Source organism: Morganella psychrotolerans (assembly GCF_001676155.1).
In the GTDB taxonomy this organism is placed as follows: Bacteria; Pseudomonadota; Gammaproteobacteria; order Enterobacterales; family Enterobacteriaceae; genus Morganella; species Morganella psychrotolerans.
The window spans coordinates 346028-403698 of record NZ_LZEW01000012.1; the positions used below are offsets into that span (position 1 = coordinate 346028).

Consider the following 57671-nt stretch of genomic DNA (forward strand, 5'->3'; position numbering starts at 1 on the left):
AATGGCGAAGTGATACCAGAAAGAGACATCCATCAGCCCGCCGAGCGCACCGTGGAGAATATACGCCATACCGACCGCGAGTGTCGGCGCGCCCCCTGCGCGGGAGATAATGCTTTGTTCGCCGACTTCATTGGCAATATTGGTTAAAGTTTCAGGAGTTATCTGGAAGCCCCAGCTGCTCACCACACTGGCAGCAGATGCGACAACATCAGTGGTTCCCGGCGGTGCCAGCATTGCCATCGGGCTGTTCATTGCGAAGTATACGCCCGGGTCGATCACACAGGCGGCGACCAGCGCCATAATGGCAACAAACGATTCCATCAGCATGCCGCCGTAGCCGATAAAACAGGCCTGGTTTTCATTGGCGAGCATTTTCGGCGTAGTGCCGGAGGCAATCAGTGCATGGAAGCCGGATACCGCACCACAGGCGATGGTGATAAACAGGAACGGGAAGAGATCGCCCGCCCAGACCGGACCTGTGCCATCAATAAATTTGGTCAGCGCAGGCATTTCCAGCATCGGGCGCATGATTAAAATACCGATTGCCAGCCCGATAATGGTGCCGATTTTCAGGAAGGTAGACAGGTAATCACGCGGTGCCAGCAGTAACCAGACCGGCAGAACCGCCGCGACAAAACCATAACCGACCAGCATCCAGGTCAGTTGAACGCCGTCATAATCAAAATAAGGAGCCCAGGTCGGGCTTTCTGCTACCCAGCCGCCGGAAATAATCGCAAAAATCAGGAAAACCAGCCCGATAACAGAGACTTCCCCGACACAGCCCGGCCGGATATAGCGGGTGTAAATTCCCATAAAAAAGGCGAGCGGGATAGTAAAGGCGACAGTGTAAGTTCCCCACGGGCTGTGTGTCAGGGCTTTCACCACAATCATTGCCAGAACGGCGAGGATAATCACCATGATCATAAAGCAGGCGATCAGGGCAATAACACCGGCAACATTCCCCATTTCCTCTTTAACCAACTCTCCGAGGGAGCGCCCGTTGCGGCGGGTAGAGACAAACAGCACCATGAAATCCTGTACCGCACCGGCTAATACCACACCGGCCAGCAACCAGAGCATGCCGGGAAGATAGCCCATTTGTGCCGCGAGAACCGGACCGACCAGCGGACCTGCACCGGCAATGGCGGCAAAGTGGTGACCGAACAGAACCTTTTTATCTGTCGGTACATAATCAAGCCCGTCATTATTTTTAAACGCGGGTGTCATCCGGGTTGCATCGACTTTTAATACTTTCTCCGCAATAAAAATCCCGTAATACCGGTACGCCACCAGATAGATACAGACAGCCGCAACAACAATCCAGAGTGCATTGATTTGCTCACCCCGGTTCAGCGCGATATATCCGAGGGCAAAGGCACCGACAATCGCGAGCAGAAAGCCCGTGAGTTGCTTGAACGCTTTCATAATTTCACCTGTCCGAATGAGTAAAGTAGAGTAGTTTCGGTTTGTTATTATCAAATTGTACTGCAGAGGAATATCACTAATTCTACTTAGTTCCCATCGTTCCGATCGCGTTTGTGTTAATTTATTTCAATAATGTTAGATTAATCACTGTTAGTGCAATGTAGCGTGTTTGTGGTTTCAGGCAGGTGATAAGTGCGTCTGGAAAATGATAAAAAGAGGACATTCACAGAGTGAATGCCCCGAAAGAGAAACATAGAACATGAATATCTTTTCTGATTAATATTTATATTATTATTTCACTTATTGTTACTGTCATCAGGCGTTTTTGTAGTAACAGAAAGATGAGCATCAGAGAAAAAGAAACGTGGTGTGTTTGTTATCGGGGTTGATTTTAAAAGCACCCTATTTTTGATCTCTTCTCTTACTTCATCAAATTTAACCGCACCGGAGTTTTCACCATAAAATTTATCACATAATAATGTATTGAATATGTTTTCAGATATACTATGATAAATATCAGATCTGACTGACATTCTTTCTGTTAATAATGCTGTTTTATATAATCCCTGAAAGCTTGCCAGTTCTTTTTGCTTGTTTTGTATGACTTCAATATCTGATTTTTGATTTTTAATATTATTTATGATTTCATCCATTTTCATTAGCATTATATTTTCAATTTCATCAGGAATGGCGCTGTCTATATTTATATTGATTATTTTTTTTATTCAGATCGTTGTCATTGAGTATTGTCTGAAGTATCGATGAATTTGCACATCTGCAATCAAGTTTTTCATTCTTAAAGTATTCGTTATGTATCTCATTAAATAGATTTTTTTTTAGCATCACTACCAATTTTTGCGTGGTTTCCTCTGCACGTTTGGTCGATGGTCCGGTTGATAAATGCTGAGATAAACGTAGTTCTTTCTTGTTCAATCCACTTTTTTTATACCTTGATTTAAGTTTTTTTCTGTACGTGATATAAAATCGCTATCCGGTATTTCACCTGGTTTTATCATCGGTATATTTGTTCTGCTGACTGTTATCAGTATGTTTTTACTAAGTTCCCTTGTATCGGTTGTTAATGTGTTTTTATTAAGGTTGAATTTCATGGTTGTGTTTTGAATGTAATTTATTCTTTCAGATAATTTTTTTAAAATTAAGTGAGTTTAATATTTTACCTTCAATTTTAGGTGATGGTATTTCAATGTTTACCTGGTATCCCGGAATATCACTCATTCTCATCTTGTCATCCTCATTATATTGTTTGATTCTTAATTATGTCTATTTTTATTATTATTTCTTTAATAAAACAAATATTAGAGTTTCTTGTTGTATTTTGTTTTTATATGTTTTGTTGTAATAATAAACTTATAGTATGAGTTAAATGTAAAAGCATGATTTTGATTGTTTGTCATAATATCGGCATTATCTGAACAATAAAGGAATCGACATGCCGGATTTAGTATCATTTCACCGTATTGCCATGATGCTGCTGCGCCATATTGGTCTGGACGCTCCGCCACCGGCGGCAGATCAACATACTTTTATGTTAACCATTGATGAACGCTATTCTCTGTCCCTTACCATCATTGATGCATCAGACTGGTATATCTCAGCGAATGTAGGTGAGTTACCACACATTACACAAAGTGATGAATTGATGCGGAATATCATGAAGCTGAATGCATTAACGCAGCTTGCCGGGCAGCCGGTTATTTCACTTAATGAAAAAGAAGAGTGGGTTATCTGGAGCCGTTTGCCGCTGAGCGGAACGGAAGACAGCCAGGTAATTGAGTTATTCGAGTATTTATTAAAATCAGCAGATTATCTGTTGGATCTCCATTAATCATAAAAGGAATTATGATGCCTAATATTCATCAGCAATTATCTGTGCATAGCCGGCAGGGGCAGGAACAATCTCCTCCGCCTTTACCACCTAAAACACAGCATCAGGGGCGGACGATGGTGTTACAGGCGTCACAAAGCCGTCCTCCTGCACCTTTGCCCCGCCCGGAACATTCTCTTTTTGATAATGTTCCGTTACGCCAGCATCATACAACTGCGGGTTCAAATCATCGTAATGCGGTGTATGACACTTGCGTACCAACTACCGCCCTTATGCAACCGCCATCCCGCCCGGCACCGGTTCCTCCGTCACGGGTACATGAATTTATGCAGCCCCCGTCTTTTCATGCACCATCACCGCCATCATCACAGGAACGCGCCAGAATGCCGTTACCGGGAGAGGGGGCGCATTTATCACTGGCACAACGCAGAGCGGCACCTCAACTGACACCTTTCGTTCCGGATATGAAAACGGGCATGTCGGGAAATGCATTTAAGCAATTGGAAATAAAAACATCAGACCGGCTTGATCCGGATAATTTTATTGCCAGAACCAATCATCAACGCTTTGGTAATATTGATACCTGCGCAGCAACCCGGTTGTTTACACCGCAAGGCAAAGGTCTGCCTGCAAACCAAATGAAGGTTGACGGGATAGATCTGGCGATGCGCAGTCAGTACCCTAAACCAGAAGGACTTCGCGACCATCTATGTATGCTGGCAGATCAAAAACCGGCGGTATTGGTTGTGCTTTCTTCTGATAAGGATATTGAGGGCAGGAGGCTTCCTGCGTATTTCAAAGAAAGTGATCAATATAGCGATGTTTCTGTCGCATGCAAATTTAACCCGGCAGCGCGTACTGCAATGGCAGGTAACCTGGAATTGCATAATTACCGGATAGAAATAACAGTAAACGGCAAAACAACACCTATATCGGTTATACATGTTAATAACTGGGAAGACTGCACCACCGTTGATTCTTCGGCACTGACGAAACTGGTTTCAGGTATTAATCAGAAAATTGAGCAGAAGGTTAAACAAGACAGTAGTTACAACCCTCAGCCATTTATTCATTGCAGTGCCGGAATCGGTCGTACCGGCGTTGTTGCCGGTGCGATGGAAATATTGAAGCCTGGTAATAAGAACACGCCGGAGGAAATAGTTTTGCAACTACGTGAAACCGGTTGTTCAAAAATGGTACAGACTTCAGATCAGTTCAATACGCTGATAAATCTGCATAAAGAAGTAAAATCCGGATCTTAAAACACCATAAAGGGAGTTACTATGGGACCTGTACAGGGAACACAAGGACATCAGGCGATTCAGACCCTGAATAATGATACATACGGCTCAACCGGCAGTAGCAGTTCATCGTCGTATGTCAGTTCATCCGGGATAAAATCAATCTTATCAAATGCCTGGAATGCCATTAAATCTGCGTTTTCCAATGTGCTTTCGTCATTCGGTAATCACCTCGCCGGACAGCAGGGCAGCGCAAAACCGGGCAGAGAAATAACCATAGATATGGCTTCGCGTCCGCTTCCGCAGATTCCCGGAAAAGCGGCTGAAAGTGAGTATGCGGAAATTAGCTTCGGTACGGCTGAACAGGCTGTAGTAAAAACAACACAGGAATTGTTATCACGGTCACTGCCGCCGATTCCTGTGGACGATGACGGAGGTCACTACGCAGCAGCCAATTTTGACGGGGAGTCACAGGAACTACCTGTGCTACGTGATGAATCAACATCTGAACCGATCTATGCCACAGTGAATAAACATGCAGCGCTGAGTGAAGCAGAGCAGGCAAAAATTAATCTGTGGGAAGGGATAACAGATGGTTGCGGGTCTGAAGCACCGCCGGTGCCGGGGTATACAGACAGAACACCGATTTATACACAGACGCCGGAGAATGATCTGCGGGGAGAGAGTGATTACGCCGATCCGCGTGAATTACTGTTTGGTGAAGACATGCTGCGGCAGCGTTATATGAGTGAAATGATGAAAAATCAGTAACAGATTAAATACCCCGTGCAATGATAGTTGAACGGGGTATTTTTACCTGTGTATCAGGATACGTTTCGCGGACGGATAATCATAGACACCAGCCGCTTGCCAAACACAGTCAAAATCAGCCCTGCCATAATAAAGCCAAGACCGGCGAACTGCATCATGGTGATGGTTTCACCCAGCAACAGCGCGCTACTGGCAATCCCCGCGAACGGTACGAGTAAGGCAAAGGGTGTGACCCGCCAGGTTTCATAGCGACCTAATAAACGGCTCCATAATGTGTAACCGACAAAGGTGGAGAGATAGGCAAGATACATAATCGCGCCCACGGTCAGCAGGCTGATATGAGAGATGCTGCTGATAATCGCGTCCGCACCTTCAACATACAGTGACATCAGAAGAAACGGGATAATCGGCACCAGTGCGCTCCATGCCACCAGGGACATTCCGTTACAGTCCGGCGTTTCTTTCATAATCAGTCGGTTGCAGATATTACCACATGCCCAGGAAAAGCCGCCCGCCAGAGTCATCATCAGCGCCATAAAAGGAATATCTGTCAGGCTGCCGGAATCTCCGCCTTTTGCCAGCACAGTCAGACCAACAACCGCGACAATAATACCAACCACCTGGCTGAATTTAAGTGACTCTTTGAGGATCAACCCGCCGAGCACGATAGTGAAAAAAACCTGAGACTGGAGTACGACAGAGGCAATACCAGCCGGCATTCCGGCTTTTACGGCACTGAATAAAAACGCAAACTGACCGAAGCAGATTGTCAGACCGTAGATAACCAGGCGATTGAGGGCAATTTTCGGGCGCGGAATAAAAAATACGGCAGGGATCGCCACAAACAGAAAGCGCAGCATACCGAGGAATAATGGCGGAATACCGGTTACCCCCACTTTAATGACCACGAAATTCACCCCCCAAATCACGGCAACCAGCAGGGCGATTAAAATATCATTAACTTTCATATCAGGTATTTATCTCTCTTTTATTATTTTGATAATACACGGAGCCACGCGCATTATCAGGCGGGAAAGAGTAGCAAAATTAAGTCTTTATCATTGTATACCCTTATTCATTCAAACTGCAGGTTCGTTGGCTGCACTCAGCCAGCCGGGTCACATAGTTTATCTATGTTCCCAGTCTGGCTTCCTTTGCCGCCTGCCTGCATCTTGAATGACGTTGAGTATAGAGCAGCGCCCCGGAACCGATATCGACAATCAGGGCGAAATTATTCGTAAACTGTTATGAAATACGGAAAAAACCGGGGCAGAGATGATTGATCACCATCATCATATACTTCTTTATCACAGTTATAATTCATCATGCAATTGTAAAGTTCCTGCCGGTGTCAGTGTCATCACCTGATAACGGTGATAAAAGTTCGACATTTTTGACGAGTCCGTCCACACCGTCGCCCGTCACAGTCACTAATTATAAAAACAAGATAAAAATAATACAAAAACATTCAATGGGTTAAGGAAATTCGGTTTAAATCTTAAAACTGGCATAAACCCTGCATGATTAGTGGCGATAAGGCGGTATTTATCCGCTAAGATACGATATAGGAGCAATGTTGATGGAAAAAATCATCACCGTCTGCCCGTATTGCGCCTCTGGTTGTAAAATTAACCTGAAGGTGGAGAACGGGAAGATCATTGGCGCGGAGGGCGCAAATGGTCACACTAATGAAGGAGAGCTCTGCCTGAAAGGGTATTACGGCTGGGACTTCATTCATGACACCAAGATTTTAACCCCCCGCTTAAAAAGTCCGATGATCCGCCGCGAACGCGGTGGAAAACTGGAACCGGTTTCCTGGGAAGAGGCGATTGAGTTTGCCAGTTCCCGTCTGTTGGCTATCAAAGAGAAGTACGGCCCGAAAGCGATTATGACTACCGGGTCATCCCGTGGTCCGGGTAATGAAGCTAACTTTGTGATGCAAAAATTCGTACGTGCAGCGGTCGGTAGTAATAATATCGACTGCTGTGCGCGTGTCTGACACGGCCCTTCGGTTGCAGGTCTGCAGCGTTCGGTCGGTAATGGCGCAATGAGTAATTCAATCGTTGAGATTGAAGATACCAAATGTATTTTTGTCTTCGGTTACAATGCCGCAGACTCACACCCTATCGTCGCCCGTCGTATTCTTAAAGCGAAAGAGAAAGGTGCCCAGATTATTGTTTGTGATCCGCGTTATATTGAAACTGCGCGTATTGCAGATATTCACTTACCACTGAAAAACGGCTCTAACATTGCGCTTATCAATGCATTCGCGCATGTTATTATCGAAGAGAATCTGCAAGATAAAGCCTTTATCGATGTACATACAGAGCAATTCGATACGTATCGCGAGTTAGTTGCGCCATACACACCGGAATCAGTGGAAGCGACAACCGGTCTTAAAGCCGATGATATCCGCAGAACTGCCCGCATGTATGCGAAAGCTGAAAATGCCGTCATTCTGTGGGGTATGGGTGTTACGCAGTTCTATCAGGGTGTGGAAACTGTCCGCGCACTGACCAGTCTGGCGTTACTGACCGGTAACATGGGTAAACCGCATGTCGGTGTCGGCCCTGTCCGTGGTCAGAATAACGTTCAGGGTGCCTGTGATATGGGCGCACTGCCGAATACACTGCCGGGTTATCAGTATGTGGAAGATAAAGCATCACTGGAGAAATTCGCCAAATTCTGGGGCATTGATAAAATGCCGGAAGAATTAGGTATTCCGTTAAGTGAAGTTCCGCACTTTATTGATGAGGGCGTGCTGAAAGCACACTACGTGATGGGTGAAGATCCGCTTCAGACTGAGCCGGATCTGGCAACTATCCGTCGTACCTTCGACAAACTGGAACTGCTGATAGTCCAGGATATCTTTATGACCAAAACGGCGGCAATTGCTGACGTTATTTTCCCTGCCACATCCTGGGGTGAACATGAAGGTGTTTATACGGCAGCGGATCGCGGCTTCCAGCGCTTCTATAAAGCGGTTGAGCCGGTCGGTGATGTGAAAAAAGACTGGGAAATTATCAGTCTGATGTCCACCGCGATGGGTTACCCGATGCACTACAATAACACCAAAGAGATTTGGGATGAGTTACGTGAACTCTGCCCTATCTATTATGGTGCGACGTACGAAAAAATGGCAGATCTCGCGTATATCCAGTGGCCGTGCCGTGACGTTGATGACAGTGACCAGGGAACAGAATACCTGTATGACGGCGGGCAGTTTGATACCCCGAACGGCAAAGGGCAGTTCTATACCTGTGACTGGCATCCGCCGATTGACAAACTGAGTGATGAATATCCGATGGTACTGGCAACAGTCCGCGAAGTCGGTCACTACTCTTGTCGTTCAATGACCGGTAACTGTAAAGCACTGGCTGCACTGGCAGATGAACCTGGTTTTGTTCAGATCAATACAGCTGATGCGAAAGAGCTGGGCATTAAAGATCAGGAACTGGTTTGGGTGTCATCCCGTCAGGGTAAAGTTATCACCCGTGCGAACGTCAACGATCGTCCTAACAAAGGGGCGATTTACATGACTTACCAGTGGTGGATTGGTGCGTGTAATGAGCTGGTGGCAGAAAACCTCAGCCCGATTACCAAAACACCGGAATATAAATACTGTGCGGTGCGCATTGAACCTATTGCGGATCAGCATAAGGCTGAACATTATGTTGTTCAGGAATATACCGCTATTAAACGCCGTCTGCGTGAAGCAGCGGAAGGGTGTTAATTCCGTCGTCGTAATATGATAAAAAAACCAGCGCTCAGAAATGACCGCTGGTTTTTTTATTTTCTATAATTTAATTATTAAACTAACAATTAAACGGTATTAATTCAGTTTCTGATTTCTGGTAACAATGTCGTGCATAAAGAATAAATGAACATATTGCGACAGGTATTTTGTTTAATTGCGAAATACTTTTTCTTGAGACGCATTCTTATTTAAAAAATCATTATAAAAACAAATATCAGATTAATGATTATCTTCTTCAAATATATCCTGTACGGAAATACCTAACCGTTGCATGCGGGATAATAACGTGGTGCGTTTCAGTCCCAGACGCGTTGCGGCTCCCCGCGCCCCGGCGACCACACCATTGGTGGCTTTCAGTGCATCAATAATCCGGTCCCGCTCTTCATCATCATTTTCCGGTGCGGTGGTCTGCATCCGTTTTTCCAGTGAACTTGGTGTTTCAAGCGCCGTTTTCAGGCGGGAAAGCTTTGGGATATTAAGCTCATGCAGCTGAATATTCAGTGTGTTACCGCGTGTAAGGATAACCGCCCGCTCAATCACATTTTCCAGCTCGCGCACATTACCGGGCCACGGATAACGGGCCAGTTTTTCCAGTGAATCGCGGGGAATGCAGTCAATTTTCCGGTTCATCCGCTGTGCAATTTTTTGTGTGAACCAGGTCGCCAGCAACGGAATATCCTCCGGACGGTCGCGCAGCGGCGGGATCCAGATAGGGAACACATTCAGGCGATAGTAGAGATCTTCACGGAACTCACGGTCGTCCGTCATGGATTTCAGGTTACGGTTAGTGGCGGCAATCAGCCGGACATCGACCGGGATAACCTTATTACCACCGATCCGCTCAATCTCCCGCTCCTGTAATACCCGCAGCAATTTTGGCTGGAGATCTAACGGCATATCACCGATTTCATCCAGGAACAGGGTGCTTTTATCTGCCATTTCAAAGCGGCCGATATGGGTTGTGGCAGCTCCGGTAAACGCGCCTTTATCATGCCCGAACAGGTCGCTTTCCAGCAATCCTGACGGGATGGCCGCACAGTTCATTTTAATCATACTGCGGTGATGGCGGGCGCTCAGGCGATGGATTGCCCGGGCGATAAGTTCTTTCCCGGTGCCGGTTTCACCGAGGATAAGCACGGTGCTGTCACTGTTGGCAACCAGGTCCACCTGCTCAAGAATGTTGCGCATGGCATCACTCTGGAAAATGATTTCACTGAAGCTTTCATTATTATGAATCTGTTCATTCAGCCACAGATTTTCATGTTTCAGGCTGTCTTTCAGACGGGTAATTTCCCCGTAAGCCGCCGCATTATCGACAGCAATCGCAAACCGGGCTGCAATTTGTTTCAGTAAATTACAGCTGTCATCCGTGAAAACAGTATTGTTTTCATGGGATAACACCAAAACACCAAGTGGTTTATGGTTAAAGGCCAGTGGCAGCAGCAGTGTTTCTGACATTCCCTGGGCGCAGACATGCTGATACAGCGGATCTTGCGTTCCGCTGTTGAGTGTCAGGCGCATAGGCTGATTACTGTCAAGCACCTGCGCCAGATCCGGATGCAGTTCATTCAGATGATACAGTGTTTTCTCAACCGGCTTAGAACGCTGGTAATAGCTTGAATAACAAAGGTATACAGCAGAACTGTAGTTGTCGCACAGTGCAATACTTATCTGGCTCAGTCCGAAAAACCGGTGAATTTCACGCGATACTTCAGCAACTAATCCATCCATCTCCAGATGGGACAGGACAGAATTTGTGATATCAACCAATATTCTGTACTGGTCACGTTCATGGCGTATGTGTTCGGTCTTTTCAGTATTGTCCACAACGTCTCCGCTCGTCTTCGTCTTCATCATTCCTGATCCGACGGTTTGCTCTTAAAAATAATCCTGCTCTGAATAGTTTTAGGTATAAATAAGTTTCAGAGAGGTAATAACCATTATTGTAATGACTCTATAAAAAAAAGAATATCGTTGTCTGATTTAAGTTTGATCCAATCCCCTATTTTTCTCCGGGGTGAAAACTTAATATATTATGACACATAACGATAAAAACATTATCGTCAAAAATGTCGAATTATGTGACGACTATTTTTAGTATGGTACACAGTTCGACAGCACTATTTATTAATACGCTGATTTCACTGGTTTTTAAAAAAAATGCAAAACTGGCACGATGCATGCTTGTTTCCTGATTATTCTAATCAGAAGATGGCTGCACCGGGAATGCCGGGTGTGAGGTCGTCGTGTATCATTCAGGAGAGTATGATGAACCGTTTCATCATTGCAGACCCAAAAAAATGTATTGGCTGTCACACCTGTGAAGTCGCTTGTGTCGTTGCCCACCAAGAGCAGGAAACCGGTATTGAAACCATGGTTAAGGATGGTTTTTTCCCCCGTATCCATGTGATGAAAGGGTACACTATCAGTACGGCGGTTGTATGCCGTCAGTGTGAAGATGCGCCGTGTGCCAATGTTTGCCCGAACGGCGCTATCAGTCGTAAAGATGATTTTGTTTATGTCGATCAGTCAAAATGCATCGGCTGTAAAACCTGTGTTATTGCCTGTCCTTACGGCACAATGGAAGTGATCAGCCGTCCGGTTGCGCAGATGGCCACCGCACTGAATACTATCCCGCAGTATCGTGCTGAAGCCCATAAGTGTGATCTTTGTAATACCCGTGCGGGCGGTCCTGCATGTGTGGAAGTATGTCCGACACAAGCATTGATCGTTGTTGACCGTAATCGTATGGATGAGATTGTAAAAGAGCGTCGTCGGCGTGCAGCATTTGAAATGCCGGCTGACCTGATGTCCTGAGGCCCGGCTGATGCATGAAGTTACGTTATGTCAGAATGCGCTTGATATTATTGAACAGCAGGCAAAACAGAGCGGGGCGCAGCGCGTTACCGGCGTCTGGCTTGAACTGAGTACCGTATCCTGTATTGAAAAGGATGCACTGCATTTTTGTTTTGATATCGTTTGCCGTGATTCGGTGGCGGAAGGTGCTGAGCTGCATGTTACCATTGTACCGGCACAAGCCTGGTGTCGTGATTGTCAGAAGACAGTCAGTGTGCCCGGGTTAAGTACCGGGTGTACGCATTGCGGCAGCCATAATCTTCAGGTAGACAGCAGCGACGCCATGCAGGTGAAGCAAATCGAAATTGAATAGTCCCGTAAGGGCATTTTAGCAAATCAGGAGCCGGTTATGTGTTTAGGTATTCCCGGGCAAATTGTCACTGTAGGTGAATCTGCGACAGACAATGCGCAAGTTGAAGTATGTGGTGTCAGACGGGATGTGAATATCGCGCTGGTTTGTGAAGGTGAAACGGCCGCTATGCTGGGTAAATGGGTATTAGTGCATGTTGGTTTTGCGATGAGCATTATTGATGAGCAGGAAGCCCGCGATACACTGGATGCTTTGCTGGCAATGGAAAGTGTTGAAGAAGATGTTTCTTATTTTTTGCGTGGTAACGCATAGCGTTCCTGATATTTTTTCGATTTTTATAAAAAAACACCCGAAACATCATCGGGTGTTTTTTTTTTATTACTATGATTTTATTGGTTAATATTTGTACGTAATAATCACTGCGTTTAAATATAAGCAGTATTAATATTTAATGTTTGTATTTATAGAGGAAAATACTTTTCATCGTGAATTAAATAACCATTTAGAACTTTGTTTCTTTATATTTCCGGGACTATAATACGCCCACGCTACATTACTTATGTAGCGAAACCAAAAGTGGCGGTAAGCATATTATCGCAGTACTTTAATACGGATATATCACATTATATTGCCCGGGAAGGGCGTAAAGGATTAAAAATGAAAGAATTAAACATCGTTGAAGTTAATGCAGTTTCTGGTGCCGGCCGTCTTCAGGACGCTATGACTTCATTTGGTGGCCGTATCGGTACTAAATTTGGCGGGGAAAAAGGCGCAGCACTGGTTGCTGGTCTGGGTAACAAACTGGGCGGCCGTGTTGAAACTGCTCTGAAAGGTATCCCTGTTGTTGGTAAACTGATCGGTAAATTATTAGGTTAATTACCGCTTTTTTTATGAACAAAGCAATAACAAAAGTTAGTCTTATATTTTTGAAAACGTCTTTTTGTATAAACGTTAATCTTTATTTCTGAACAGGTCCTGTCAGAAAAGAATAATCTGATTTTTTGTTATGTATAAACCCGCATATATGCGGGTTTTTTGTTTTTTTCTTATCGCACAATTATCTGGTTTGTGCTAAAAATTAATTATAAAATTAAACAGTAGTGATATTGAACACCTGTGATTTAACCCGGTAGTATGAAACTTCATTATATGTTCACGACGTTTTCATCCCTGTATCAATTCGGTTACCGGTTATTTACCGGACAATAAAACTACCCGGATGACAGACCATAATGATAGATTCTGAATTATCTGAGCGGAATGGTACTCGCATTAAGTACTGTATTTATGGTTTCATGGTTTCTGAGAGATAAAACCGAGGATAAATATATGGTTCAGGCGACACTGCTGTCAGGAATTATTCAGGCCCTGATGAAGCATCAGGGGCGTGCACAGCGGGATACGCATTATCCCGGCTGGCATGCGGCGCCTGTCTGCGGCCTGATGAATGATCCTAACGGGTTTATTTATCATAAAGGTCGCTGGCATCTGTTTTATCAATGGAATCCTTTTGGCTGTGAACATGAAAAAAAATGCTGGGGACACTGGCATTCAGAGGATTTGGTTCACTGGTCCCATGCCCCGGTTGCGCTGCTGCCTTCCGGAAATAATGATTCCGGCGGGTGCTTTTCCGGAAGTGCTGTGGATAACGAAGGTACCCTGACGCTCTGTTATACCGGTAATATTGAATACAGCGACGGCTCACGAACGGCGAGGCAATGTCTGGCGCGGGAGAAACCTGACGGCGGATTTGAAAAATACGGACCGGTACTCGGGCTGCCTGAAGGGTACAGCGGTGATGTGCGTGATCCGAAAATCTGGCGGCATAATAACCACTGGTATATGGTGCTGGGCGCCCGTGATAATAATGATAAGGGCAGAGTGCTGCTGTATGACGCCGCTGAATTAGGTGACTGGACGCTGCGCGGTATTCTGGCGGGCAGTCATTATGGTGGTCTGGGTGATGCGGGATATATGTGGGAGTGCCCGGATCTGTTCAAACTGAATGGTGAATGGGTCTTATTATGTTGCCCCCAGGGAATGCCCCGTGATGCAACCCGTTTCCTTAACACCTACCCGAGCACTTATCTGGTCGGGCAGTTTGATTATGAAAGTAAAATTTACAACCATAAACCTCAGGTGAATGAGGTGGATGCCGGGTTTGAGTTTTATGCGCCGCAGACATCACTGGCAGAAGATGGCCGCCGTATCATGATTGGCTGGATGGGGGTGCCTGATGGTGAGGAAATGTTGCAGCCGACGATAAAAAATGGCTGGATCCATCAGATGACCTGCCCGCGTGAATTATCATTGCGCAAAGGGCATTTGTATCAGCAACCGGTTGCCGAGCTTAAACAATTACGCGGCGCAGGCGGGCAGTGGTCAGGCGAGGCGGATAATGCCCTGGAACTGAATGCGAGACGCCTGGAAGTTATCATCAAACTGACCGGACCGCTTATTCTCAATTTCAGCAAACAACTGATTTTTTCCTATGACGGACAGGAAGTCCGTTTATCACGCCGCAGTCTGATAAGCGGTGTTTGGCTGCATCGTTACTGGCAGGGTGAAGTGACACAACTCCACATTTTCACTGATCATTCCAGTGTTGAGATTTTTATCAATGATGGTGTTGCGGTGATGAGTAACCGTTATTTTCCTGTACAGCCCGCCACACTGAGTTTTCGCGGACTTTCCCATGTTCAGCTCAGCTATTGGCAGCTGAATATGGCAGAAGTGGCATAATTATTATGCAGTAAAAAGACCGGCTCAAAAGAGCCGGTCTTTTTTTATCAGGCAGTTACCGTGATTACAGAGTAAACACACCAATCACTGCCATCACACTGAGGATCGTAGCTAAACCATAAAACACCCAGCGTCCGGCAGGGACGTGGATTTTCAGGTCATGCATACAGTGATGGAGACGGTGAAGCGCACACCAGATTGGCAGGATAATCATCAGCAGCAGGAATACTTTACCGATGAAGCTCTGACAAAATGCCAGAACCCGCCCGTAATTGAGTGCGCCATGTGCAATATCAAATGGCAGCATAAAGGCCAGCAGCACAATAACGGCAGGTGCGACAATCGCACTCCACATACCGCCCGCACCAAACAAACCCCAGAAAACCGGTTCTTGTGAGCGTTTCGGATTCGGATTAATCATTTTCGGCTTCCTTCCTTATCACAGCAGTGCAACGGCGAGAATAGCGGCGTTAACAATGATGGTAACCACCCAAAGCCCGCGTACAATCGGCTCCGGTCCCATTTTTTCATTTTTAATGACAATGTTGGCAGCCTTGGGTGCCAGCTGGAACCAGGTGACGGTGTGCAGCAGTGTACCGGCAAGTGTCAGGATATTGATTAACACCACAACCGGGTTTTGCAGCAGATGGACATAATCAGCCCAGTCAGCGGGACCGCCTTTCAGGCAGTAAACACCGTACATTACCAGCAGGCTGAACCACAGCTGAACCACCGCCGTGCCTTCGCGCACCATGTAAAAACGGTAAAAACCGAGCTTATTCCACCATGTCGGTGTCATTTCACGCACATAAGGTTTACGTTTGGTCGTCATTTCTCTCTTCCTTATTGTGGTTTCAGACGGGCAATAATAAAGTCTTCCGCACTGGCGACTTTCCCCTGCTGAATTGCCGCCGCCGGATCCACATGTTTCGGACAAACTTCAGAGCAGTAGCCCACGAATGTACAGCTCCACACCCCGTTATCACCATTGATTTGCGCCATGCGCTCTTTTTTACCGTGATCACGGCTGTCAGTGTTGTAACGTTGAGCAAGTGCCAGGACACCCGGTCCGAGAAATTCCGGGTTCAGCCCGAACTGCGGACAGGCGGAGTAGCACAGACCACAGTTAATACAGCCTGAGAACTGATGGTATTTCGCCATCTGTGCCGGTGTCTGATTATTCGGTCCTTCGGACGGCTTGCGATCATTGCCGAGAATATAGGGCTTAATCGCTTCCAGACTCTCAATAAAGTGTGTCATATCGACCACCAGATCGCGCTCGACCGGGAAATTCCCCAGAGCATCAATCTGCATGCCTTCCGGATATTCGCGCAGGAACGTTTTGCAGGCGAGTTTCGGCACTTTATTGACCATCATGCCGCACGAGCCGCAGATAGCCATGCGGCATGACCAGCGGTATGAGAGGTCAGGAGCCAGGTTATCTTTGATATAGCCCAGCGCATCAAGCAGTGAAGTCTGCTCATCGTAAGGCACCTGATACGTCACATTATGCGGCTCACTATCCGTTTCCGGGTTATAGCGCATCACGGACATTTTCAGCATTTTCATCTCAGCCATTGACGTTTTCCTTCTCTTTATTCGCCTGTTCAGCCGCAGCAGCTTCGCCGCCGTAAACGCGTTTTGCCGGCGCGGATTTGGTGATTTTCACATCACTGTATTCCAGGTGCGGCGAGCCATCCGGATTATGGAAAGCGAGGGTATGTTTCAGGAAGTTGACGTCATCACGCTCTGTACAGCCTTCATCCAGACGCTGGTGGGCGCCACGGGACTCTTTGCGGTTAAGCGCCGAGTGCGCCATACATTCCGCCACATCCAGACCAAATCCTAATTCAATGGTATACAGAAGATCAGTATTGAAAACACTGGAGTGATCGGTGATTTCAACCCGTTTAAAGCGCTCTTTCAGCTCTGCCAGTTTATCGACGGTTTTCTGCATCAGTTCCGGCGTCCGGTAGATACCGCAGCCTTCTTCCATGGACTCGCCCATTTCATCGCGCAGTTTCGCCCAGTTTTCTGTGCCTTTCTGGTTCATCAGCGCTTTCAGGTTGTTTTCGATATCCGCTGTGCGGGCGTCGATAGCATTACTGTTGGCACTGTGCGTTTCCTGCGCGTGTTTTGCCGCTTGTTCACCTGCCAGACGACCAAAGACCACCAGCTCTGCCAGTGAGTTTGAACCAAGGCGGTTAGCCCCGTGCAGACCGACAGACGAACATTCACCGACTGCAAACAACCCTTTGATCCGGGTTTCACAATGATGATCAGTTTCGATGCCGCCCATCGTGTAGTGCGCGGTCGGACGAACCGGGATCGGCTCTTTTACCGGGTCCACACCTACGTAAGCTTTTGACAGTTCACAGATAAACGGCAGGCGCTCAAGCAGTTTTTTCTCACCGAGATGGCGCAGATCCAGATACACCACATCACCACGGTTTGTTTTCACTGTGCGGCCTTTGCGCCACTCATGCCAGAATGCCTGGGACACTTTATCGCGCGGTCCGAGTTCCATATATTTGTTTTCAGGATGGCCGAGCGGGGTTTCAGGTCCCATGCCGTAATCCTGTAAATAGCGGTAACCGTCTTTATTGACCAGAATGCCGCCTTCACCACGGCAGCCTTCTGTCATCAGAATACCTGAGCCCGGCAGACCGGTCGGGTGATACTGGACAAACTCCATATCCCGCAGCGGAACACCGTGGCGGAACGCCATTCCCATACCATCGCCGGTCACAATGCCGCCGTTGGTGTTATAACGGTAAACGCGTCCGGCACCGCCGGTTGCCATAATGATTGAGTTAGCGCGGATCTGAACTTTCGTGCCTTCCATCATATTGAGTGCCACCAGACCACGCGCCTGACCTTCATCCACGATAATATCGAGGACAAAATGCTCATCAAAACGCTGGATCTGCGGGTATTTCAGCGAGGTCTGATACAGCGTATGCAGCATGTGGAAGCCGGTTTTATCGGCGGCAAACCAGGTCCGCTCGATTTTCATCCCGCCGAAGCGGCGGACATCCACGGAACCATCTTCTTTACGGCTCCACGGGCAGCCCCACAGTTCCAGCTGCGTCATCTCAGCCGGACAATGCTCAACAAAATACTCAACTACATCCTGCTCACATAACCAGTCGCCCCCGGACACCGTATCATTGAAATGATAATCATAGGAATCATGGGATTGCGTCACAGCCGCAGAGCCACCTTCTGCGGCAACGGTATGGCTGCGCATCGGGTAGACTTTTGAGATCAGAGCAATTTTCAGGTGCGGGTTGGCTTCAGCGGCAGCAATTGCTGCCCGTAACCCGGCACCACCAGCCCCGATAATTGCGATATCGGCATTAAAGGTTTGCACTGTGCTTCTCCATTGTTCAGGTAAATCGAAAGTTAAAATGTAAAAATAAATCTAAAACGAAAATTTAAAATTGTTATCAGTAACCGAATCCTTTCAGTCGATTGGAATACCAATCATTCGCGGTTACAAATCCGTAATAAAAATGATGTCTTAGCTAAAGTATAACGAATAGCGAATCGTTTAAATTTGATGTAACCAAGGGTTTTCATCGCTAATTGAACGTTTTTTTCGGATGATTACCTTGTAACTTAGCGTGATAACTCAAGTAATTATTTACTTGTATATTATTTTGTTTATTTTACGTTAAGACGAATATATAGAGTAAACAGATAATTAGCGCTAAAAGCATAGCGCATATTATTAGCTTAACAATAAATAAATGGCAGCAGTGTGAGTCGGCATGAAAATATCTGCTAAATCAGTCAGTTTTCGGGTATTTCACCCGCAGAAACATCAGCAGAAATAACGTATGTTACAAATATGTGATGTCCGTCACGACTGTGGATTATTTCACTCTGATTATGGTTTTTTTATTTTCGTTTTTGCTCATTATCAATCATGGTGTTGCAAAAACAGGCTAAGCTATCTCTATAATATACCCAACGTCATTCAGGATGCAGGAAGGCGGCAAGGGAAGACAGGCGGGGAACATAGATAAACTATGTGACCCGGCTGGATGAGCGTAGCCAACACACCTGCAGTTTGAATGAATAAGGGTATAAAGGGAAAGCGACTGAGAGGAACCCTATGTCTGATTCACCTGTCAATGAAACCGATGTCATTATTATCGGTGGCGGGGCAACCGGTGCCGGGATGGCACGGGACTGTGCCCGGCGCGGTTTGCGTACATTATTACTGGAGCGGTTTGATATTGCGACCGGTGCGACCGGTCGTAACCACGGTCTGTTACACAGCGGTGCGCGTTATGCTGTGACCGATCCTGAATCCGCCCGTGAGTGTATTGCGGAAAACCGTATTTTACGGCGGATTGCACGTCACTGTGTCGAGGATACCGGCGGGCTGTTTATTACGCTGCCGGAAGACTCCCCTGAGTATCAGAAAACATTTATGGATGCCTGCCGTGAAGCGGGCATTGATACACAGCAGATGTCGCCGGAAGAGGCGCTGCGTTTTGAGCCATCCGTTAACCCTGCATTGCTCGGTGCGGTAAAAGTACCGGACGGCACGGTTGATCCGTTTCGTCTGACGGCCGCCAATATGCTGGATGCCCGCGAACATGGTGCGCAGGTGCTGACATACCACGAAGTGATGAGTATTTTGCGTCACGGCGATCAGGTAATTGGCGTGGAGGTTTATGATCATCATGAACAGCGCCGTTATCCGCTGTATGCCAATGTGGTGGTGAATGCGGCGGGGATCTGGGGACAGCGCATTGCGGAGTACGCAGATTTGCGCATTAACATGCTGCCGGCCAAAGGATCGCTTTTGATCCTCGGGCACCGCATCAACCAGCGGGTGATCAACCGCTGCCGTAAACCGGGTGATGCCGATATCCTGGTGCCGGGTGATACCATTTCGCTCATCGGCACGACTTCTGTCCGCATTCCTTATGATGATATCGACAACATGATTGTCACCGCAGATGAAGTGGATACGCTGATCCGCGAAGGGTCACGCCTGGCACCAGCTATGGCGCAGGCGCGTATTCTGCGTGCATACGCAGGTGTCCGCCCGCTGGTGGCAGCAGATGATGACCCGACCGGGCGCAATATCAGCCGCGGTATCGTATTGCTCGATCACGAAAAACGCGACGGACTGCGCGGCTTTATGACGATCACCGGCGGCAAGCTGATGACATATCGCCTGATGGCAGAATGGGCAACAAATATGGTGTGCGAAAAACTCGGACACACCGCGCTCTGCTCAACAGCCGATGAACCGCTGCCGGGCTCTGCACAGTCGGCAGAGCAAACGCTGCGCAAAGTTATCTCGCTGCCGGCACCGCTGCGCGGCTCTGCGGTTTATCGTCACGGTGACCGTGCCGCGCAACTGCCGCACACCACGCGCCTTGATAAAAGCCTGGTGTGTGAATGTGAAGCCGTCACCGCCGGTGAAGTGCGCTATGCGGTGGAAAGTCTGACAGTGAAAAACCTGCTCGATTTACGCCGCCGTACCCGGGTGGGAATGGGAACCTGTCAGGGCGAGCTGTGTGCTTGTCGTGCGGCGGGTTTACTGACGCAGCTGAATGTCACCACAGCGGAAAAATCGGAAACAGAACTGATGCATTTCCTCAATGAACGCTGGAAAGGGGTTCGCCCGATAGCATGGGGAAATGCGCTGCGTGAAAGTGAATTCACCAGTTGGGTTTATCAGGGGCTTTGCGGTCTGGAAACCGGCGGGGATGAGGGGCAGGGAGAACAGTATGAAATATGATGTGGTGATAGCAGGCAGCGGGCTGGCAGGATTGACCTGTGGTGTAAAACTGGCGGAAAGCGGACTGAGCTGCGCCATTATCAGTGCCGGACAAAGCGCGCTGCATTTCTCCTCCGCCTCGCTGGATTTGCTCTCGGCGTTGCCGGACGGGCAGCCGGTCACAGAGCCTTTTTCTGCACTGGCAGAGCTGGCGCGCCAGGCACCGTCTCATCCTTACAGTGTTATGGGTGAATGCGGGGTCCGCCGGGCAATAAGTCAGGCGATGACGCTGTTGCAACAGGATGAACTGCAATTACAGGGGCGGGCAGAGAAAAATCACTGGCGCTTAACGCCGATGGGGCAATGGCGCATGAGCTGGCTCAGCCCTGCGGTCGTGCCTGTTTTACAGGAAAAAAACAGCGCAGAACTGCCGCCGCTTGCCATTGTCGGGATCACCGGGTTTCTTGATTTTCAGGCAGAAATGACGGCGGCGGCACTCACCCGTTCAGGGTATCCGGCGCAGGCTTATACGATTCATCTGCCGTGCCTGGATAAGCTGCGTAATAATCCGAGTGAATTCCGCTCTGTTAATATTGCCCGCCTGCTGGATATCCCGCAGAACCGGCAGGAACTGGCAGACGAACTGAAACAGTGCGCGATTGCAGAGCAGGCGTTGGTGTTACCTGCCTGTTTTGGTCTGGATGACCGGGATGCGGTGGTATTTCTGCAACAACAACTCGGTAAAACCGTGTATCAATTGCCGACACTGCCGCCCTCTCTGTTAGGTATCCGTCTGCATCAGGCGTTGCTGAACCGTTTTCGCCGCGCCGGTGGTTTTGTTATGCCCGGCGATACCGTGATTGCCGCCCGCCGCGAAGGCTCGCGTATCACACAGTTATTCAGCCGCAATCACGGCGATATTCCGTTACAGGCGGATCAGTTTGTCCTGGCATCCGGCAGTTTCTTCAGTAATGGATTGGCGAGTGATATTGACCATATCTATGAACCGCTGCTCAATCTGCGCTTAACGCAAACATTGCCGCGCAATGCATGGACATCAGCAGATCTGTTCGCGCGTCAGCGCTATATGGAAGCGGGGGTGGCGGTAAATGCACATCTGCACCCGGCCGATGATAACGGCGCAATTACCAATCTTTATGCGATCGGTGCGGTACTGGGGGGTTATAACCCGTTACAGGAAGGGTGCGGTGCCGGAGTATCACTGGCAACAGCTATGTATGCCGCAGAGCAGATCCTGACGCAGGCGGCGGCGGACAAAAAAGTGATGCATGAAACGGAGGTGAATGCATGAGCGCGGGACAAACACTGTTTGAAAACTGCATAAAATGCACGGTGTGTACAACTTATTGTCCGGTGGCAAAAGTTAATCCGGACTATCCGGGACCAAAACAGGCCGGTCCTGACGGGGAGCGGTTGCGCCTGAAAGACTCGATGCTGTATGACGATGCGCTGACACTCTGTACTAACTGCAAACGCTGTGAAGTGGCGTGTCCGTCAGATGTAAAAATCGGCGATATTATTGCGCGCGCAAAACTGAAGTATCATCCGTCACGTCCGAAAATCCGTGATGCGATTTTAAGTCACACGGATCTGATGGGATCGCTCTCTTCGCCGTTTGCACCGGTTGTAAATACGATCACCGGGCTGAAACCGGTGCGTAAATTGCTGGATGCGGCGCTGAAAATCGACCACCGCCGTGAACTGCCGAAATACTCGTTCGGGACATTCCGCCGCTGGTACAAAAAACAGCAGGCGGTACAGGATAAATTCAGCGAGCAGGTCGCGTATTTTCATGGTTGCTATGTGAATTATAACCATCCGCAGCTTGGTAAAGATATGATCCGCGTCTTTAACAGCATGGGGATCGGCGTGCAGTTGCTTGAGCGGGAAAAATGCTGCGGTGTGGCACTGATCGCCAATGGCTTTGAAAAACAGGCAAAAAAACAGGCAGCAGTAAATGTGGAATCACTCACTAAAGCCATTGTTGAACAAAATATGCCGGTTATTGCGACGTCATCGACCTGTGCATTCACACTGCGGGATGAATATCCGCATATTCTGGATGTGGATACCGCACCGCTGCGCGATAACATTGAACTGGTGACGCGTTACCTTTACCGGCTGATGCAGGAAGGGCGTAAGCCTGCGCTGCGTCATACGCCGCTGAGAGTGGGGTATCACACACCGTGTCACATGGAAAAAATGGGCTGGACGGCGTATTCCCTCGAGCTTATCCGCTCAATTCCCGGCGTTGAGCTGATTGTGCTGGATTCACAATGTTGTGGTATTGCAGGGACTTACGGTTTCAAAAAAGAAAATTACGAAACCTCGCAGGCCATTGGCTCACCACTTTTCCGCCAGATAGAAGAGTGCGGCATTGATCTGGTGATCAGTGACTGTGAAACCTGCAAATGGCAGATTGAAATGTCTACCAGCAAAAAATGTGAGCATCCGATCTCCCTGCTGGCGCGGGCATTGGCATAAATATCAGATAACACGAACCGGCTGCGGCCGGTTTTTTTACAGCTGAGCTATAGGGTCTGTAGTCAACGACCAGGCATTCTGAAGTATGACGGGTATAAACCGCATTTTCTATTCATATTACTCTCTTTTTCGGTGTTAGCATCCCGGTAACTTTTTAAAAATCATAAAGATACCGAGAGTAATATGCATCGCGCAGCAAAGAATACCGTTACAAAAAGTACAATCACAAAGAATACAGTCACAAAATCCATCATAACAGCGGCAGCACTCTTTCTGTTGGCGGCATGTTCAAGCCGTTTGCCGGATACGACGGAGCAATCAGGTTTTCTTAGTGACTATCAGCGTTTGAATGAAGAAGATACGGTGTCCGGCAATAAAATAAAGGCATGGACATCAACTGAGTTCAGTACAGACAAGCCGGAAACAAAACTTATTTTTACCCCGGTTTCTTTCAGACCGCTGAATAAAAATAATCAGATGGGCAAACAGTTTATGGCGGTGTTGCTCAACTACACTAATCAGCAGATCAAACGGGAACTGGCGAAACATTATACATTGACGGAAACTACCGCTCCCGGAGTGCTGCATTTCAGCGGGGTGATTACCTCGGTTAGTCTGACAAATAAAGAGATGAAGCCGTATGAAGTGCTGCCGGTAATGCTGATTATTGCCGGAACGCAGCTTGTGGTCGGTAACCGGGATGCGGATACCAATCTCTTTTTTGAATGGAAAATTACAGATTCAGTCACGAAAACAGCTCATCTTGAGGCGATCAGGAAGAATAACGGGGTTCAGCTGAGTAACAAACAGCAACAGATAACCCTGGAAGATTTAAAAGAGGCAGTGGATATCATTGCGGCAGAGATCCTGCCTGCCGCATAGTATTCACACCGGCGGCTGATATTACCGGCCGCCCGTTTCCATAATCAGACGCTGTGCTTCAGAGTGCAGCAGTTCCAGCCTGTACTGTAAATCGGTCACTGTGCGTTTAAGCGAGTGGTACTCGCGGCGATCTTCGCGGGAAGTTTCACTGTCATCACTGTAGCGCAGTTTATTTTCCAGCTGAGACAGTTCGTATTTCGCATCGGACAGTTCGGATTTCTGATCTGCAATTATCCGGCCCTTGGTAAAAAAGATCAGCATATTCTGCCGCTGACGCTCTGAGAGCAGCGGCGAACAGGTTTCCATCATATTATTAAACGCATATTCAGGCCCGACATACAGCGCCGTTTTATAAACACAGTAACCGTCTTTCAGCCCCTGCTGATAACCGGCTTCCCACTGTTTTTGATTGAATTTCAGCTTGTAACGCTCACAATCACGCAGAGTTGAATTGTAGTATTGCGGGTTGCCGCCCCGCGTTCCGATATCATATCCGGTTCCGCGCCAGTCTGCCTGATAGGACAGACAAACCTGTTTCTCTTTTTCGTGCAGAATCTGCACCTCTTTCATGCGTTCGGCTTCCCGCGCCTTTATTTTGGCGATCCCCTCAGGAGTGGCATTATATTGCTCTGTATCAAAATTATCACTGGCATTACCAATCGCGCCGCAGGCAGTCAGCAGAAGCAGCGGAGAGAGCAGCAAAACACGCCGGGCAGTGGCAATTTTTATCATCAGGTTATCCGTTATATTTCTGATCAATCCGTTATATTCCGGGTCAATTATATTTCACGATGGCAGAGAGGTTCTGGCTGTCCAGGGCGCTCAGCTGGCTGCGGTACTGGCGCAGGGTTCGTTCAGAATCACGCTGTTCCTGCTTCAGGCGACGCAGCAGATAGCGGGCTTCGCGGGCATCCTCTTTATCTTTCATTCTGTCTTTACGCTCATCCAGATCCCTGATGGTGCTCTCCAGATTGTCATACTCTTTTGCCAGCTCTTTTATCTGATAGTTGAGATCTTTCCAGTGCAGTCCCATTGTCCATGCTGCATTGAGCTGAGATATCCGCGTGCCTTTTGCATGACAGAGGGTGGTTTCATACGTGTAATTTTGTTTACCGGTTTTATAAGCCTGTAATGGTGTGCAGTATTGAACCATCCCGCTTTTGTGTCCGCTGTCCCACTGTTTCTGATCAACAACAAAATCGTGTTTTTCACACATTTCCCGGTATTGCGCCAGACCAGATGCGCTTTCCACACCCGCCAGTGCGTAATCCTGCCCGAGCGTCAGTGACCCCTTCTTACAGGTTTCCCGCTCATCTGCGGCCTGTCTTGAGGCTTGCATGGCATGCCATTCTTCATCGGACATACAACCACTCAGCAGGGGGAGCAGCGAGAGCAGCAAAAAATATTTTTTCATCAGTAACCTGTTCTTTTAGTGCCAGATAGTGAAAGGAAGTGCCAGATACTGACCAAATGTCAGCAGGCCGTCCGCAACGGTTGCCAGCGGAGAAAGGGCTTTCGCTTTGCGGTTTTGAGACTCCAGTGTGGCTTTGTCTTTGGCTGTGACGGTATCAATCAGATACGGAAACGGGCGCGGCAGTTTTGTTTTTATTGCCCGCTTTGATTCAGGCGTGGTGGTAAACATTTGCGCGCGGCTGTCACCCAACGGGAAATAAAAACATGGCTCTTTCAGGAAAAGAGTAAAATAAATCCGGCTTGATTCAAATGTTCTTTTGTATTCATCAATTTGTGACTGCGGAACTGTGTTGTTAAAACACATAATTAAGGTGAGATCACTTAATTCAGGCTTTTCCAGCGGAATGCCGTTTTTATCAACCAGTTTGTAATTCCAGCCCCCCCAGCCCTTTTCATCGCGATACCGCACACGGATATTATCGCGGATAGCCGGGGTATCAATGATGAACTGTACTTTCTTTGCAACCGGCGCAATATAGGAATATTTCTCCCCGACTATCAGAAACTCTTTTTTCTTAGGATCATAGGAGAAACCAATAAAGTTATCTTCGCTCCGGGTGGAGATGGTCGGGTTAAAGGCATCGGTAGAACTAAGGACTTTAGAACTGACAATAGTGCGGTCGATGGGGTCGTAACTGCCGCAACCGGCAAGAAGGGTGGCGGATAATCCAACAATAAGCCAAGGTATTATTCGCATGAGTAAAATTCCGTTTCAGAAATAATAAGGTCAGTGACCGAACATCAGATAAGGGAAGAGTAACTAATTTCACAGCGGATAAAATCAGGATTAATCCTTAATGTAATAAATCTTGGAAATTATCTGTGTTTTTGGGGGGGAGGTGGACAAGGATAATTGATAATGCGAGGAAGATACTTGGATAAATTCATCGAGTATAAATTACAACTTATGCTGGTTGAACGATTTGATAAATCGCCTATTTCATCTAAGGTATTGCATTTTAGATTAAAAGAAAAAGGTATCGTTAAAGGTGGGTTAAGTACCCTTAGTACTTCAAGCTGTCGTAGCCTTATTTTTGCTTACGTAGACCAATAATTATCTCCATTAAATTTAAAAAACAAGTAAAATAGCAGTTTGTTAATCTCAAAAATCACCAAGAATTATTAGGTAGGGGGTAATTATAACTGGAAAATGAAAAAATTCGTCATCAGCTAATTGAAAATGTAATATCTTTGATTGAGATTGTTAATTCATTGAAAATTAATGCAATTTTACTAGTGAAAAGTCTTTTTTCTTCCCACATTATGCGGGAATTAATAAACTCGTCATAAATGAATAATTGCCACCACTCTATTGTGATGGCAAATACTATCTTAAGATATTTACCTTATATTAAATCCAATTAATAAAGCCTTCAATATCATCAGAGTTTTCTACAATCATTTTCCAGTCATCATGTTTAGAGTCATCTAGTTTAGATTTAAAGTCAAACCATTCTGATTCGTTTTTTTTCATCAAAACCAAAAACATCTTCTATAGCACCATGAGACCATATATATATGTTATCATCTTTAAGTTTTTTCTTTATATTAGAAATTGGAATTATTGCATCAGGATGTTTAGCTAAACATGAAAAAGCATATGCAGCTGTATTACCATTTTTTATATTAGAAGGAAAACCGGTAGTCTTATCTATTTTTATTTCATCAGGTTTTTCATTTTGCATTTTGATAAATGTCGCCTTTATATCCATTATGTCAGGACATTCCTTTTCGATATAACCATGTGCGATTGCCGACGTAATATAATCAAGATCAGTAATTACGCGATGTGGAACATCAAGGCAATTTAATATTTCTTTGGTTCGCTTTATTGCAGTTTTTCCATCAATAGATAATAATGCTATTTTATTTGCGCCAAGACTATTACCTTTAATAACTCTATATATTGGGTCAATTACTTTTAGTTCTGTTTTTCCTTCAACAATGATCACTTTTTCAGAAAAAAGTATTTGAGATGAATTTGTTAGACTGAATATTTTATCAAAGTGATGAGCTTCTTTTGTATCTTTCATTTTTTTCAGCAATAGCTTGTTTAAGTGTTTTTCTTGTCTCAGTACACCTTTCTTTAGATTTTCTGACTAGAACAGCTATATTTGCTTGTTTGGAAGTTATCATTAATCCGGAGTGAGTAGTGATAATTACTTGGTATCCATTTTTTTGATAAAATTATAAGAGCTTCTCTTAATAACTCTACTGCGGTAGGGTGTAAGTATAATTCTGGCTCATCAATCAGTAATAAAATATTAGGATTTTTCTTTGTAGATGAGTTGGATTTAATTTTAGCGAGGTATTGAATCAACGCCATCTGAATTGTTCTTTGACTACCATGACCAAACATTGACATATCACGAATATCTTTTCCATGCTCAAAAACTTTTAAGGTTCCTGATTTAAATATTTCTTCAAGGCTAGGGGTTGGGAAATGTATTTTTACACTAATGTCAGGGAAGTATGAGCCTATTATTTCATTTATTCCATTATCAGTTTCATTTATTGTTTTAAACCTTTCACTACCATCATATGCTAACAAATCACTTAATCTTCTTATTGAGTTATTAAATTCAGTAGCATGAATTTCTTGAACGCTTTCAATTATTTGGGATAATAGCTTTCCTATTGTTGAAGAGGTTTTATTTTTTGTTGAATCTTCAACGGCATCAGTCATAGCTTTAATATGAATTATCTCTGGGAATATATTTTTAATGGATTCTTCTATTCCACCGGGATTGCTAACCCATAATGATGGATTTTTATTAGTATCAAAAACCTCGAACTTTATATCAGCAGCCTTTGCACCAGATATTTTTCGTTGTATCCGTCTAACCTTTATTGTTCCTTCAGAAATATAAGGGCTTATTTTTTTTCCTATTGTCACTAGTAATTAATGCGAGTGCATCATCATCAATGCCCTCTATAGTTGCAGATACAGAAACTTCACACTCTTTATTATTAAAAGTTTCCTCTATAGATAATGTTCTTTTTTTCTAATAACCATTTTATTGCTGATAAAATGTTTGATTTTCCCGCGTTATTATATCCAACAAGGGGGGTGAATGGAGATAATTCAAATGAAGTGTTTTTACATGAAAGGTAGTTGTTTATATCTAGACTCTTTATGTATACAGACATGTCAATTCCTTGCGGTTTATAGTTTTGGTTTCAGTTTTTTTTGTAATTTAGGTTGCCTATATATGATGGCATTGTAATTAATATTTTAGCATGAACGTTTTATTGCTCGGTTAAATTACGAAATGTCGTTTATACTAGGATGTATATATCAACACAAAACATAAAAACTATCCTAAACAAGTTTTCAGGATCAAATAGATATTTATTTAAAAATCGCAATAAGAATCCCCCGTTATTTCATCGGGGGATTTATGCGGACGATACAGGAAAAACCCGGGGTTTATGTTAGTCATACTTCAGGATGCCCGCCTATCTTCATTTACCGCCCACAGGCACCCCAAACTAACTTACATAATCAATTAATAAAGCCAGTCACGACCCATGCGATCCGCTGCCATGATGGCGGCGTACACCTGGTCTGAATCGACTTCAAACGGCATATTGTAGATGGTTTCGTTATCGGCGCAGCTCAGTTCGGCAATCGCCATCACTTTTTCTTCCAGCTCCGGACCGATGCAGTCGACACCCAGTTCTTCCAGTGTAATCGGCAGACCGACCTGTACGCAGAACTCCAGAACCATCTCAAGCTCTTCTGCCGGGGCATTTTCCAGCACTAACTGAACGATTGTGCCGAAGGCGACTTTTTCACCGTGATACATGTGGTGGCACTCTTCCAGCGCGGTAAACCCGTTATGGATAGCGTGCGCTGCCGCAAGACCGGCACTCTCAAAGCCCAGACCGCTGAGCAGCGTATTGGCTTCAATAATATTTTCCACCGCTTTGGTGCTGACACCGGCTTCCACTGCCAGTTTGGCTTTGATACCGTCACTGAGCAGCGTATCAAAACACAGACCGGCGAGAGCCAGCGCCGCCAGTGTTGTGCCGCCGCCTGCCATGGTCATTTTACCGGCTGCACTGCATGCGCGGGCTTCAAAATAGGTCGCCAGCGCATCACCCATACCGGCAACCAGCAGGCGGGCAGGGGCGCGGGCAATAATGTTGGTGTCCATCACAACCACATTCGGGTTCTGCGGATAGAACAGGTAGCTGTCAAATGCACCGAGTTCATTATAAATAACGGACAGTGCGCTGGTCGGCGCATCTGTGGAGGCGATAGTCGGGGCAATAATCACCGGCACCTTTGCAAAATGTGCAACCGCTTTTGCGGTATCCAGCGTTTTACCACCGCCAACACCCAATACTGCCTGGCATTTATGGTTTTTCGCCAGTTTGGTCAGGCGCTCGATCTCTTCATGAGTACATTCGCCCCCGAAGATCTCAACGACACCGGAAACTTCATATTCGCTCAGGCTTTCATTTACGATTTCGCCTACCAGTCCGTGGACAAATTTATCAGCAATCACCAACGTTTTTTTCTGCTAATGGTCTGATGTATTTACCCACATGGTAAAGCGCGTCCGGACCCTGAATGTATTTGGCCGGAGATTGGATCACTTTTAACATACTCAAACTCCTGAATGCATCGCGTTATGGTGTCTGTGAGGGATTATTCCGTCTGGATCAGACTATCAGTTACAACTACAGATATGTGAGAGCTGACGCACTGTAATGGTCGGGAGTATCGCAGCAGATGGGGAAAATGTGATACATATCCTTATTCATTCAGAGCACATCCTGAATGACGTTGGATACAGCCGACAGCGCAGAGTGAGGATAGTCACCCTGCGTGTCAGAAAAATGACAGGTTAGTGACGCGCGGGCAGAGAATCGTCGTCTTTCTGTGCAAAAAACGAGCGCAGGATCAGATTGAGCAGCACGCCGTAGGCCGGCAGGAAAAAGAGCATGCAAATGGTCACTTTAAAGCTGTAATCCACCAGCGCGATTTCCACCCAGTTAGCTGCCATAAACGGATCGGTACTGCGCCAGAAGGCGATAAAGAAAAAGGCTATGGTATCAATCAGGTTGCCGACAAACATGGCAGCAGCAGGCGCAACATACCAGCGGTGGTTCTGACGCAGGCGGTTGAATACACGCACATCAAGAATTTGTCCGAGGGCATAAGCCATAAAACTGGCGGCGGCAATTCGTGCCACAAACAGATTGAAATGTGTCAGCGCTTCAAATCCCTGCCAGTCTCCCTGAAAGAACAGGGCAGAGACAACGTAGGAAATAGCCAGTGCCGGTATCATCACTGATGTGATAATTCGTCGCGCCAATGGTGCGCCGTAGATCCGCACTGTCAGGTCAGTTGCCAGGAAAATAAAGGGAAAGGTAAACGCGCCCCAGGTCGTGTGGAAGCCGAAAATGGTGATCGGCAACTGCACCAGATAGTTACTGGAGGTAATAATCAGAATATGGAAAAGCGATAACCAGGTCAGCGCCATAAGCCGCTGCCGGGGGGATAAATTAAACATATTGTACCTTTTTGGTGGTTGGGGTTAGGGAACCCAATAAACTCAGCGCAGAATGATACGCCGTTTGCGCAACAAAATCAAAAGAGTCTCCCTGGTTGCAGGGAGACGGTTCGGTTATTCTTTTCCGTTGCCGAAATACAAGGCAGATTTATTCTCTGTACTTGTAAATTCAAAAGGGTCTGATTCAACAAATTCGTTTGTAACATTTCCGGCAAAAAGATGCTGTTGATTATCACCAAGATCCAATTTTTTGACGACCCCTGTTTTCGCTGAAAAATCAATCTCGTTTAAATCCATCCAGATGACCGAGGGTGCCATAACGGCATCGAAGAAATAGCGGTTGTGCCGGTGATCTGCCACGCTGCGCCAGCGTGTTGAGGATTGCCCGTCAATCTCACCGGAAGCTGTGGTATGTGGTGTCATCGCGGACCGGTAAGGCGATGACGTGTTGCGGATGACACTTAGTACAGCGGCAATCGCTTCATCAGGGGCAAGATTTACGGGAATGCGATCGCTGTAAAATTTCGCCCGGACAAACCTGTCCGTTGAGCGCCGGGACCCGGGCAGTACGGCGCGCCCGTCCGCTTCTTCCCAGTAGCGGTTTAATGCCAATTGCTCATTGAATACCGGCGAATTTGTCATGACATCAGTATCGGGGCCTTCATGAATAGCCAGCTCACCATCAATATATTCAATAATAGCGCTGTTACCGGCGGCATCAGAAATGGAAAGATGTACGTTGACCAGCCGGTCTCTGCCGGGTTCTTTATCGGTGACAACAATAAATTTTTCTTTTCTTAGTTCCTCAACGGCTTCTTTTACAGTGGCGAAATTATCCAGTACATATTGTGTCCACACAGAAACCGGCATCACTTTTTTTCTTTTTGTGATACTCAGGATAGACGGATTCTGTCAGCCAGAGCAGATTGGCGGTCAGACCTTTTTCATTCATACCGTCGATGGTTGCCATATCATAGGCGGATGTAATGACACTGCCATAGCGGGATGCCCATTGCAGCCCCTGCTTACCGGGCGTGCCTTGCCGGTGCATGCCCCGGGGGAAAATCCACAGGTTTGTACCGGCGGGTTTTGACCAGTCCATAGAACGGGCAGTCATGTGAAGATTATCGTTACCGTGATAAATAAACCGGGTGCAGGCATCAGACGCGTTCGGGATCATGAATGCGGCAGACAGCAGGGCGGGGAGAAAAAAGGATTTTGCAGTAATGTTCATATTATGGCTCCGTAGCAGGTATATATCTGAGCCTGCCGGAGAACAGACGAAGAGAAAATATCAATTTTTAATCTGTAAATTTAAAAACAGTGTCACGGGTGTGTGATATTTATTTAGAGTATATACTCCTCTGCATTCTTTATGTAACAGGACAACAATAATGTCAGATGCTTTTTCTTGTGTTGATAAAACCCTCGATACCCTCGGGCTGCGCTGCCCTGAGCCGGTGATGCTGGTGCGTAAAACCATTCGCGGTATGAATGCCGGAGAAACATTGATGGTGCTGGCAGATGACCCCGCGACCACGCGGGATATCCCGGGCTTCTGCCGGTTTATGGAGCACGAACTGGTAGCGCTGGACACAGATAATACGCCGTACCGCTATCTGATCTGTAAACATGACAGTGCGCTGTAATTATTCTTTTCAGGGACAGCCCCATGCCTGGTAGTCTCGATACCTTTCTGCTGGAGCAGAAACACTCGTCACTGACCGGCTGGCGCCGGTTTATACTCGAATTCTGGTTTTTTGGTCTGAAAGAGGCGAGAGCCTGTTTATTTGCCGCGTTCTTTTTTTCTGGCACTCTTTTTAGTCCCTGCAAAAGGCGTTTACGGCATTCCGCGTTATGATTTTCTGCTGATCCTGGCAGTACTCTTTCAGATTGGCATGGTGTGGAAAAAGCTGGAAACAGTGGATGAACTAAAGGCGATTTGTATTTTCCATGTTGTGGGGTTTGTGATGGAGTTATTCAAAACCTCATCAGCTATCGGCTCATGGAGTTACCCTGATTTTGCCTATACAAAGCTGTGGAATGTGCCGCTGTTTACCGGTTTTATGTACGCGGCGGTCGGCAGTTATGTGATTCAGGCGTGGCGCTTCCTGCATGTCCGTATTGAACATTTTCCGCCATACTGGCTGGCAACGCTTATCGCGCTGGCCATCTATGTGAACTTCTTTGCGCATCATTTTATCGGCGATTACCGCTGGTATCTCACTGCGTTTATTCTGGGATTGTATGCGCGCACGATGGTCTATTTCACGCCGTATGATAAAGAACGCAAAATGCCGCTGTTACTGAGTTTTGTGCTGATTGGCTTTTTTTATCTGGCTGGCAGAAAATTTCGGGACTTTTTTTTGGTGTCTGGCAGTATCCGAATCAGATTGGTGCGTGGGCAACAGTCCATGCCGGAAAGTGGGGTTCCTGGTCATTGCTGGTGATTGTCACTTTCACGATAGTGGCGTACCTCAAACACATTAAAGCGACGATTTTAGTGGTCAGATAGCCGGTAGTTTATAGCCGGTAAAAGAAAGGGGATGCATTTTGCATCCCCTTTCTGTTTTTACAGCATTATGCTTTACAGCATTGCGATATCAGCGGGTTACTTTTTCACTGCCCGCAGCAGGCGCACGGCGTTTGCGGTGACCAGTGCGGTTGCACCTGAGTCAGCCAGTACCGCGACCCACAGTCCGGTCAGTCCCATCAGTGTGGTCACCAGGAAGACTGCTTTCAGACCCAGCGCGATAGCAATGTTTTCACGGATAACTCTGCGTGTTGCCCGGGACAGCGCGATGATCTCTGCAATACCGGTCAGGCGGTTATGGGTCAGGGCGGCATCGGCTGTTTCCAGCGCCACATCTGTCCCGCTGCCCATTGCGACACCAATACCGGCGGCTTTCATTGCCGGAGCGTCATTGATACCATCACCCACCATCATGGTGCGGTGCTCTTCATTGAGCGCCATCACCGCTTTTACTTTATCTTCCGGCATCAGACCCGCGCGGAAATCCATCCCGACCGCATTGGCGATAGCAGCGGCAGCACGCGGGTTATCCCCTGTCAGCATTACGGCATTGACGCCCATTTTGCGCAACTGTGCGATAGCCTCCACGGCATCGTCACGCAGTGTATCCTGCATGGCGATAAGCCCGGTCAGCTGTTGGTCTGCGACCACTGCGACCACGGTTTTCCCTTCATTTTCAAGGCGGATGACTTCAGCCGCATTGGCATCCGTCAGCAGACCTTCTGCCAGTTTACCCGGGGCGCTGACCAGTACATTTGTACCATTAAGGTTACCTTCAACTCCTTTACCGGCATGTGCTTTGCGGTTATCCGCTTCTGTGATGGTCAGTCCGAGTTCAGCTGTGCGTTCAAGAATCGCTTTGGCTAACGGGTGATGTGAGCCGCTTTCAACTGATGATGCAAAGGTCAGAACATCCGCATTACTGTGATTATTCAGTGCAACGATATCCGTAACCTGTGGTTTACCTTCTGTTAGTGTGCCGGTTTTATCCAGGGCAACGGTGGTCACTGTACCCAGTTGCTCCAGTGCGGCACCGCCTTTAATCAGCGCACCACGGCGGGTGGCAGCAGCCAGTGCGGAGGTGATCGCCGCAGGTGTGGAAATAACCAGCGCACACGGACAACCAATCAGCAGCAGAGTCAGACCACGGTAGATCCACGGATACCACTCAGCACCCATAAACAGTGGCGGAACCACAATCACCAGCGCAGAGAACAACATGATCATCGGCGTATAGTAACGGCTGAACTGGTCGATAAACCGCTCAATCGGTGCGCGGCGCTCTTCGGCTTCTTCAATCAGCGTCATAATGCGGTCAATCGCATTCTGTCCCTGTTCAGAAACCACTTTCATTTGTACGGCTCTGTCGACGGAAAGCGAGCCTGCCGCGACTTTTTCGCCCTGTGCCCGCTCAACCGGGACGGATTCCCCGGTCAGTGCGCTTTCGTCAAAACTGGCGAACTCACTGAGCATTTCAGCATCTGTCGGTAAACGTCCGCCCGGTGCAATTTCAATAATATCGCCCGGACGCAGTTGTGAAACCGGCACAGATATCTTTTTGCCGTCTTTAACCACCACCGCATCTTCCGGCACCAGCGCCATCAGCGCACTGACACCCCGGCGGGCGCGACCTGCGGCATAAGACTCCAGCATTTCACCCAGCAGGAAGAGCAGGATAACCATTGCCGCTTCTTCTGTGGCACCGATAACAATGGCGCCGACGGCAGCAACCGTCATCAGTGTTTCAATGGCAAACGGCGATCCGGAACGGATAAGGCGAAACGAACTTTTTGCAATCGGATACAGCCCGACCAGTGTTGACGCGATAAAGGCATATTTACCCAGCGTCGGATTAATTAACTCCAGCCCGTAACTGAGGGCGATCAGTACTGCAAGAATAATCATCGGTGCTGCTTGTTTCAGCAGGCTGATTTCTTCTTTTTTCTTTGGTGCCGCGTTTTTGTCATTCAGGTCATACAGGGTGAAACCTGTCTGTTGTACAGCGCTTGTGACGGCTGCGCGCACATCTTCATCGGCATCCACCACCAGTTTTTCGGTGGCAAACATCACTTTTGCCTGTCTGACAGAGGCGACTTTGCCGACGGCGGTTTCTATTTTCCGTGCACAGCTCGGGCAGTCCATACCTTCGACCAGCCAGTTATAACGGCGGCTGCCGGATAACTCAGGCGGTGTGACATCATCATTTGCGGCCTGGTCGTGTGAGCAGCAGCTTCCCTGCGCGTGGTCGTGACCGGCGTGGTCATGATTTGAGTCAGAATGCGCATGATCGTGCGTGGCATGGTCATGCGCGCGGGACTCGTCTTCGTCATGTTCCTTCTGCGCGTGTTCGCTGTGGTCGTGTGCATCATGGTCATGATGCGCCGGTGCCGCCGCTGTCTGACCGGTGGAGCACTCTGATTTACCGGTGCAGCAGCTGGTGCTGTGCGTATGCTCATGTTTATCTTTATTCGGGTGCATAAACACCTCCCTGTTCAACAGTTCAGTTGTTGTTAATTTGTCTCATTAACAGGAAGTGTACACATTGGAGTAGACTCCAGAGTCAACAGCAGGAACACATAATTTTAGGCAAATTGTGCGTTCCTGCTGTTTTGTGGCGTGATTACATCAGTGTGATCGCGCGGACAATCAGGAAGTGACCGAGGAAATAGAAAGTGGAATAGATAGCTTTTGCCAGCTTAAAGGAGAACAGAAAACGGTTCACCAGCCAGAGGATCAGGTTCAGCACCAGACAGAATGCCCCGATCATCAGGGAGAAGTTATAATCCGTTCCCAGCCCGAAGAACTGCTCACCGGCAAGCCATGCCATCACCAGCGCACTGAAAAGCGCGGTCAGTACCGGCACTTTGTGGTCGCCGAGTTTGTACCAGAGCAATGCCGGGACGGCAGCAGCAACGATCAGCAAGGTAATCAGCAGCGGAATATAAAGCGTGAAGTTATTCAGCAGGGCAAAACTCAGGGCATACAACAGATAAAACACGGCGCTGGTGTACAAAGAGAGATCGATTTTATTGTCCGCGACCAGGCGGATGGTGTCAGACACAATTGCGACTAACAGCCCGACGCACACCAGGTAACCGGAGATATCCAGCCCGTAATCACCGCTCCATGCCCACAGCAGTAACAACAGCAGAGTGACGGGACGGAAAACCCAGCGCTGCCAGTCCGGTCCCCGGTAGGCGGCATCGATATAAAGCCAGCCGGAAAAAAGTACAGCAATAAATGGCCAATTCATGGGGTGTCCTTTAGATATGTTGAGGGCGAATAACACCTGAATATTTGCTAATATCCCGTATTTACAGGTCACGATCAACAAGATTGCAGGAAAACAAGCATACCCATGAATAAATTCGGATTATTAGGTTTTATTGTCGCCGCCCTTATTATTGTGCTGGCAGCGCGTCGTTTCCTCGAACAGAGAAAGCAAAATGAGATTAATGACAGCTCTGTCGTGACGACATCTGAAGTGACGGTAGCAGAGAAAAAGGATTATCCGTACCCGAATATGCGCTCACGCGAGCGGGATGTGGTCTTCCCGGAAACCTTCCGTTATGAGGTGCATTTCCGCCCGCTGTCCGGGAAAACAATCGTGGTGTATATAAAAGAGTCGGAATATAAGGAGATAACCCTGCATTCACGCGGAACGCTTTTTATGCAGGGCACCCGTTTTATCCGTTATGAGCCGCTGCGCTGATCAGGGCTGGTCGTGTTTATCGTCATCGCCCGCAGGCGGGGATTTCAGTTCTGCCTGCTGGCGGCGCAGCATGATAAGCAGCTCAAAAACACCGAACAGAAAGACACGGAGTTTGCCGGCAGCGGTCAGTTTTTTATCTTTCGGCTGACCGGCATTGAACATCGCCATCAGCAAACCGTGCATCACGACCATAAAAAAAAGTGGCGATATGCATAAAGATATTCAGTGGTTTCGGGAACGGATGAACCAGGCTGAAAATCAAAAAACTCCACACTGATAACATCAGCAACCGGCCGATATTAATCCAGAACATACGGACTCCTGTTAATTAGCCTGCTCAGCAGTTGCCTGCCGCAGGTAAAGACGATACGCAACCTGACCGGCCACTTTCTCCCGGTGACACAACCAGTTAGCCGGGACAATCAGCGGATCTGATTCAGCTTCCGCTTCCGCGTAAATCATCGCATTGGCGCTCAGCCAGCCATTTTGTTCCAGCAAATCAACCGTTTCCTGTAATAACCCTTTGCGGAACGGCGGGTCGAGAAACACCACATCAAACGGCGTTCCCGGTTGTGCCAGAAACTGTGGCGCACTCTGGTTTACCACCGTTGCGTGATCGCAGGTCAGTAAACGGGCGTTAGCGCTGATTTGAGTGGCAACGGCGCGGTTCAGTTCAATAAATGTCACCGCAGCAGCATGACGGGAAAGGGCTTCAAACCCGAGCGCACCGCTGCCCGCGAACGCATCAAGGCAACGCGCCCCATTTATCACCGGCATCAGCCAGTTAAACAGGGTTTCGCGCACGCGATCGGTTGTCGGGCGAAGGCCGTCGTGTGTCAGAACAGGCAGTTTTCGTCCGCGCCACAGACCGGCAATAATGCGGATTTGCCCCTGAGGTGCGCTATGTGCTTTTTTTTACCATAACTTTCGCAACTTATTAATTCTGAAATTATTAATATGTTCTATACCCAACGTCATTCAGGATGCGGCCAACGAACCTGCGGTTTGAATGAATAAGGGTATAAATAATCCGGGATTCATGCAGGCGACATATTATACGCATGTTTTGTAAAAGTTCGTTTAAATTTAACCTGAAATCACGGAAAGCCGATGCGCAACCATCCTGTGAAATGATAGACTGCGTCTAATTCACAATTAATGATGATAATTACGCCATATCTGCTCAACATTTTCCGGAACGCGCAGGCGCCGGGGGTGACGGGTAACAGTGTGCAAGGGGTATAGTGGCTGTGGCAAAAGATAAGAAAAAAGGTTTTTTCTCCTGGTTGGGCTTTGGTCGTAAAGACGACGAAAATCAACCACAGGATACTCAGGAACAACAGGCAGAGCAGGCGCGATTAGCCGAAGAACAGGATCAGCATGATGCTGAAATTGCAGAGCAGGCACGACTAGCGCAGGAACAGGCTCAGCGTGATGCCGAAATCGCAGAACAGTCACGTTTAGCGCAAGAGCAGGCTCAGCGTGATGCGCAAATGGCAGAGCAGGCTCGCTTAGCTGAAGAACTAACCCGCCGTGATGCACAAATTGCTGAACTGACACGTTTAACACAAGAGCAGGCACGATTAGCGGAAGAACAAACCCGTCGTGACGCCGAAATAGCAGAGCAGGCGCGTTTAGCCGGAGAACAGGCTCAGCGTGATGCTGAAATGGCAGAACAGGCGCGATTAGCGGAAGAACAAGCCCGCAGTGATGCGCAGGCAGCTGAACAACAGCGCTTTGCGCAAGAACAGGCGCGTCGTAACGCAGAAGTCAGCGAACAGCAGCGTTTAGCGCAAGAAAAACGTCTTGCGCAAGAGCAGGCGGCAGAACAGCAGCGGGCAGAAGAAGAACAACGTCAGGCGAAAGAGCAGGCACTGCGTGATGCGCAGGCGCTCAAACAGCAGCGTCTGGCAGAAGAGCAGCGTCTTGCACAAGAGCAGGCAGCAGAGCAACAGCGTGCAGAAGACGCGCAGCGTCTGATCGAAGAGCAGGCACTGCGTGATGCTCAGATTGCCAAACAGCAGCGTATAGCGGAAGACCAACGTCTTGCGCAAGAACAGGCAGCAGAACAGCAGCGTGCAGAAGAAGCACAACGGCTGGTCAGAGAGCAGGCACTGCGTGATGCAGAAGATGCCAGACAGCAGCGCATCGCGGAAGATGCACGACTGGCGCAGGCTGCTGAACAACAGCGCTTAGCAGAAGAACAAGCCCGCCGTGATGCTGAAATTGCTGAACAGGAACGTTTAGCCGAAGAACAGCGTCTGGCGGAGGAAGAAGAAGCGCTGCGCCTTGCACAGGCGCAGGCAGATGCCGAAGACGCGCAGCTGATTGAAAACGAATCCCCTGCACCGGCGGACACACAGGAAAAACCGGCTAAAGAGGGCTTTTTTGCCCGTCTGAAACGCAGCCTGGTGCGCACTCGTGAGAATATCGGCTCCGGTTTCTTCAGTATTTTCCGTGGCAAAAAAATTGATGACGATCTGTTCGAAGAACTGGAAGAGCAACTGCTTATTGCAGATGTCGGGGTGGAAACCACCCGTAAAATTATTACCAGCCTGACGCAGCACGCCAGCCGCCGTGATCTTAAAGACGCGGAAGCCTTGTTCACCAAATTGCGTGAAGAGATGGGCGATATTCTGGCAACAGTAGATAAGCCACTGGTTATTGAAGATAAAAAACCGTATGTGATCCTGATGGTTGGCGTAAATGGCGTCGGGAAAACCACCACTATCGGTAAAATGGCACGTCAGTATCAGGCGCAGGGTAAATCTGTGATGCTTGCCGCCGGAGATACTTTCCGTGCGGCTGCGGTTGAGCAGCTACAGGTATGGGGTGAACGCAATAATATTTCTGTTGTCGGACAGCATACCGGGGCTGATCCGGCCTCTGTGATTTTTGACGCCATCCAGTCAGCAAAAGCAAAAGGCGTAGATGTTCTGATTGCAGATACCGCAGGGCGCTTACAAAATAAAGCGCACCTGATGGAAGAACTCAAAAAAAATCGTGCGGGTGATGAAAAAGCTCGATGAGGATGCCCCGCATGAAATTATGCTGACATTAGATGCCAGCACTGGGCAGAACGCTGTCAATCAGGCGCGTCTCTTTAATGAGGCCGTGGGGCTGACCGGGCTGACTCTGACCAAACTTGACGGTACGGCGAAAGGCGGGGTTATCTTTGCCATTGCGGATCAATTCGGTATTCCTATCCGGTATATCGGGGTTGGTGAAGGCATTGATGACCTGCGTCCTTTCAAAGCCGATGATTTTATTGAGGCACTTTTTGCCCGGGAGGACTAATCATCCATGATCCGCTTTGAACATGTCAGTAAAGCCTATTTAGGCGGCCGGCAGGCACTCCAGGGGGTAGATTTTCATATCCGCCCTGCTGAGATGGTGTTTCTGACCGGGCATTCCGGCGCAGGGAAAAGTACCCTGCTGAAACTGATTTGCGGAATTGAACGTCCCAGTGACGGGGCTATTTCATTTGACGGACATAATATCAGCCGTCTGACAAACCGCGAGGTGCCGTTTCTGCGCCGCCAAATCGGCATGATCTTTCAGGATCACCATCTGCTGATGGATCGCACTGTGTATGACAATGTGGCGATGCCGCTTATCATTGCCGGTGCCAGTCAGGAAGATATCCGCCGCCGTGTCAGTGCGGCACTGGATAAAGTCGGGCTGCTGGATAAAGCACGTAACTTTCCGGTTCAGCTCTCCGGCGGGGAGCAGCAGCGCGTGGGTGTTGCCCGTGCGGTGGTGAATAAACCGAGAGTGTTGCTGGCGGATGAACCGACCGGGAACCTCGACAGTGAGTTATCCGAAGGTATCCTGCGTCTGTTTGAAGAATTTAACCGGGCGGGTGTGACAGTTCTGATGGCAACACATGACATTATGCTGATTGAGCGCCGGGATTACCGTGTTCTCACTCTGAGTCAGGGGCGTATGACGGGAGATCTTCATGGCTAAGCAACCGCGTAAACCCGTAAAAAAAATACCGTCCAAATCCAAAGCGCTGAAAGGCGGCTGGCGCGAACAGTGGCGTCACGCGTGGGTGAATACGCTCGGCGATATGCTGCGCCAGCCGTTCTCCACGTTACTGACTGTCATGGTGATTGCGATTTCCCTGACACTGCCGAGTGTTTTTTACATCGTGTGGAAGAATGTCAGTCATGCGGCAGAGCAATGGTATCCGACGCCACAACTGACGGTTTATCTGGATAAAGGTCTGGATGAACAGGGCGGACAAAAGCTGGTGGATGAACTGAAAGCCCTCGACGGCGTGGATAATGTTAATTATCTCTCCCGCGACCAGGCGATAACAGAATTTCGTGCCTGGTCCGGCTTCAGTACCGCGCTGGATATGCTGGAAGAAAACCCGTTACCGGCTGTTGCTATTGTGACGCCGAAAATCGATATGCAGAGCAGTGACACACTGATGACACTGCGTGATCGCGTCAGTGCGCTGTCCGGAATTGATGAAGTCCGTATGGATGACAGTTGGTTTGCCCGCCTGGCGGCGCTGACCGGGCTTGTCGGGCAAATCGCCTCAATTATTGGTGTTCTGATGATTATCGCGCTGTTCCTGGTGATAGGTAACAGTGTCCGGCTCAATATTTTCAGCCGCCGGGAAACCATCAATGTCATGAAGCTTATCGGGGCAACAGACGGCTTTATTCTGCGTCCGTTCCTGAACGGCGGTATGTTGCTGGGAGCCGCGGGGGCAATATTATCACTGTTATTATCGTCACTGCTGGTATGGAAATTGGCTGCGGTTGTCACGGGTGTTGCTGCCATTTTCGGCACAACATTCACATTAACCGGGCTGGATTGGGATGAAGCGCTGCTGATTGTACTGGTTTCCGGTATGATCGGCTGGATTGCCGCCTGGCTGGCAACGGTTCGTCATTTACGCCACTTTATGCCGCAGTAACACTTCGGCAGACCGGCGGGAGGCATTTCTCTGCGCCGGTGCCGGTACTTCAGGTAGCAGGCACTAGGCACTAAGTGGTAGGCGTAACTGCGTCTCATGTTGTACACTATTTGTTATTATCGTCTGCCGACGTCATTTTTTTTATTCATATCGAGGACTGAATGACTAAAGATACCCAATCCTTAGTATTGGTTCCGCAGGGAAGCATTGAAGCTTACGTCCGTGGAGCAAACCAGTATCCGATGCTGACGGCAGAGGAAGAGAAAGAGCTGGCTGAACGCCTCTATTATGATGGCGACCTTGAAGCTGCGAAAAAACTCATCATGTCTCACTTGCGGTTTGTCATCCATGTTGCCCGCAGTTACTCCGGGTATGGTTTGCCTCAGGCGGATCTTATCCAGGAAGGAAATATCGGGCTGATGAAAGCGGTGCGCCGCTTCAATCCGGAAATGGGCGTGCGTCTGGTGTCATTTGCGGTTCACTGGATCAAAGCGGAAATCCATGAATATGTGCTGCGTAACTGGCGTATTGTAAAAATCGCCACGACTAAAGCACAGCGTAAGTTATTCTTTAATCTGCGTAAATCTAAGAAACGTCTGGGCTGGTTTAACCAGGAAGAAGTCGAAATGGTTGCCCAGGAACTGGGGGTCACCAGCAAAGATGTGCTGGAGATGGAATCCCGTATGGCGGCGCAGGATATGGCATTTGACATGTCCGATGACGACGACGGCGATCATCCGGTTGTGGCTCCGGCGCTGTTTCTGGAGGATAAATCCTCTGATTTCGCAGATGAAATTGAAGAAGATAACTGGGATAACCACGCCACAGATAAACTCACTATGGCGATTGATACCCTTGATGAGCGCAGCCGTGATATTATCCGCGCCCGCTGGCTGGATGATGACAGCAAAACGACATTGCAGGAACTGGCTGATAAATATGGTGTTTCCGCTGAACGCGTTCGTCAGCTGGAAAAAAATGCCATGAAAAAACTGCGCCTGGCGATCGAAGATTAATCTGTAATATTCGTGTTATTTTTAAAGGCGGATTAACCGCCTTTTTCTTTTTAAATGTTCAATGGTGGTAACGGGCAGGCGAACGAAAAGCATGCGAGCCATGGATGGCGAGCCTGAGCGCACAGGGATGTGTTTACCGCGTCTTTTCGTTTTGCCCGTTACCGACAGGCACAGGCTTAACGGCAGTCCCCCGGTTTTTCAGCCTTTTTCTTTTTCTCCACTCCCATTTTTCCCGCAATTTGCTATGGTATCCGTATGATTTTTTCATATACCCAACGTCATTCAGATTGCAGGAAGGCGGCAAGCTCAGACTGCCGGGGAGCATACATTAGTATGTGACCCGGCTGTCCTCGTTCCGCCAACGAACCTGCAGTTTGAATGAATAAGGGTATAGTTATTTACGGAGGCAATATGCCATTCTCCCCGGAAGACAAAGCCGTTTTATTAGCGGTAAAAGGTGTTGGCGCCAAAGTGGTTGAGCGCCTGGAACAGATGGGTTTCTCAACACTGACTCAGCTTGCCACCGCTGATGCGCCCTCACTGCTCAGTGCCGGTGCGGCGCTGACCGGCTCTACCTGCTGGCGCAACAGCCCGCTGGCAAGAAAAGCCATTGAATCTGCTATTGCGGCGGCAAAACTGACACACGTAAAATCCTGATATGACCCCGGCCCGGCTTGACCAGCGAACCGCGCGGCTGATTGTTCAGCGGACTATGCAAATCCTCAGTTATTCTGTGAATGTGATGAATGCAGAGGGTGTGATTATTGCTTCCGGTGATCCGCAGCGGGTCAACCAGCGCCATGAAGGTGCTGTGCTGGCACTGACGGAAAACCGGATTGTTGAGATCGATGAGGCAACGGCAGCGACGCTGAAAGGGGTAAAACCGGGGATTAATCTGCCGGTTATTTTCCGCGACAGCATGGTCGGTGTGGTCGGGATCTCCGGTAAGCCGGATGAGGTGCGCAACTATGCCGAACTGGTGCGCATGGCCGCCGAACTGGTTCTTGAGCAGGTTGATTTACTTGAAAAATCACAGTGGGACAGGCGTTATCGTGATGAACTTGTCAGTCAACTGATAAGCCCGGAGCAGCAGCCGCAGTCCGTTAACTCTATCGCCGCTTATCTCGGGATCTCCCCTGACAAACCCCGTGTTGCGCTGATCCTCTCTCTGCCTGCGCCGGATCATGAGCAATTTCATCAGTTAGTCGAATACATTGATAATCTGAAAATGGATCTTCTGGTCAGTATTCGTGGCATCAATTCTCTTGTTGTCCTCAAACCTGTCACATGTGATGAGAATTTCCAGCTGGTTTCGCCGTTGCGCAAACAGTTACAGGCATTACGGCGGCAGCTACCCTCTTCGCCTGAATTGCTGATGTATGTCGGTGGTTTTTTTCATGCAAATAACGGATTGCACCGGTCATGGCAGAGCGCCTGCGCGGTACAACAGCTCGGGCTGACCCCGGCGTATGAACAGAAAACGATTTTTTATGATGAGGTTAAGCTGCCTGCATTATTGCAGGGATTCCGTGATAGCTGGGAAGCGGCGGAACTGACCTCGGCATGGCAGCAACTGAAGGCGGCAGACACCAGAAAGGTGTTATGCCACACACTGAAGACCTATTTTGATCAGAATTGTGATCTGTCTCAAACTACAAAAATGCTGCATATTCATACAAATACGCTGCGCTATCGCCTCACGCGTGTTGAATCGATTACTGGCTTAAATATCAATAAATTAGAATCAATTATGCAGCTGTATTTCGGGATACTCACCGAATAGTCTTTTGTGGCATCCTACAATTTACGCCATTCCGGCTACCCGTTTTTTGTCGGAACCTCTCAAGCTAATCCTGTTCTGCCGCGCCATAATAAACTCCGTTTTATTCAAATAATCATAATTACCGGAGGAGACTGCTCATGGTGACAGTTTCAGCATTGGGCGCAATGGTTGCGCTGGTTGTGGCAATAGGGTTAATACTTAAAAAAGTACCGCCGGTTTACGGGATGATGGCGGGCGCACTGGCCGGAGGGCTGGTTGGCGGGGCTGATCTGATACAGACGGTGACGCTGATGGTGACCGGCGCACAGGGCATAACTAATGCTGTGCTGCGTATTCTTGCCGCCGGTATTCTGGCAGGGGTTCTGATTGAGTCAGGTGCGGCAAATACCATTGCCGAAACCATCGTCCGCAAAGTCGGTGAAAAGCGGGCATTGCTGGCATTGGCCGTCGCGACGCTGTTACTGACTGCTGTCGGCGTATTTATTGATGTTGCGGTAATTACGGTTTCACCGATTGCGCTGGCGATAGCACACCGCGCTGATCTCTCCAAAATGGCGATTCTGCTGGCAATGATTGGCGGCGGGAAAGCCGGTAACGTGATGTCACCGAACCCGAACACCATTGCGGCGGCAGATAACTTTAACGTGCCGCTCACCTCACTGATGGCAGCAGGTATTGTCCCCGGGATTTTTGGGCTGATTGTGGCGTATTTCCTGGCGAAACGTCTGGTTCACCGTGGCTCGAAAGTGGCAAAAGAAGAGCTGATTGTGACGCAGCATGGTGAATTACCGGGTTTCTGGGCATCAATGAGTGCACCGCTGGTCGCGATTTTTCTGCTGTCACTGCGTCCGATTGCGGGTATCAGTGTTGATCCGCTGATCGCACTGCCGCTGGGTGGATTAACCGGGGCGCTGATTATGGGGCGCATCCGCCAATCCAATCACTTTATTACTTCTGGTCTGAGCCGTATGGCACCGGTTGCGATTATGCTGCTGGGTACCGGAACACTGGCGGGTATTATCGCCAACTCCGGGTTAAAAGATGTACTGATTAACGGGCTGACCGCCTCGGGATTACCGTCCTATTTACTGGCACCGATTTCCGGGGCGCTGATGTCGATGGCAACCGCCTCAACAACCGCCGGTACTGCGGTGGCATCTGCGGTATTCAGCTCCACACTGCTTGACCTTGGTGTGACAGCACTGGCAGGTGCGGCGATGGTCCACGCCGGTGCCGTGGTACTTGATCAGATGCCGCACGGCAGTTTCTTCCATGCGACGGGCGGTTGTGTGAATATGCAGGTACATGAGCGTCTGAAGCTGCTGCCATATGAAACCCTGGTCGGGCTGTCGATAGCCATTGTTTCCACACTGATTTTTGGTGTCTTCGGATTTGGCGGTTAAAGGAGTAAGTATGAAAATAGTGATAGCACCGGATTCTTTTAAAGAGAGCCTGACCGCCATGCAGGTTGCAGATGCTGTGGAAGCCGGTTTTAAAATGATTTTCCCGGATGCGCAGTACATTAAACTACCGATGGCAGATGGCGGGGAAGGGACGGTTGTCTCAATGATTGAGGCGACACAGGGAATTTTGAAAGAAGTGACGGTTACTGCCCCGCTGGGCAATAAAGTCACTGCGTTCTACGGGCTGTCCGGTGACGGTAAAACTGCGGTGATTGAAATGGCGGCGGCATCCGGTTTACATCTGGTGCCGGCGGCACTGCGTGACCCGCGTATCACCACAACATTTGGCACCGGTGAACTGATCCTGGCGGCGCTGGATGATGGCGCTGAAAAAATTATCCTCGGGATCGGCGGCAGTGCCACAAATGACGGCGGTGCAGGCATGATGCAGGCGCTGGGTGCGGTATTGCGTGATACTCAGGGCTATTCTTTATCATTTGGCGGCAGTGCGCTGGCATCCCTGGCGTCTGTCGATATGCGGGAATTGGATCCGCGTCTGTCACTGACTGAATTTGTCGTTGCCTGTGATGTCAATAATCCGCTGTGCGGACCAAAAGGCGCGTCTGCCACTTTCGGACCGCAGAAAGGGGCAACGCCGGCGGTTGTTACAGAGCTGGATGCTGCACTGCACCATTATGGTGAAATCATTGAATCCCTGACCGGAAAATCAGTGATTGATGTCGCGGGAGCCGGTGCGGCAGGTGGCATGGGTGTTCCGCTGATGGCGTGGCTGGATGCTAAAATGCAGCCGGGTATAGAGATGGTTATCGAAACCCTGGATCTGCACAGTGTGGTACAGGGCGCAGATTTGGTTATCACCGGTGAAGGGCGCATGGACAGCCAGACCATTCACGGGAAAACCCCGGTGGGTGTGGCGCGGGTGGCGAAAGCCTGTGGTATACCGGTTATCGCACTGGTTGGTGGTATGAGTGATGATTATGCGATAGTGCATGACCACGGCATTGACGCGGTTTTCTCTGTTGTCCGTGGTATCAGTTCTCAGGAGGACGCACTGGCGCAGGCGGCACAGAATGTTGAGGTTACCGCCCGTAATGTGGCTGCCGTCCTGGCAATGAAAATATCCCCGTCATACTTCAGGATGCCCGGGTGTTGACTGCACTCAGCCCGCCGGGTCACATACTGATGTATGCTCCCCGGCGATCTTCGTTTGTCGCCTACAGGCATCCCGAATTATTTAGGGTATATACTCTTATTCATTCAAACTGCAGGTTCGTTGGCTGCTCTCAGATAGCCGGGTCACATAGTTTATCTATGCTCCCCGTCTATCTTCACTTGCCGCCTGCCTGCAACTTGAATGACGTTGAGTATAGAATAAAAAGTCAGTAATATTCGTAGCGGGATTCCAGTGTGATCCCGCTGCTCTGAATAGCGGCAGAATCCTGTAACTGAATCGCTTTAATCATGGTCTGTAATTCACAGTTTCCGTACTGATCCCATTTAAAACAGGTATAAGAGTAGGCGCTCTTACCCCAGAATGTCGGTAATTTTTGGGTAATATTAATGACCTGCTTCTGATCGTTGTAGGCATATTCCTGCGTCATTACATTCGGCTGATCTTTCTCTGTCAGCAGGCCGTCATCGTTATAACGGTAGATAGTGATCCGCGTTTCATCCCCTTCAGTCTCTTTTTCAGACGCCAGACGGTTTTCGTGATAACGATACCGGGTTTCTGTCTGCCAGGTATCCCCTTCCGGTTTTATTTCATACGATTCTGTCAGGTGGGTTATCCGCTGGTCTGCATCCCGCCCGTAGTCCTGGCTGATAAGGGTGTTCAGCTGAGTATCTTCCGGGGTGCTGCTGTTGATAGTGAGCATGACCTGATCCGGAAATCCCGGAGCAACATGTGTGGTTTGGGTAATCGGCACCTGTCCCTCTTCCATCGCCATTTCACGGTATTCATAATCATATTGTGTGAGGGCGGCACAGGAATCGAACTGAATTTTTTCTTTTACCCACAGGATAAGCCCCATAGAGCGGTAAGAGGTGGTACTGATTGATTTAACCGGACCGTGATACGCGGTCCCGGTAACAATAAAGGTATTTTGCTGATTAATCGTCCGTGCTGTTTCATCACACTGAACGGGTGTGGCGGCATTACTGCTCAGCGGGATCGCAAAAAGGAGTGCTGTCATGCTCATCATCTTATTCATGTGGCGGGCCATTTCATCAGTACAATTTTAAAGGAAAATCAAAAACCGGATAAAATAAAGTAATTCATTAAATTTTATAAAAAATAATATCTACCCAACGTCATTCAAGATGCAGGCAGGCGGCAAGGGAAGACCGCAGGGGAGCATACATAAGTATGTGACCCGGCGGGCTGAGTGCAGCCAACGAACCTGCAGTTTGAATGAATAAGGGTATTTCTTGTTTGAATCTAATAACAAATGTCACACAAAGCTATCGGAATAGTGAGGGAAAATTATTTTTTTACTGATGAATTTCCGCATTAAGTAGCCCGTAACGAATCATTAACCAGTTTATAACACTGTTGTTTGCCGGAAAAACACCCGATTTTGACCGGATATTATTCTTCATATGATGCAATTATCTCCCTGTGTGATTTGCTTTTCAGAATAAAAAGCCTGATTAATAACATGAAAATAAAGCATTAATTTATGTAATGCGCGTAATTTACTGATTTTGCGGTAACTCAGCAGATAACCGACGGGGATATTTCCGATGAATAAAAAAAATGAAAACAGCAATCATTGCCGGGGCAGTCTCTTGTGCACTGAGTGCAACGGTATATGCAGAAGATATCAATGTTGCGGTTGTGGGGGCGATGTCCGGTCCGGTTGCGCAATATGGCGACATGGAATTTACCGGTGCGCGCCAGGCTGTTGAGGACATTAATGCCAAAGGTGGCATCAATGGTAATAAGCTGGTTATCAAAGAATATGATGATGCCTGTGATCCGAAGCAGGCGGTTGCGGTTGCCAATAAAGTTATTAATGACGGCATGCGCTATGTTATCGGGCACCTCTGCTCCTCTTCAACTCAACCTGCATCGGATATTTATGAAGATGAAGGGATACTGATGATCACCCCTGCGGCAACCAATGCGGACTTAACCACCCGTGGTTACTCTCTGATAATGCGCACCACAGGGCTGGATTCTGACCAGGGACCGACTGCCGCGAAATACATTATGGATACGATTAAACCTCAGCGCATTGCCGTTGTACATGATAAGCAGCAGTACGGCGAAGGGCTGGCGCGTTCAGTTAAAGAGAGCCTGAATAAAGCCGGTGTGAAAGAGGTACTGTTTGAAGGTGTGACCGCAGGGGATAAAGATTTCTCCGCGCTGGTTGCCCGCCTGAAGAAAGAGAATGTCGATTTTGTCTATTTCGGCGGCTATTACCCGGAAATGGGGCAGATTTTACGCCAGGCAAAACAGAACGGGCTGAATATCCGCTTTATGGGACCGGAAGGCGTGGGGAACTCTTCACTTTCCAATATCGCCGGTGACGCCTCAGAGGGCATGCTGGTAACACTGCCGAAACGCTATGACCAGGTTCCTGCGAACAAACCGGTTGTTGATGCACTGAGTGCGAAAAAACTGGATGCATCAGGGCCGTTTATCTGGACAACCTATGCAGCACTGCAATCCCTGACTACTGCAATGACCCGCAGCGGCAGTATGGAACCGGCTGATCTCGCGGCTGACCTGAAAGCAAAACCGGTTGAAACGGTGATGGGCGAACTGAGCTGGACACCAAACGGTGACCTGAAAGGGTTTGAATTCGGCGTATTTGAGTGGCACAAAGACGGAACATCTTCACCGCTGAACTGATCCGCCTCAGTAACTTATGCAGGCCGTGTATTTCAGGGAGTGCGCTATGTCAGAACAATTATTATATTTTACGCAGCAATTATTGAACGGATTAACGCTGGGAAGCACTTACGCTCTGATCGCTATCGGTTACACGATGGTGTACGGCATTATCGGCATGATCAACTTTGCTCACGGCGAAGTTTATATGATTGGCAGTTACGTCTCGTTTATCGTGATTGCCGGTCTGATGATGCTGGGGATTGATGTCGGCTGGTTGCTGATAACCGCCGCATTTATTACCGCAATTGTGATTTCATCAGCGTATGGCTGGAGTATTGAACGGGTCGCATACCGGCCTGTCCGTCACTCAAAGCGGCTGATCGCGCTGATTTCGGCAATAGGAATGTCCATTTTTCTTCAGAACTTTGTCAGTCTGTCGCAAGGCTCGCGTGATCTCGCGCTGCCCGGGCTGATTGAGGGGCGCTGGACACTGGGCGAGAGCGGCGGGTTCGCCGCGACTGTCTCCGCCATGCAGATAACCATCTGGGCAGTGACTGTGCTGGCAATGCTGGCGCTGACTCTGTTTATCCGCTATTCCCGCATGGGACGGGCGTGTCGCGCCTGCGCGGAAGATCTGAAAATGGCAGGTTTGCTCGGGATCAATACCGATCGCGTGATCGCGCTGACCTTTGTGATCGGCGCGGCAATGGCGGCGGTCGCCGGAGTCCTGTTAGGTCAGTTCTATGGCGTGATCAATCCGTACATTGGCTTTATGGCCGGTATGAAAGCCTTTACCGCAGCCGTTCTCGGCGGGATCGGCAGTATTCCCGGAGCCATGATCGGCGGGCTGATCCTCGGTGTTTCCGAAGCGATGACCTCTGCGTATTTCAGTACGGAATACAAAGATGTGGTTTCATTCAGCTTGCTGATTATTGTGCTGCTGGTGATGCCGACCGGGATCTTAGGGCGTCCGGAGGTTGAGAAAGTATGACAAAATCTCACTGGGTAAACGCCATTATCGCCACTGTGACGCTGTTTGTTCTGGCCTCGGTCATGATGGGGCTGCAACTGTCACTCGACGGTACACAGCTTGTTGTGCGCAACGCTGACAGTATCCGCTGGGAGTGGATCGGCATTGGCTGTGTGATGGTCTTTGTTTTTCAACTGGTGCGTCCGTCACTGAAACAACTGACAGCACGTCTGCCGAAAAAAAATTGGCTGCTGCCGGATTTTGACGGCTCCACCACATCTCAAAAAATTATTGCCGGGCTGATTATTGTCGCCGCTATTATCTGGCCGTTTATTGTTTCACGCGGCAGTGTGGACATCGCTACCTTAACACTGATTTATGTGATGCTCGGCCTCGGGCTGAATGTGGTTGTCGGGCTGTCCGGGCTGCTGGTGCTGGGCTATGCGGGGTTTTATGCCATCGGCGCTTACACCTACGGGCTGATGAATCACTATTTCGGCTGGGGATTCTGGCAGAGCCTGCCGCTGGCAGGCATTGTTGCGGCACTCTCCGGATTGCTGCTCGGCTTCCCGGTGTTGCGGTTGCGGGGGGATTATCTGGCGATTGTCACTCTCGGATTCGGGGAAATTGTCCGTATTCTGCTGCTTAATAATACCGAATTTACCGGCGGGCCTAACGGGATCAGTCAGATCCCGAAACCCACTCTGTTCGGGCTGGAATTTGGCAGAACCGCCAAAGAGGGCGGTTGGGATACTTTTCATAATTTCTTTGGTCTGGCGTATGACCCGGGTCACCGCATTATTTTCCTCTATCTGGTCGCGCTGCTGCTGGTTATTATCACCTTGTTTATTATTAACAGGTTACTGCGCATGCCGATGGGACGTGCCTGGGAAGCACTGCGCGAAGATGAAATTGCCTGCCGCTCTTTAGGGTTAAGTCCGACACGCATTAAACTGACGGCGTTCACTATCAGTGCTGCCTTTGCCGGTATTGCCGGAACCTTGTTTGCTGCACGTCAGGGATTTATCAGCCCTGAATCCTTCACCTTTGCTGAATCAGCCTTTGTGCTGGCAGTTGTGGTGCTGGGCGGCATGGGATCACAAACCTCCGTTATCCTTGCAGCCGTGATCCTCGTCGTTTCCCGTGAAATGATGCGGGATCTTAACGCCTACAGCATGTTACTGCTTGGCGCACTGATGGTACTGATGATGGTCTGGCGTCCGCAGGGATTACTGCCGATGTCACGTCCGCACCTGAAAATTCGCACCGGCTCCGCTGAAAAAACCGGAGGTGCGCAATGACAGACACATTATTGCAGGTATCAGACCTGACGATGCGCTTCGGCGGATTACTGGCGGTAAATCAGGTTTCACTGCATCTGAATAAGGGCGAAATTGTCTCGCTGATTGGCCCGAATGGTGCCGGAAAAACCACTATTTTCAACTGTTTAACCGGGTTTTATAAACCGGCTGGCGGAGAGATCCTGCTGCGCGGTAAACCGGTACAGGGCTTATCCGGGCAGGCTATCGCAAAGCGCGGGATGATCCGCACTTTTCAGCATGTGCGCCTGTTTAAAGAGATGACGGTGATTGAAAACCTGCTGGTGGCGCAGCATCAGCACCACAAAAGCGGGTTGCTGGCAGGATTGCTGACCCTGCCGTCATTTCGCCGTGATCAGCGCGAAGCCATGGAAAATGCGGTTATGTGGCTGGAGCGCACCGGGCTTACTGCGGTGGCAAACCGGCAGGCAGGAAACCTGGCGTATGGTCAGCAGCGGCGGCTGGAAATCGCCCGCTGTATGGTGACCCGCCCGGATATTCTGATGCTGGATGAACCCGCCGCCGGGCTGAACCCGAAAGAAACAGACGATTTGGATGCGCTGATTATTGAACTGCGTGCAAAGCACAGCGTATCTGTATTATTGATTGAGCATGATATGAAACTGGTGATGGGCATTTCTGACCGGATCTATGTGGTAAACCAGGGAACACCACTGGCAAACGGCACACCGGCTGAAATTCGTAATCATCCTGATGTGATCCGCGCGTATTTAGGGGAGGCGTATTAATGCTGGAATTTAATAATGTCAGCGCACAATACGGCAAAATTCAGGCGCTGCATCAGGTCAGTCTGTCAGTCAGTAAAGGGGAAATCGTCACCCTGATCGGCGCTAACGGCGCCGGGAAAACGACACTGCTCAGTACCTTGTGTGGCGAGCCAAGGGCAACCGAAGGTGAGATCCGTTATAACGGAGAAGCGATTACCTCACTGCCGACAGCACAGATTATGCGCAAAGATATTGCGCTGGTGCCGGAAGGGCGGCGGGTTTTCGGGCGTATGACAGTGGAAGAGAACCTGGCGATGGGTGGTTTTTTTGCCACTAAACCTCAATATCAGATGCGTCTTGCACAGGTTTATGAACTCTTCCCGCGCCTTGAGGAGCGCCGCCATCAGCGGGCGGGAACCATGTCCGGCGGTGAACAGCAGATGCTGGCGATAGGGCGCGCACTGATGAGCAGCCCGAAGTTACTGTTGCTGGATGAACCGTCTCTGGGGCTTGCACCCATCATTATCATGCAGATTTTTGACACTATCCGCGACCTGCGGGACGCCGGGATGACGATTTTCCTGGTGGAGCAAAATGCAAACCAGGCGCTGAAACTGGCAGACAGAGGCTACGTGCTTGAAAACGGGCGGGTGGTGCTGGAAGATACCGGTCAGGCGCTGCTGGCGAACGAAGCCGTAAGAAGCGCCTATCTGGGTGGTTAACTGACTTATTTCACAGAAAAAATCTGACGGAATTTATCGCCGTCTTCTGTCAGATTTTTCGCCCACGGGCAGGCTTCCTGCTCACCGTTATCACAGGATGCCTGCATCAGCGATACGCCTTTGTCATAATCCTGCGCCACGCCGTGCCCCTGCAAATACATCATTGAAAGATAAAACTGTGCCGCACCATGTGACTGAAGTGCCGCTTTTTCATAAAAATGGCGGGCAATGGCGCAATTATTACCTTCGCATCCTTTTCCGCCGTAATACATCACGCCAAGCTGATAAAGCGCATCGGGCTGATCTTGTGCGGCGGCTTTCTCAAACCAGGTTCTGGCTTTGCTGATATCCTGTTTTACGCCCCAGGCATGCAGATACATCGTACCCAGCTGATATTGTGCAACGGCGACATTTTGCCGTGCCGCTTTCTCAAACCAGTAGCGGGCATGTACAATATTATTGTTTTTTTTTATCATTTAAATCAGCTAAATGAAGATAAACATTGCCCAGATTGGTTTGTGCGGGTGCATATTGTTGTGTCGCCGCCTTTTCAAACCAGACTTTCGCCTGCATCAGTGAATCCGGGGACTGGTCGGTAAGCAGCAGTAGTTTACCCAGGGAATTTTGCGCATAAGGGTTATTCTGCTCTGCGGCTTTTCTGAACCAATATTCTGCCTGTACCGTCTCTTTTTGTGCCAGATAATCATCAGCTAATTTTATCTGAGCGGTGATATTACCGCTCAGAGCGGCGGCTTCCTGCCGTTTTACCGGGGACGGCAGTGCCATAAGCGGGGATGTAAAAAAAAGTACGGTACAACATAATCCTGCTGCGATAGCGATTCTCATTGCACATTCCATAAGCATTTTATGAACGGGTATATGTAGGGCAACTTATACCTCTTTGACTCATATACTCGTCATACTTCAGGATGCCTGGGTGTTGACTACGCAAAGCCAGCCGGGTCACATAGTTTATCTATGCTCCCCGTCTACCTTTGCTTGTCGCCTACAGGCATCCCGAATTATTTAGAGTATAAATAAGGTTGTATTACACATTATGTGAGTCATTATACTTCTGTTATTCATCAGCGTAAAATAATTGGTTCATATAATTGGGAGTAATGCTTGCTGGTTCTGTAATGTCTTTTTGCATAAATAACATGGTTAACAGCATTGTTTCCTGCAAATCGTATTCCGTCATCACAGTTTAATTCATTAATTGCATTGGTATAAGCAATGGGCCCGGTTGTCCTGAGTACGCCATACATACCGACGCCGTATTTTTCAGGCGTATAATTTTCAATATGCTGAGTGACTCTTTCGACAACATTATTAATATATTTGTTATTTGGTGTTGATAATATATTCCATTGCTGATGTTCTGTTCCTTTTTTTTATTTCACTATGAAGACCATAGCCTTCATAGGACAGTTCCGGGTGTCCCTGCCATTTGAAAATAACCAGTTCGTCATCAGGTTGAATGATTTTATTTAATGATATCGTTGTATAGCTTTTTACATCAAAGTAAGCGCCACCAAACTCACGTATAATTAAATACCGGAAGTAATCAGCTCTCGCAGCACCATAAACGGGATTGATACTGTAATAGGCATCCATATAGCGCTGCTTATCATTACCGAATAAAAATAAAAAAAATTTGCTGTTCATCATAAAACCGGTATTCCCAGTCAATATTATTGCACTTTAGCGCCGACATTGCCTGTAATTCATTTTTTGTCGATGACTGTATTCCGAGAGTGTTAATTTGATGGATTATCTTAGGTATCTTCATCTCAATTGAATTCCGTTTCAATTTAGTTAAGTAATTTTCACATAGTATTTGTTTTTGGTGAGTGTCTACGTTTTAAAATAACATTAATTTCAATAATAATACTGCGGTGATCTCGACTTTCCACCTGTGTTTATGCTTCAATTATATTACATCGTGTAATCCGGAGTTGTCCGGGTGATTAATGTATTATTAAAGGTTGTACAGGGACAGTAAATATGAAAAATCTTAGTGCTATAGTAAGTATATTTATTTCACTGCTATTTATTCCACCTGCATTGGCAGAAAAAAATTATGATTGGGCTGATGCCTTATTAGCGGATTCAACCGGACGTATTACACCGCCGGATTACCGGGCTATCCGTGTTTTATTTCAGCAGTCCCTTGATACCGGCTATATTCCGGCAAACGGAAAGTTAGGGGATATTTATCAGTATGGCTATGGTGTGAAACCCTCACCGGAAAAAGCCTTTGGCTACTATCAGGCTGGCGCTGCCGGTCGTGATGCGTATTCGATGTTTCGTCTGGGTGTGGCGTATGAAGAGGGTGCCGGTACACAAGAGGATGTGGTGAAAGGTCGTCAGTATATCAATGATGCGCTAGCTATTTTTCTGCAACAGGCAGCCGGCGGCGATGCACAGTCACAGTTTTTTGTCGGCATGCAATATATCGCCGGACGGTATTTGCCGCAGAGTGATAAAAATGCACTGGCGCTATTTTTAAAAGCAGCAGAGCAAAACCATCGTCCGAGCCTTCTTGTCATGGGAAAGTATTATAATTCTGAAGTGGACGATATAGGTCAGGCAACGGAATATTATAATAAAGCTATCGTGCAGGGTGAGTTTCAGGCGTATGTGGATCTCGGTGCTTATTATTTTTATATCGATCCGGAAAAGAGCCATGATTATTTTCAGAAAGGGTGCGATCACGATATCGCTCTGGCCTGTAAAAACCTGACTGCGGTTGACGAGTATATTGCCAAACGCGCTGAATAATAAGGATTTTCCCCCGTCATTCTGAACCGCCCGGTATATGCTTACCGGGCGGTTTTGTATTTTTACACTTTTTTTTATATCTTCCCCCCTGAATTTTGCAACATCTTTGCACCCCGTTTCTTAGACTGCATCCTGAATAACTCACTGGTGTAAGGATTAATTATGAGTCTGGGTTTTATCGCGGGTCTTGCCGGCACGATCCTGCTTTTGGCGTATCTGCTCTATGCCTTAATTAATGCGGAGAAATTCTGATGGCAGCGAATGCATTTTTACTCATTGCCGGGTTTCTGATTGTCTTGCTGATATCGGCAAAATTACTCAGCCATGTCCTGGTGCGCTTTATTGATGGCGCACCTTTACCGGTTATCGGGCGCGTGGAAAGAACCCTGTGGCGGTTTGCGGGAATACGTAACGAAGAGATGCGCTGGCAGCGTTATCTGACCGCACTGTTGCTGTTTAATGGTCTTGGTTTGGTTCTGTTGATGGCTATCCTGATGTTACAGGCAGATTTACCGCTTAATCCGCGTCACTTCCCGGGGATGTCATGGGATTTGGCGCTGAATACGGCGGTAAGTTTTGTCACTAATACCAACTGGCAGTCATACAGCGGCGAATCTACCGTCAGCTATTTCAGCCAGATGGCGGGGCTGACTGTACAAAATTTCCTGTCTGCGGCAACCGGGATAGCGGTGGCTTTTGCGCTGATCCGTGCACTGTGCCGACACAGCGTACAAACCCTCGGTAATGCGTGGGTCGATCTCACCCGGATCACACTGTGGTTGCTGTTACCCCTTTCAGTGATTATTGCGCTGTTTTTTATCTCTCAGGGT

52 protein-coding genes and 7 pseudogenes (2 of these 59 running past the window's edge) are annotated in these 57671 nt (G+C 48.3%); 33 read left to right on the plus strand and 26 right to left on the minus strand.

Annotated elements, in window-relative coordinates; all coding sequences use genetic code 11:
• From cstA to AYY16_RS21705, 3 genes are all read right to left on the minus strand, one after another.
• Positions 1-1425, minus strand: partial view of a pyruvate/proton symporter CstA gene (gene cstA, locus AYY16_RS11985; RefSeq protein WP_067366673.1) — the 5' portion only. The gene continues 678 nt to the left of window position 1, outside the view; only the first 1425 of its 2103 coding nucleotides appear in the window; the start codon lies at positions 1423-1425; its stop codon lies off the left edge, out of view.
• A 296-nt stretch (positions 1426-1721) separates the two neighbouring features.
• Complete coding sequence (locus AYY16_RS11990) at positions 1722-2078, minus strand: hypothetical protein (protein ID WP_156664998.1); 357 nt, start codon at positions 2076-2078, stop codon at positions 1722-1724.
• A gap of 167 nt (positions 2079-2245) precedes the next feature.
• Positions 2246-2359 carry a hypothetical protein gene (locus AYY16_RS21705; RefSeq protein ID WP_156665007.1) on the minus strand — a complete coding sequence of 38 codons (114 nt, stop codon included), beginning with the start codon at positions 2357-2359 and terminating at the stop codon, positions 2246-2248.
• A 516-nt stretch (positions 2360-2875) separates the two neighbouring features.
• Here AYY16_RS21705 and AYY16_RS11995 point away from each other — a divergent pair.
• From AYY16_RS11995 to AYY16_RS12005, 3 genes are read left to right on the plus strand one after another with little or no spacing between them, the layout of a single operon-like run.
• A complete protein-coding gene (locus AYY16_RS11995) occupies positions 2876-3271 on the plus strand; it encodes a type III secretion system chaperone (protein WP_067366681.1) in 396 nt (131 codons plus the stop codon).
• Between the two features lie 14 nt (positions 3272-3285).
• Positions 3286-4533 carry a protein-tyrosine phosphatase family protein gene (locus AYY16_RS12000; protein ID WP_082970713.1) on the plus strand — a complete coding sequence of 416 codons (1248 nt, stop codon included), beginning with the start codon at positions 3286-3288 and terminating at the stop codon, positions 4531-4533.
• A 21-nt stretch (positions 4534-4554) separates the two neighbouring features.
• Positions 4555-5283: a hypothetical protein gene (locus AYY16_RS12005; RefSeq protein WP_067366686.1), complete on the plus strand. Its 729-nt coding sequence runs from the start codon at positions 4555-4557 to the stop codon at positions 5281-5283.
• Positions 5284-5336: 53 nt separating this feature from the next.
• Here the strand turns inward: AYY16_RS12005 and AYY16_RS12010 are convergent, their stop codons facing one another.
• On the minus strand, positions 5337-6251 hold the full coding sequence (locus AYY16_RS12010; RefSeq protein WP_067366689.1) for an EamA family transporter: 915 nt from the start codon (positions 6249-6251) through the stop codon (positions 5337-5339).
• Between the two features lie 611 nt (positions 6252-6862).
• Between AYY16_RS12010 and fdhF the strand changes: the two genes are divergently transcribed.
• Positions 6863-9016, plus strand: a complete 2154-nt coding sequence (fdhF, locus tag AYY16_RS12020; RefSeq protein WP_082970714.1) for a formate dehydrogenase subunit alpha — start codon at positions 6863-6865, stop codon at positions 9014-9016.
• A gap of 243 nt (positions 9017-9259) precedes the next feature.
• Here the strand turns inward: fdhF and AYY16_RS12025 are convergent, their stop codons facing one another.
• The gene (locus tag AYY16_RS12025) at positions 9260-10897 is read right to left on the minus strand and encodes a sigma 54-interacting transcriptional regulator (RefSeq protein ID WP_223861220.1); all 1638 of its coding nucleotides are present in this window, start codon (positions 10895-10897) and stop codon (positions 9260-9262) included.
• Between the two features lie 411 nt (positions 10898-11308).
• Here AYY16_RS12025 and hydN point away from each other — a divergent pair, with 411 nt between their 5' ends.
• The 5 genes from hydN (at position 11309) to AYY16_RS12050 (ending at position 14948) form a co-directional block, all read left to right on the plus strand.
• Positions 11309-11857, plus strand: a complete 549-nt coding sequence (gene hydN / locus AYY16_RS12030; protein ID WP_067366703.1) for an electron transport protein HydN — start codon at positions 11309-11311, stop codon at positions 11855-11857.
• 10 nt (positions 11858-11867) lie between these two features.
• Positions 11868-12209, plus strand: a complete 342-nt coding sequence (gene hypA, locus AYY16_RS12035) for a hydrogenase maturation nickel metallochaperone HypA (RefSeq protein WP_067366705.1) — start codon at positions 11868-11870, stop codon at positions 12207-12209.
• A 36-nt stretch (positions 12210-12245) separates the two neighbouring features.
• Positions 12246-12518, plus strand: coding sequence for a hydrogenase maturation factor HybG (gene hybG, locus AYY16_RS12040; RefSeq protein ID WP_067366708.1), 273 nt, complete (start codon positions 12246-12248; stop codon positions 12516-12518).
• Between the two features lie 345 nt (positions 12519-12863).
• Positions 12864-13082: a hypothetical protein gene (locus AYY16_RS12045; protein WP_150384924.1), complete on the plus strand. Its 219-nt coding sequence runs from the start codon at positions 12864-12866 to the stop codon at positions 13080-13082.
• Positions 13083-13535: 453 nt separating this feature from the next.
• Positions 13536-14948: a sucrose-6-phosphate hydrolase gene (locus tag AYY16_RS12050; RefSeq protein WP_067367291.1), complete on the plus strand. Its 1413-nt coding sequence runs from the start codon at positions 13536-13538 to the stop codon at positions 14946-14948.
• Between the two features lie 64 nt (positions 14949-15012).
• On the opposite strand, the gene frdD is transcribed toward AYY16_RS12050, so the two are convergent.
• Genes frdD through frdA form a run of 4 tightly spaced genes read right to left on the minus strand, consistent with a single transcriptional unit; the run spans position 15013 to position 18321 of the window.
• The gene (frdD, locus tag AYY16_RS12055; protein WP_067366714.1) at positions 15013-15369 is read right to left on the minus strand and encodes a fumarate reductase subunit FrdD; all 357 of its coding nucleotides are present in this window, start codon (positions 15367-15369) and stop codon (positions 15013-15015) included.
• 18 nt (positions 15370-15387) lie between these two features.
• Positions 15388-15780 carry a fumarate reductase subunit FrdC gene (gene frdC / locus AYY16_RS12060; RefSeq protein WP_067366717.1) on the minus strand — a complete coding sequence of 131 codons (393 nt, stop codon included), beginning with the start codon at positions 15778-15780 and terminating at the stop codon, positions 15388-15390.
• 11 nt (positions 15781-15791) lie between these two features.
• Positions 15792-16526 carry a succinate dehydrogenase/fumarate reductase iron-sulfur subunit gene (locus AYY16_RS12065; protein ID WP_067366720.1) on the minus strand — a complete coding sequence of 245 codons (735 nt, stop codon included), beginning with the start codon at positions 16524-16526 and terminating at the stop codon, positions 15792-15794.
• Positions 16519-18321, minus strand: a complete 1803-nt coding sequence (frdA, locus tag AYY16_RS12070; RefSeq protein WP_067366723.1) for a fumarate reductase (quinol) flavoprotein subunit — start codon at positions 18319-18321, stop codon at positions 16519-16521. The genes AYY16_RS12065 and frdA overlap by 8 nt, the downstream gene beginning before the upstream one ends.
• Before the next feature lie 747 nt (positions 18322-19068).
• Here frdA and glpA point away from each other — a divergent pair.
• From glpA to AYY16_RS12090, 4 genes are all read left to right on the plus strand, one after another.
• Positions 19069-20715 carry an anaerobic glycerol-3-phosphate dehydrogenase subunit A gene (glpA, locus tag AYY16_RS12075; protein ID WP_067366726.1) on the plus strand — a complete coding sequence of 549 codons (1647 nt, stop codon included), beginning with the start codon at positions 19069-19071 and terminating at the stop codon, positions 20713-20715.
• On the plus strand, positions 20705-22006 hold the full coding sequence (glpB, locus tag AYY16_RS12080) for a glycerol-3-phosphate dehydrogenase subunit GlpB (protein WP_067366729.1): 1302 nt from the start codon (positions 20705-20707) through the stop codon (positions 22004-22006). Before glpA ends, glpB begins: the two co-directional genes overlap by 11 nt.
• A complete protein-coding gene (glpC, locus tag AYY16_RS12085) occupies positions 22003-23199 on the plus strand; it encodes an anaerobic glycerol-3-phosphate dehydrogenase subunit GlpC (protein WP_067366732.1) in 1197 nt (398 codons plus the stop codon). The genes glpB and glpC overlap by 4 nt, the downstream gene beginning before the upstream one ends.
• Positions 23200-23382: 183 nt before the next feature.
• Entirely contained in the window at positions 23383-24081 is a 699-nt protein-coding gene (locus tag AYY16_RS12090) for a DUF3313 domain-containing protein (protein ID WP_067366736.1), read from the plus strand.
• 21 nt (positions 24082-24102) lie between these two features.
• On the opposite strand, the gene AYY16_RS12095 is transcribed toward AYY16_RS12090, so the two are convergent.
• The 3 genes from AYY16_RS12095 to AYY16_RS12105 are packed head-to-tail and all read right to left on the minus strand — an operon-like array spanning position 24103 to position 26251.
• Complete coding sequence (locus AYY16_RS12095) at positions 24103-24813, minus strand: DUF2799 domain-containing protein (protein ID WP_150384925.1); 711 nt, start codon at positions 24811-24813, stop codon at positions 24103-24105.
• A gap of 43 nt (positions 24814-24856) precedes the next feature.
• Entirely contained in the window at positions 24857-25495 is a 639-nt protein-coding gene (locus tag AYY16_RS12100; RefSeq protein WP_067366741.1) for a DUF2799 domain-containing protein, read from the minus strand.
• A 15-nt stretch (positions 25496-25510) separates the two neighbouring features.
• The gene (locus AYY16_RS12105) at positions 25511-26251 is read right to left on the minus strand and encodes a hypothetical protein (RefSeq protein WP_067366743.1); all 741 of its coding nucleotides are present in this window, start codon (positions 26249-26251) and stop codon (positions 25511-25513) included.
• Positions 26252-26413: 162 nt separating this feature from the next.
• Here AYY16_RS12105 and AYY16_RS21140 point away from each other — a divergent pair.
• A pseudogene (locus tag AYY16_RS21140) lies at positions 26414-26844 on the plus strand (hypothetical protein).
• Positions 26845-26999: 155 nt separating this feature from the next.
• Here AYY16_RS21140 and AYY16_RS19815 read toward each other — a convergent pair.
• From AYY16_RS19815 to AYY16_RS12125, 6 genes and pseudogenes are all read right to left on the minus strand, one after another.
• Entirely contained in the window at positions 27000-27587 is a 588-nt protein-coding gene (locus AYY16_RS19815) for an ATP-dependent endonuclease (protein WP_156664999.1), read from the minus strand.
• Positions 27588-27640: 53 nt separating this feature from the next.
• Positions 27641-28450, minus strand: coding sequence for an ATP-dependent nuclease (locus AYY16_RS19820; RefSeq protein WP_082970716.1), 810 nt, complete (start codon positions 28448-28450; stop codon positions 27641-27643).
• Positions 28451-28524: 74 nt separating this feature from the next.
• Positions 28525-28704 (minus strand): AAA family ATPase, encoded by a 180-nt coding sequence (locus tag AYY16_RS21710; protein ID WP_082970717.1) that lies wholly within the window; start codon positions 28702-28704, stop codon positions 28525-28527.
• Between the two features lie 359 nt (positions 28705-29063).
• A pseudogene (locus AYY16_RS12115) lies at positions 29064-30168 on the minus strand (glycerol dehydrogenase).
• 242 nt (positions 30169-30410) lie between these two features.
• Positions 30411-31079, minus strand: coding sequence for a 7-cyano-7-deazaguanine/7-aminomethyl-7-deazaguanine transporter (locus AYY16_RS12120; RefSeq protein ID WP_067366746.1), 669 nt, complete (start codon positions 31077-31079; stop codon positions 30411-30413).
• A 114-nt stretch (positions 31080-31193) separates the two neighbouring features.
• Positions 31194-32313 (minus strand): annotated as a pseudogene (locus AYY16_RS12125) (linear amide C-N hydrolase).
• 160 nt (positions 32314-32473) lie between these two features.
• Here AYY16_RS12125 and tusA point away from each other — a divergent pair.
• Together tusA and AYY16_RS12135 are read left to right on the plus strand one after the other, a co-directional pair.
• Entirely contained in the window at positions 32474-32728 is a 255-nt protein-coding gene (gene tusA / locus AYY16_RS12130) for a sulfurtransferase TusA (protein WP_067366749.1), read from the plus strand.
• A gap of 23 nt (positions 32729-32751) precedes the next feature.
• Positions 32752-33594, plus strand: a pseudogene (locus tag AYY16_RS12135) (DUF817 domain-containing protein).
• Positions 33595-33690: 96 nt separating this feature from the next.
• On the opposite strand, the gene AYY16_RS12140 reads toward AYY16_RS12135, so the two are convergent.
• Together AYY16_RS12140 and AYY16_RS12145 are read right to left on the minus strand one after the other, a co-directional pair.
• Complete coding sequence (locus AYY16_RS12140; protein WP_067366752.1) at positions 33691-36090, minus strand: zinc/cadmium/mercury/lead-transporting ATPase; 2400 nt, start codon at positions 36088-36090, stop codon at positions 33691-33693.
• 142 nt (positions 36091-36232) lie between these two features.
• Positions 36233-36865 (minus strand): lysoplasmalogenase, encoded by a 633-nt coding sequence (locus AYY16_RS12145; protein WP_067366755.1) that lies wholly within the window; start codon positions 36863-36865, stop codon positions 36233-36235.
• A 105-nt stretch (positions 36866-36970) separates the two neighbouring features.
• Here AYY16_RS12145 and AYY16_RS12150 point away from each other — a divergent pair, with 105 nt between their 5' ends.
• Complete coding sequence (locus AYY16_RS12150) at positions 36971-37324, plus strand: DUF2500 domain-containing protein (RefSeq protein WP_067366758.1); 354 nt, start codon at positions 36971-36973, stop codon at positions 37322-37324.
• Here the strand turns inward: AYY16_RS12150 and AYY16_RS12155 are convergent.
• Both AYY16_RS12155 and rsmD read right to left on the minus strand, forming a co-directional pair.
• Positions 37325-37637, minus strand: a pseudogene (locus AYY16_RS12155) (DUF1145 family protein).
• Positions 37638-37648: 11 nt separating this feature from the next.
• Positions 37649-38239 (minus strand): annotated as a pseudogene (rsmD, locus tag AYY16_RS12160) (16S rRNA (guanine(966)-N(2))-methyltransferase); the annotation flags it as partial.
• Between the two features lie 752 nt (positions 38240-38991).
• Here rsmD and ftsY point away from each other — a divergent pair.
• The 8 genes and pseudogenes from ftsY to AYY16_RS12200 all read left to right on the plus strand — a co-directional run bounded on the left by ftsY (position 38992) and on the right by AYY16_RS12200 (position 47633).
• Positions 38992-40621: pseudogene (gene ftsY / locus AYY16_RS12165) on the plus strand (signal recognition particle-docking protein FtsY).
• Between the two features lie 6 nt (positions 40622-40627).
• Complete coding sequence (ftsE, locus tag AYY16_RS12170; protein WP_067366764.1) at positions 40628-41293, plus strand: cell division ATP-binding protein FtsE; 666 nt, start codon at positions 40628-40630, stop codon at positions 41291-41293.
• Positions 41286-42257, plus strand: a complete 972-nt coding sequence (gene ftsX, locus AYY16_RS12175) for a permease-like cell division protein FtsX (protein WP_067366767.1) — start codon at positions 41286-41288, stop codon at positions 42255-42257. Before ftsE ends, ftsX begins: the two co-directional genes overlap by 8 nt.
• A 161-nt stretch (positions 42258-42418) precedes the next feature.
• Positions 42419-43273: an RNA polymerase sigma factor RpoH gene (gene rpoH / locus AYY16_RS12180; RefSeq protein WP_067366770.1), complete on the plus strand. Its 855-nt coding sequence runs from the start codon at positions 42419-42421 to the stop codon at positions 43271-43273.
• Positions 43274-43684: 411 nt separating this feature from the next.
• Complete coding sequence (locus AYY16_RS12185; protein WP_067366772.1) at positions 43685-43930, plus strand: Pathogenicity locus; 246 nt, start codon at positions 43685-43687, stop codon at positions 43928-43930.
• 1 nt (position 43931) lies between these two features.
• On the plus strand, positions 43932-45056 hold the full coding sequence (locus AYY16_RS12190; protein ID WP_067366775.1) for a sugar diacid recognition domain-containing protein: 1125 nt from the start codon (positions 43932-43934) through the stop codon (positions 45054-45056).
• 137 nt (positions 45057-45193) lie between these two features.
• Positions 45194-46459 (plus strand): GntP family permease, encoded by a 1266-nt coding sequence (locus tag AYY16_RS12195; protein WP_067366778.1) that lies wholly within the window; start codon positions 45194-45196, stop codon positions 46457-46459.
• A gap of 10 nt (positions 46460-46469) precedes the next feature.
• Positions 46470-47633, plus strand: a complete 1164-nt coding sequence (locus AYY16_RS12200) for a glycerate kinase (protein ID WP_067366781.1) — start codon at positions 46470-46472, stop codon at positions 47631-47633.
• Between the two features lie 226 nt (positions 47634-47859).
• Here AYY16_RS12200 and AYY16_RS12205 read toward each other — a convergent pair whose 3' ends face one another.
• Entirely contained in the window at positions 47860-48672 is an 813-nt protein-coding gene (locus AYY16_RS12205; RefSeq protein ID WP_150384930.1) for a hypothetical protein, read from the minus strand.
• Positions 48673-49235: 563 nt separating this feature from the next.
• Here AYY16_RS12205 and AYY16_RS12210 point away from each other — a divergent pair.
• The 5 genes from AYY16_RS12210 to livF are packed head-to-tail and all read left to right on the plus strand — an operon-like array spanning position 49236 to position 54057.
• Entirely contained in the window at positions 49236-50336 is a 1101-nt protein-coding gene (locus tag AYY16_RS12210) for a branched-chain amino acid ABC transporter substrate-binding protein (RefSeq protein WP_156665000.1), read from the plus strand.
• Between the two features lie 46 nt (positions 50337-50382).
• The gene (gene livH / locus AYY16_RS12215; RefSeq protein WP_067366790.1) at positions 50383-51309 is read left to right on the plus strand and encodes a high-affinity branched-chain amino acid ABC transporter permease LivH; all 927 of its coding nucleotides are present in this window, start codon (positions 50383-50385) and stop codon (positions 51307-51309) included.
• Positions 51306-52589 carry a high-affinity branched-chain amino acid ABC transporter permease LivM gene (locus tag AYY16_RS12220; protein WP_067366793.1) on the plus strand — a complete coding sequence of 428 codons (1284 nt, stop codon included), beginning with the start codon at positions 51306-51308 and terminating at the stop codon, positions 52587-52589. The genes livH and AYY16_RS12220 overlap by 4 nt, the downstream gene beginning before the upstream one ends.
• On the plus strand, positions 52586-53356 hold the full coding sequence (gene livG / locus AYY16_RS12225; RefSeq protein ID WP_067366796.1) for a high-affinity branched-chain amino acid ABC transporter ATP-binding protein LivG: 771 nt from the start codon (positions 52586-52588) through the stop codon (positions 53354-53356). Before AYY16_RS12220 ends, livG begins: the two co-directional genes overlap by 4 nt.
• Entirely contained in the window at positions 53356-54057 is a 702-nt protein-coding gene (livF, locus tag AYY16_RS12230; protein WP_067366799.1) for a high-affinity branched-chain amino acid ABC transporter ATP-binding protein LivF, read from the plus strand. The genes livG and livF overlap by 1 nt, the downstream gene beginning before the upstream one ends.
• A 5-nt stretch (positions 54058-54062) precedes the next feature.
• Here livF and AYY16_RS12235 read toward each other — a convergent pair whose 3' ends face one another.
• The 3 genes from AYY16_RS12235 to AYY16_RS12245 form a co-directional block, all read right to left on the minus strand.
• A complete protein-coding gene (locus tag AYY16_RS12235) occupies positions 54063-54533 on the minus strand; it encodes a tetratricopeptide repeat protein (RefSeq protein WP_067366802.1) in 471 nt (156 codons plus the stop codon).
• Positions 54514-54903, minus strand: coding sequence for a tetratricopeptide repeat protein (locus tag AYY16_RS12240; protein WP_067366804.1), 390 nt, complete (start codon positions 54901-54903; stop codon positions 54514-54516). The genes AYY16_RS12235 and AYY16_RS12240 overlap by 20 nt, the downstream gene beginning before the upstream one ends.
• Positions 54904-55401: 498 nt before the next feature.
• Positions 55402-55728 carry a glycosyltransferase gene (locus AYY16_RS12245; protein WP_082970718.1) on the minus strand — a complete coding sequence of 109 codons (327 nt, stop codon included), beginning with the start codon at positions 55726-55728 and terminating at the stop codon, positions 55402-55404.
• Positions 55729-56064: 336 nt separating this feature from the next.
• On the opposite strand from AYY16_RS12245, the gene AYY16_RS12250 reads away from it, so the two are divergent.
• The 3 genes from AYY16_RS12250 to kdpA form a co-directional block, all read left to right on the plus strand.
• Entirely contained in the window at positions 56065-56841 is a 777-nt protein-coding gene (locus tag AYY16_RS12250; RefSeq protein ID WP_067366809.1) for a tetratricopeptide repeat protein, read from the plus strand.
• Positions 56842-57003: 162 nt separating this feature from the next.
• Positions 57004-57093: a K(+)-transporting ATPase subunit F gene (gene kdpF, locus AYY16_RS12255; protein WP_067366813.1), complete on the plus strand. Its 90-nt coding sequence runs from the start codon at positions 57004-57006 to the stop codon at positions 57091-57093.
• A protein-coding gene (gene kdpA / locus AYY16_RS12260; protein ID WP_067366816.1) for a potassium-transporting ATPase subunit KdpA crosses the window boundary here: on the plus strand, positions 57093-57671 show its 5' portion. It continues 1104 nt past the right edge of the window; the window shows 579 of its 1683 coding nt (coding positions 1-579); its start codon is at positions 57093-57095; its stop codon lies beyond the right edge, outside the window. The genes kdpF and kdpA overlap by 1 nt, the downstream gene beginning before the upstream one ends.

Bases quoted from the DNA above. Each gene is read 5' to 3' on its own strand.
- AYY16_RS11990 (WP_156664998.1), bottom strand. From the start codon at position 2,078: ATGGATGAAATCATAAATAATATTAAAAATCAAAAATCAGATATTGAA.
- AYY16_RS11995 (WP_067366681.1), top strand. From the start codon at position 2,876: ATGCCGGATTTAGTATCATTTCACCGTATTGCCATGATGCTGCTGCGC.
- AYY16_RS12000 (WP_082970713.1), top strand. From the start codon at position 3,286: ATGATGCCTAATATTCATCAGCAATTATCTGTGCATAGCCGGCAGGGG.
- AYY16_RS12005 (WP_067366686.1), top strand. From the start codon at position 4,555: ATGGGACCTGTACAGGGAACACAAGGACATCAGGCGATTCAGACCCTG.
- AYY16_RS12010 (WP_067366689.1), bottom strand. From the start codon at position 6,251: ATGAAAGTTAATGATATTTTAATCGCCCTGCTGGTTGCCGTGATTTGG.
- AYY16_RS12025 (WP_223861220.1), bottom strand. From the start codon at position 10,897: ATGATGAAGACGAAGACGAGCGGAGACGTTGTGGACAATACTGAAAAG.
- hydN (WP_067366703.1), top strand. From the start codon at position 11,309: ATGAACCGTTTCATCATTGCAGACCCAAAAAAATGTATTGGCTGTCAC.
- hypA (WP_067366705.1), top strand. From the start codon at position 11,868: ATGCATGAAGTTACGTTATGTCAGAATGCGCTTGATATTATTGAACAG.
- hybG (WP_067366708.1), top strand. From the start codon at position 12,246: ATGTGTTTAGGTATTCCCGGGCAAATTGTCACTGTAGGTGAATCTGCG.
- AYY16_RS12045 (WP_150384924.1), top strand. From the start codon at position 12,864: ATGAAAGAATTAAACATCGTTGAAGTTAATGCAGTTTCTGGTGCCGGC.
- AYY16_RS12050 (WP_067367291.1), top strand. From the start codon at position 13,536: ATGGTTCAGGCGACACTGCTGTCAGGAATTATTCAGGCCCTGATGAAG.
- frdD (WP_067366714.1), bottom strand. From the start codon at position 15,369: ATGATTAATCCGAATCCGAAACGCTCACAAGAACCGGTTTTCTGGGGT.
- frdC (WP_067366717.1), bottom strand. From the start codon at position 15,780: ATGACGACCAAACGTAAACCTTATGTGCGTGAAATGACACCGACATGG.
- AYY16_RS12065 (WP_067366720.1), bottom strand. From the start codon at position 16,526: ATGGCTGAGATGAAAATGCTGAAAATGTCCGTGATGCGCTATAACCCG.
- glpA (WP_067366726.1), top strand. From the start codon at position 19,069: ATGTCTGATTCACCTGTCAATGAAACCGATGTCATTATTATCGGTGGC.
- glpB (WP_067366729.1), top strand. From the start codon at position 20,705: ATGAAATATGATGTGGTGATAGCAGGCAGCGGGCTGGCAGGATTGACC.
- glpC (WP_067366732.1), top strand. From the start codon at position 22,003: ATGAGCGCGGGACAAACACTGTTTGAAAACTGCATAAAATGCACGGTG.
- AYY16_RS12090 (WP_067366736.1), top strand. From the start codon at position 23,383: ATGCATCGCGCAGCAAAGAATACCGTTACAAAAAGTACAATCACAAAG.
- AYY16_RS12095 (WP_150384925.1), bottom strand. From the start codon at position 24,813: ATGATAAAAATTGCCACTGCCCGGCGTGTTTTGCTGCTCTCTCCGCTG.
- AYY16_RS12100 (WP_067366741.1), bottom strand. From the start codon at position 25,495: ATGAAAAAATATTTTTTGCTGCTCTCGCTGCTCCCCCTGCTGAGTGGT.
- AYY16_RS12105 (WP_067366743.1), bottom strand. From the start codon at position 26,251: ATGCGAATAATACCTTGGCTTATTGTTGGATTATCCGCCACCCTTCTT.
- AYY16_RS19815 (WP_156664999.1), bottom strand. From the start codon at position 27,587: ATGAAAGATACAAAAGAAGCTCATCACTTTGATAAAATATTCAGTCTA.
- AYY16_RS21710 (WP_082970717.1), bottom strand. From the start codon at position 28,704: ATGTCTGTATACATAAAGAGTCTAGATATAAACAACTACCTTTCATGT.
- AYY16_RS12120 (WP_067366746.1), bottom strand. From the start codon at position 31,079: ATGTTTAATTTATCCCCCCGGCAGCGGCTTATGGCGCTGACCTGGTTA.
- tusA (WP_067366749.1), top strand. From the start codon at position 32,474: ATGTCAGATGCTTTTTCTTGTGTTGATAAAACCCTCGATACCCTCGGG.
- AYY16_RS12140 (WP_067366752.1), bottom strand. From the start codon at position 36,090: ATGCACCCGAATAAAGATAAACATGAGCATACGCACAGCACCAGCTGC.
- AYY16_RS12145 (WP_067366755.1), bottom strand. From the start codon at position 36,865: ATGAATTGGCCATTTATTGCTGTACTTTTTTCCGGCTGGCTTTATATC.
- AYY16_RS12150 (WP_067366758.1), top strand. From the start codon at position 36,971: ATGAATAAATTCGGATTATTAGGTTTTATTGTCGCCGCCCTTATTATT.
- ftsE (WP_067366764.1), top strand. From the start codon at position 40,628: ATGATCCGCTTTGAACATGTCAGTAAAGCCTATTTAGGCGGCCGGCAG.
- ftsX (WP_067366767.1), top strand. From the start codon at position 41,286: ATGGCTAAGCAACCGCGTAAACCCGTAAAAAAAATACCGTCCAAATCC.
- rpoH (WP_067366770.1), top strand. From the start codon at position 42,419: ATGACTAAAGATACCCAATCCTTAGTATTGGTTCCGCAGGGAAGCATT.
- AYY16_RS12185 (WP_067366772.1), top strand. From the start codon at position 43,685: ATGCCATTCTCCCCGGAAGACAAAGCCGTTTTATTAGCGGTAAAAGGT.
- AYY16_RS12190 (WP_067366775.1), top strand. From the start codon at position 43,932: ATGACCCCGGCCCGGCTTGACCAGCGAACCGCGCGGCTGATTGTTCAG.
- AYY16_RS12195 (WP_067366778.1), top strand. From the start codon at position 45,194: ATGGTGACAGTTTCAGCATTGGGCGCAATGGTTGCGCTGGTTGTGGCA.
- AYY16_RS12200 (WP_067366781.1), top strand. From the start codon at position 46,470: ATGAAAATAGTGATAGCACCGGATTCTTTTAAAGAGAGCCTGACCGCC.
- AYY16_RS12205 (WP_150384930.1), bottom strand. From the start codon at position 48,672: ATGACAGCACTCCTTTTTGCGATCCCGCTGAGCAGTAATGCCGCCACA.
- AYY16_RS12210 (WP_156665000.1), top strand. From the start codon at position 49,236: ATGAAAACAGCAATCATTGCCGGGGCAGTCTCTTGTGCACTGAGTGCA.
- livH (WP_067366790.1), top strand. From the start codon at position 50,383: ATGTCAGAACAATTATTATATTTTACGCAGCAATTATTGAACGGATTA.
- AYY16_RS12220 (WP_067366793.1), top strand. From the start codon at position 51,306: ATGACAAAATCTCACTGGGTAAACGCCATTATCGCCACTGTGACGCTG.
- livG (WP_067366796.1), top strand. From the start codon at position 52,586: ATGACAGACACATTATTGCAGGTATCAGACCTGACGATGCGCTTCGGC.
- livF (WP_067366799.1), top strand. From the start codon at position 53,356: ATGCTGGAATTTAATAATGTCAGCGCACAATACGGCAAAATTCAGGCG.
- AYY16_RS12235 (WP_067366802.1), bottom strand. From the start codon at position 54,533: ATGATAAAAAAAAACAATAATATTGTACATGCCCGCTACTGGTTTGAG.
- AYY16_RS12240 (WP_067366804.1), bottom strand. From the start codon at position 54,903: ATGAGAATCGCTATCGCAGCAGGATTATGTTGTACCGTACTTTTTTTT.
- AYY16_RS12245 (WP_082970718.1), bottom strand. From the start codon at position 55,728: ATGATGAACAGCAAATTTTTTTTATTTTTATTCGGTAATGATAAGCAG.
- AYY16_RS12250 (WP_067366809.1), top strand. From the start codon at position 56,065: ATGAAAAATCTTAGTGCTATAGTAAGTATATTTATTTCACTGCTATTT.
- kdpF (WP_067366813.1), top strand. From the start codon at position 57,004: ATGAGTCTGGGTTTTATCGCGGGTCTTGCCGGCACGATCCTGCTTTTG.